Raw genomic sequence first — 54037 nt, forward strand, 5'->3', positions numbered from 1 at the left:
GCGCCCGGTGCTCAGCCTGATCGCCGACCACGCCGCCCACCGGGGCGGAGCCGTCGCCGTGGAGCACGCGGGGGACAGCGTCACCTACGCCCGGCTGTACGGCAGCGCACGCGACGTGGCCCGCCGCCTGACGGCGCGGGGCATCGGTCAGGGCGCCCTGGTGGCCGTGGCGCTGCCGCGGGGGATCGACGCCGTCACCGCCATCCTCGGCGTGCTGCTTTCGGGTGCGGCCTACTGTCCCCTCGACCTGGCCGCCCCCGCCGACCGGACGACGCAGCTGCTGCGCGATGCCGCACCCGCCCTGGTCCTGACGACAGCCACCCGTGCGAGCACCTTCGCAGGCACGCCTGTACTCGCGCTCGACCGGTCGGACTCACCCCTCGGCCCCGCTCCAACGCCGCCTCTGCCCCAGGACTCCGCCTACGTCATCCACACCTCCGGCTCTACCGGCCGCCCCAAGGGCGTCGAGATCAGCCACAGCGCCCTGGCGAACTTCGTGGCAGGTGCCACGTACCGTTACGGACTGCGATGCGAGGACCGGGTCCTGCAGTTCGCGCCGCTCCATTTCGACGCCAGCGTGGAGGAAATCCTTCTCACCCTGTGCGTCGGCGGCACGCTCGTCGTCCGCACCGACGACATGACGGAATCGGTCCCACGGTTCCTGGGCGACTGCGCACGCCTGCGGATCAACGTGCTGGACCTGCCCACCGCCTACTGGCACGAACTCGCCTACGCGCTCTCGACAGGAACGACAGCTCTGCCCGCAGGGGTGCGGGCCGTCGTCATCGGCGGCGAGGCCGCGCTCCCCGAGCGGGTGGAGCGCTGGCGCAAGGCCGTCGGAACGTCGGTCCAGCTGTTCAATACCTACGGCCCGACCGAGGCGACCGTGGTCGCCACCGTCGCCGACCTGCACGACCCCGCGCTCGGCCCCGGCGACGCACCGATCGGACTGCCGCTCCCCGGCACCCGGGCCGCCGTCGTCGGCGGGGAGCTGTATCTCCTGGGGGACAACCTGGCACTCGGCTACCGGGGGGCCGGCACCCCCGATGCCGCTCGGTTCGCCCCACTCGCAGCGATTCCCGGACGGCCCCGCGCCCATCGCACCGGCGACCTGGTGGACATCGGCGAGGACGGGCAACTGCGGTTCCTCGGCCGGGCGGACGAGGAATTCAAGATCAGCGGTCACCGCGTACATCCCGCCGAGGTGGAGAGTGCCCTGCTGACCCATCCACGGATCCGTGAGGCGGCGGTCGTCGGACAGACATTGCCGGACGGCACCCGACGCCTCGCGGCCCATCTGGTTGCGGACCCTCCGGCCCCGTTGGCCTCCGAGGTGAGGGATCACCTGCGGGCGAAGCTGCCCGCGGCGATGATCCCCTCAGCCGTCGAATTCCAAGACCGCCTGCCCCGCACGGGATTCGGCAAGATCGACCGAGCCGCGCTCAGCACACCTTCCGCACCCCAGGCCCCCGCTGTCGGAAGCCCCCTGGAGCGGACCGTCATCGGCATCTGGCAACAGATCCTGGGCGCCGAAGACATCTCCGCCGACGACGATGTCTTCGATCTGGGCGCCCAGTCCCTCCAAGCCATCCAGGTCGCCAACAGGCTCGGGATGGAACTCGGCCGCGACGTACGGGTGGCCTGGCTGTTCCAGTACCCCACCGCCGCGGAACTCGCCCGCTTCCTCGATGACCGGTCGCCCGCCACCACGGGCCTCCCGGTGACGCTTCAGACCGACACCGTCCTCGACCCGGACATCCGGCCCGGTACCGGCCACCGTCCGGACAGAGTCCGGCGCATCCTCCTGACCGGCGCCACGGGCTTCGTCGGCGTACACCTGATGGCGGAGCTACTGGCCACCACAGAAGGCGAGATCGTCTGCACCGTGCGCGCGCGCACCGCCGGCGAGGCCGTGGACCGCATCCACCAGGCTCTGGAGCATCACCACCTCTCGCTCCCCGAAGCCGCGAAGCACCGCATCACCGCTGTCCCCGCCGACCTCGCCCGCCCCGACCTGGGTCTGGGACAGGACCTCCCGGGCGAACTGGCCGAGACCTGCGACGCGATCTTCCACAATGCCGCGACGGTCAGCATCATGCGGGAGTACGGCACCCTGCGCGCCGTCAACACCGAGTCCACCCGGCACCTGCTGCGCATGGCTGCCCCACGGTCGATCCCCCTCCACTACGTCTCCACGCTGTCCGTGGCCCCGCCTGCGAGCCTCAGCCCCGAGGTACCGGAGGCCTTCCTGCCACCCCACGCCGGTCTGCGCTACGGCTACCAGCAGTCGAAGTGGGCCTCCGAACGACTCCTTGAACAGGCGGCCGAACGTGGTCTGCCGGTCACCGTGCACCGTCTGGGACGAGTGGTCGGACCCGCCGGCTCCGGATACGTCAACACACGCGACTTCCTGTGGAGCGTGCTGCGGGCGGGTATCCCGGCCGGGATCCTCCCGGAGTTGTTCGAGGACGAGATCTGGACACCGGTCGACCACGCCGCCGAAGCCCTCGTGCACCTCGCCCTCACAGCCCCCGGTCCCGTCTTCAACCACGCGGCCGTACCGAGGGTGCGGCTGAGCGATATCTACGACTGGGTCGAGGAGTACGGCTATCCCGTACGACGCCTGCCGCTGACCCAATGGCGCGATCAGTTGCCTCGCTCGGCCGACGTCGCCGCCACCACCCTCGCATTCTTCGACTCGAACGAGACGACCAGGAGCGGCGCACCCGACCTGAGCCTAGGACCCGTCCACGCCGACAACGTCCGCCAGGGACTGCGCGGCAGCGGCATCACCTCCCCGCCCCTCGGCCGAGACCAGGTCTTCCGGTACCTCGACCACTGCGTGGCCGCGGGTGAACTGCCCGCACCGGCCGGAAATGAACCCCATCGGGCGTCCTCCGCAAAGTAGTTGGACTTCGCCGGGAACTCATGACCACCGCGCCACGACTACTGCAACGGAACATCACCGAGCCCTGCAAGTAAGGAGCCAGCATGTCCATCAAACGGCCGGTTGCCACAGTTCTGGCCGCGGCCCTGTGTCTGGTCACGGCGGCATGCGCCGACTCCTCGAAGGACGAGAAGGCGAGCGGCAAGCAGGCCGATGCCGCAGCGTCGAAGACCGGATATCCGGTGACCATCGAGAACTGCGGCCGGACCGAGACCTTCAAGAAGGCCCCCGGCCGAGTGGTCGTCATGAACGGCGCCTCCGTCGCCGAGGTCTCGACACTGCTCGCCCTCGGCCTCGGCGACAAGATCGTCGCCAACGAGCAGAGCTACGGCATGAGCGAGGTACCCGGCCGGGCCAAGGCCATCAAGGCCCTGCCCACCGGGAACATCAAACTGAACGACGCCTACGACATCCCCCGCGAGGCCATGCTCGGCCTGCGCCCGGACCTGGTGCTGTCCACGACGTCGTACGGCTTCGACGAGAAGAACGGTTTCGCCACCCGCGACCAGTTGCAGCAGGTGGCAGCCAACACCTACGTCTCCCCGCAGGGCTGCAACCAGGACACCTCGAAGATGACCACCGCCGACAGCTACACGCTGCTGCGCGAAATGGGGAAGATCTTCAACGTCAGCGACCGGGCGAAGAAGCTGATCACCGCCTCCCGGACACACATCGACGAAGTGGCTGCCAAGGTCAAGGGCAAGAAGGCGCCCAAGGTCATGGTGCTCTTCTCCAACATGTCCATGGGCGGCAACGACTTCAGCTCCGTCGTCGCCCATGGCATCTACAACGACATCCTCACCAAGGCCGGCGGCTCCAACGCCTTCGAGTCGGCCTCCAAGACCTCCTTCGCCGACCTGAGCAAGGAGAAGGTCGCCGCCACCGACGTCGACGCGCTGGTCGTCATCGGCTACAACGACCCCGACCCGGCGGCCTACGCCAAGAAACTGTTGAAGGAGTTCCCCCAGTGGCCGGCCGCCAAGAAGAACAAGTACGTGGCCCTGTCCGACTCGATGTACCTCGGCCCGAGCAACGACCTGGCCGTACAGAAGATCGCGAAGACTCTGCACCCGGACGCGTTCTGAGCCGACCGACCCGACTGAGGGTCTCCCTGGCTTTCACCCTCCTGCCCGTCGCGCTGATCGCCACCATGATCGTGGCGATCAGCATCGGAGCGGTCACCATCCCGCTCGGTGACGTGTGGGGCGTCGTCTGGCACCACGTCACAGGACAGGGTGCCTCCGGCGACCTTGCGACCGACCAGATCGTCTGGAACTTCCGCACGCCCCGGGTGGTCCTCGCCGCCCTGGTCGGCGCGGGCCTGGCCGTCACCGGAGCGGTGCTGCAGACCGTGGTGTCCAACCCGCTCGCCGACCCCATCGTCCTCGGCTTCTCCTACGGCGCCACGCTCGGCGCGGTGCTGGTCATCACCCTGGGCGGCGGCGTGGCACTCGCCGGGCTCGGGGTGTCGGCGGCGGCCTTCCTCGGTGCGGTGGTAGCGGGCGCACTCGTCTTCGCACTCGGACAGCGCCGGGGCCGTATGGCACCCACCCGACTGGTGCTGGCCGGGGTCGCGGTCGGCTACGTCTTCCTGTCGGCGACGAGCTACGTCCAGTTGCAGGCGACGCCGACCGAGCTGCGCACGGTGATGTTCTGGATGCTGGGCAGCGTGGCCGGCGCCCAATGGGACCAACTCCCCACGGTCACCGTGGTGGTCCTGGCCGGCACCGCCCTCCTCACACTCTTCGGTCGACGGCTCAATGTCCTGCTGGCCGGCGACGAGTCCGCCACCGCGCTCGGCGTCGACGTCAACCGGCTGCGCGCGATGCTCCTGGTACTCAGCGCACTCCTGACCGGCACGGTCATCGCCGTCGCCGGCAGTATCGGCTTCGTCGGCCTGATGATCCCGCACCTGGTCCGCCTCACCCTCGGCGCCGACCACCGCCGCCTACTGCCCCTCACCGCTCTGCTGGGCGCCCTCTACCTGGTCCTCGTAGACCTGCTCTCCCGCACTCTCAACCGCCCCAACGAACTGCCGCTGGGCATCCTCACCGCCCTGCTCGGCGCACCTTTCTTCCTGTGGCTGCTGCGCCGCAACAAGGGCCTGGACTGAAGCATGAAACTCACCGTCGACCAGCTCCACATCATCCTGGACCGCCGGCCGATCCTGCACGCCGTGAGCCTGGAGGCCCGCAAGGGCGACATCGTCGGCCTCGTCGGCCCAAACGGCAGTGGCAAATCAACCCTGTTGCGCGCCGTCTACCGCTCGCTCCGCCCGGCGGACGGCGTGGTCAGAGTCGGCGAGGACGACGTATGGACCCTGTCCGCCCGCACCGCGGCGCGCCGCACCGCCGCCGTCCTCCAGGACGCCACCGGCAACACAACGGGTCTGACCGTCACCGAGATCGTCGCGCTCGGCCGTGCCCCTCACCACGGGCTGCTGGGGCGCGACGGCGCCGAGGACCACCGCGCGGTGGAAAACGCCATCGACCGGTGCGGCGTTCGACCCTACGCGGTCCGGGACTACGCCTCCCTGTCCGGAGGCGAGCGTCAACGTGTCCTGCTGGCAAGAGCCTTGGCGCAGGACCCGCAGCTCCTCGTGCTCGACGAGCTGACCAATCACCTCGACATTCGAGCCCGGTTCGAGCTGCTGGACCTGATCCGCGCCACTGGTGTCACCACGCTGGCGGTCCTGCACGACCTCGACCTGGCCGCCCGGCTCTGCGACCACATGGTTGTCCTCGATGAGGGAAACGTGGTCGCGGCGGGGCCTGTCCTGGAGGTACTCACCCCGCAGATCCTCGCCGGCGTCTTCGGCGTACGGGCGTCCGCCGAACGGCACGCCGACGGCGTCGTCCGCATCACCTACGCGGCTCAGCCTCTCGCCCACGCGGCGGACAGGGGTGAGGGCGAGACCAGTGACGATGACGCTGCGGGGGACGAGTTGACCGTGCGGAGCGGTGACCACTGATCCAGAGCCAGCCTCCCTGTTCGACGTCGGACTCAGGGGCCTCGTACTGGATTCCGGCACGTGTGGCTTCACTCGCCTGCACTCCGCCGAACCGGGCCACCAAGTGCAGCGCCATGTCGATGCCGGCCGACACCCCAGCGCTGGTGACGACGTCACCATCATCCACGTAGCGGTCCCGCGCGCGCACGTCGACCGTGCCGTCGGTCTTTGCCAGCTTGTCGAGGTAATCGCGGTGGGTGGCCGGCCGGCCTGCCAGCAGCCCTGCGGTCGCGAGCACCAGTGAGCCGGTGCACACGCTCGCCAGGACGGTTCCGCGCTGGTGGAGGTCGCGCAGCCTCGAGGTGCCGGTCGTCCCGCACCAGGGTGCGGGTGCCGCTGCCACCGGGATGGACGAGCAGGCCCCGCCGACTGGCCAACACCCTTCCGTCGTGCGGGGGCGCACTTCCCTCGGCTCCGTGCCAGGCGCAGGCCCGGCGGGTCGTATGGACGCGGCCTGATCCGGACCTGGCCCGGCACGCCTGCAAACGGGGCACATGGTGGCGGCGCCCCTCGTGCGATGGCGGGGATGGTGCGATGCCGGCGGAGCGTCCCGCCCGGCCCGCCGCGGCGGCGTCAGGACGACGGCGGCCACAGTGCTGGACGAAGACCCCTGTGCGCCTGGTGCGAACGAGCGGGGCCGGCCGGATCCGGCGGGTGCCGGGCGAGAAGACGATCACTCTCCGGGAAGGACACGCCGGACGGACGAAGGGCGCTCAAACTCGAAGACTGACGGGCCGACCCCGCCACCCCGCATACTGATGCATTGCAATTGTTGTTGCAAGTAGTTCGCAATAAAGGCTTAGGGTGTCCTTGGGTGATCACCCACCCGGAAAGGGGACGTGCCTGATGGGCACCTACGCGCTTCCCGACCTGCCCTACGACTACGCCGCGCTGGAGCCGGCCATCATGGGGCAGATCCTGGAACTGCACCACGCCAAGCACCACGCCGCCTATGTCAAGGGCGCCAACGGCACCCTCGAGCAGATCGCCGAGGCCCGCGACAAGGACCAGATCACGCCCACCTCGCTGGTCGGACTGGAGAAGACCTTCGCCTTCAACCTCTCCGGCCACGTCCTGCACTCGATCTTCTGGCAGAACCTCTCCCCGGACGGCGGCGACCGCCCCGACGGCGCCCTCGCCGACGCCATCGGCGAACACTTCGGCGGCTTCGAGCAGTTCAAGAAGCAGCTCACCGTCGCCACCAGCAGCGTCCAGGGCCCCGGCTGGGGCGTGCTCGCCTGGGAGCCCCTGGGCAAGCGGCTCATCGTCGAGCAGGTCTACGACCATCACGGCAACGTCGGCCAGGGCAGCACTCCGCTGCTGGTCTTCGACGCCTGGGAGCACGCCTACTACCTGCAATACAAGAACGTCCGCCCCGACTACGTCACCAAGCTCTGGGGCCTGGTCAACTGGGACGGCGTCGCAGCCCGCTACACCGCAGCAGCAGGCGCCTGACCCAACCCGGCACACCTCAGCCGGCGGCCGGGAAGCCGAAGTGGCTTCCCGGCGCGACCAGCCGGCTCCACGACCGTCCACCACTGACCACAGTCGACGTGGCATTCGCGATCCGCGCGACCTCCACCTCGAAAGCAGTCGCCCGGCTCCGGCGCGAGAAGGCCCAGGTCAGCGTCGCCGACGTCGCCCGCCGAGCGGACGTCTCGCGCACCTTCCTCTATGACAACGTCGAGCCCAGAGCTGCGGTCGCCGCGGCTATGACCGAGGCCGGCGAACGCCGGACCCAGATGCTCGCCGAGCAAGATGACGAGCGCGAGGCGACCTGGCGCGAACGCGCGCTGAACGCCGAGGATGCCCTCAAGGCTGTCCGGACCGAGATCCTCGCTCAGCGCACCGGCATCGGCGAACTCCTCGGTGAATTCCGCGACTTGCAGGTCGAGTAGACCGGGGAGGCCATCCAGCGGATCACCACCGAAAACGTCACCCTCAAACAGCGGGTCCGCCAGCTCACCGCCGAGAACCGAACCCTCGACGAACGGCTCAAGGCTGCCCGCTCCAACCTGCGCTTCCAGGACCGGCGCATCGCCGACCTCGAAGCCCAGATCACTTCTCCCGGTGGGTGATCACACCACCCCGGCAGGAGCTTCATGGCGGATAACCGCGTCGGCCAGCCGTCCCGGCTCGAAGACCGCCACCGCCACTGCCACGCGGAGCTCGGGGTGAGGGCGCCCCACAGCTCAGGGCCTGTTCGGCTCGTACTCCAGGACCTTGGCGATCAGGTCGTGAATCAAGAAATCCCCTGGTGAGCGGTTCTCCTTGAGCCGGTCAAGATCGGTGAGGCCGAACCAGTGACAGGCGGAGTGCTTCGTCCACTCCAGTACCGGGTGGTCGAGGTCGCCGTCGACCTCGACCAGGTAGTCGGCTTCGTGCCGCAGTCCGCCGCCGTCGTCGCCGGTCCAGGAAGCGATGCCCAGCAGTCGGCACACGCGGCGCAGGCGCCAGCCGGTCTCTTCCCGGACTTCGCGGGCGAGAGCCTCCATCAGCGATTCACTGGGTTCGACGTGTCCGCCCACGATGTCCCAGGTGTCAGGAAACAAGCGCCGGTCAGGGCTGCGTTTCTGCGCGAAAGCCTCACCCTTGTGGTTCAGGATCACCGCACCGACGGTCCAGACCTCCCCATCCGCGGGCACGGGTATCTCGACGCCCACGTCCACCGCGACGTGCTGATCATCCTCTGGCATAGGTGTCAGCATATGGGGAGGGCATCCGATGCGAGGTCGACGACCACTGCCGCATGATCAGACGGCCACACTCCGTCCACTGGGCGGTCACCGGCGCGTCGCACGGCACAGACACGGCCGAGACTGTCTACCCCGGCCAACCCCACGTGGATGTAGTCGCACCGCACGATGGGTTCAAAGGTGCGGGCAGCGAAGGGATTCGCTGCGTCCCAGGTGGCTGACGGCGCAGCCGGATCGGCGTATTCCCAGGCATCCATGAGGACCTGTCCGGGCACTGGCGGCGCGGTCTTATAGCCTCCGAGCAACCGCATCTTGTCCGAGTCCGGCCAGGCGTTGTAGTCCCCGGTGACGACCGGCGGAAAGGCTCCTGCGCCGCGGTGGACGGCGACGGCCCGGCTCCCGGTCCGTGTCACGCCGCGGCTCGGGGAGACCACCGACTCGTGTCCGCACATCTAATCCGAGCCGGCAAAGGGCTGAAAGACGTCGGACGGCTGCGGTTACCGGCGGCTGGTCAACCCCGTGGAACGGCGGCGCCCGCCGGGAGGATCACCTGAATTGGCGATGCCGTCACACCTGTTCGAGCACTCCGCGCAGATGCCCCGGCGGGAGGAGATCCACACGAACCTGCTCGACCACCTACAGGAAGCCAGGGAACGGGGCTGGCTCGGTGAGGTAGCCGCGATCGAGGCGAGCCTCGCCGCCACAGGGGGAAAGCGCACCGCCATGCGCAGCCTCGCGGCCCGGCACACCACCGTCCGCCTCGGCATGCCCGGCTGCCGCACCAGCGCCGGCCGACACACCGAGAGCCCTTACGGTGGCTGAAGGCCGTCCGGCCGCGGGCCCTTCGAGCCTGCTGCGACCGGTCGAGTATCACGGTCACCGGATGGGGTGACGGTTGCCGGTTGAGGCATCGGTGGCTTGCCCCAGAGGGATAGGACTAGCGGAGAGTAGGTCTATCAACAGGAGTCTTCGTGAAGGTCGTGAAGGTCATCGGGCGGTTGTCGATCCCTGTGGCGATGGGACTGGTTCTGGCTACAACGGGGGTCTCGGTCACGGCTGCTTCGGCCGTGTCACCTGCTCCGCGCGCTTCTGCGGCCAACGGCCCGGTTCTGGAACTCACCGCTGCCGACAACGGCAAGACGGTGACGGTCGACCGTGACGACATCGTCACTGTCTTCTTGACGAGCAGCACTACGCCCGGGCCCGGCACACCGTTCGCCTGGAGCGCGCCCACATCCTCGGACTCGAACGTCCTCGCAGAGGCAGCCAGCATCGCCACCCCGAACGGCGACGCGCTTGGCATCTTCAGAGCAACCGGCTCAGGGTCGGCCACGCTCACCGCCGTGAGGGAATGCAAGATCATCTCGCCCGGCCCCATGTGCACTGCGCCCACCCTGCTGTGGAGCGTCACCGTCAACGTGCAGTAGGCCGTGTGAGTGAACGGCCCCGGAATCAGTGAAGGTGATGTGCCCCGGCTTACGTGAAGTCGAGTTGCTGGACTCCAGGCGATCGAGGGAGTGGTCCTCAGCTCGAACTCGATGGGTGTGAGCATGCCGAGGGCGGAGTGTCGGCGTTGCCGGTTGCACGCTTTCGCCCGCCGCTGGCAGATCACGGGTCTGCTCGCCGAACTCCTCGACCGGTTGCGCCACAAAGTCCGCCAGAAGGAGGGCCGTTCGCCGGATCCGACGGCCGCCATCGTGGACTCGCAGTCGGTGCGGGCGGCGGCGAACATCCCGCGTCCGACATCCGGCTGGGACGGCGGGAAGAAGGTCGGTGGCCGCAAGCGGCATCTGGTGGTGGACTGCCTCGGTCTGGTCCTGGCCGTGGCGAGCATGCAGGACCGCGACGCCGCCGTGCCCCTGCTCGAGCGGTACGACGGCAGTACTTCTCCATACGCCTGGTGTAGGCGGATGGCGGATACGCCGGGGGCCTGGTCGACTGGGTCCGCGAGAAGCTCCGACTCACCCTTCAGATCGTCAAACGGACTGATGACGTGATGGGGTTCGTGGTGCTTCCGCGCACGTGGGCGGTGGCAAGGACGCTGAGCCGGCTGATGCGTTCGCGTCGTCTGACGCGCGACTACGAGCGCTGCCCGCCATGCACGAAGCCATGGTGCTGTGGTCGATGACCATGCTGATGAGCGGCCGCCCAGCCGGTCGCCGCCCGGATGCCTTCAGCCGGCCGGTCCCGCGGGCGCGGAACGGGCCCCCGGCCTCGTGGACCGCGACTTCGTCGCCCCCACCCCGAACCGCTGCTGGGTCGCCGACTTCACCCACGTCACCACGTTCGCCGGCGTCATCTACGTCGCCTTCGTCGTGGACACCTTCTCCCGCCGCATCGTCAGTTAGGCAGCAGCCACATCTAAGGAGACACGGCTCGTCCTGGACGCCCTCGAGATGGCCTTGTGGCAGGGCGACCGCAGGGCCGGGCGGGCCGGGGTGGTGGGCGGGGCCGACTTGCAGGCGTCGTCGTGGGCGCTCGCTGATGGTGCGGTGGCTCTTCTCGTGTGTGGGTAGTGAAGAGTGGGACGCGGGGGCGTCGTTTGCGTTCGTGGTAGGGGGCTTTGATTCCATGCGAACTAGGAAGTCCGTGGAGAGGCTGGTCTGGACCGCGTTGGCGGGGGTGTTGATCCTTGGGCTGATTCTGGCTACACCCTTCATACTCATGGCGCTTGGTCCGCAGGACGCCGACTGGGCGAAGCTCAGTCAGATCAGTCAGGCCTATGGAGCCCTGTCGGTGATCTTGTCGGCTGGGGCTCTTGTGGGGGTTGCGGCGTCGCTGGCCTACCAAGCAAGGCAGACGCGCATCGCGACAGAGGAGACGACATGGACAGCGCACCGTGAGCTGCTGCTTCTGTCGCTTGCCGAGACGGAGTTCCTGGCCTGTTGGGAACCGCCGTCCATCGCAGTGTCGTTGGAGGAGTGGCGGCGGGTTGTCTATGCCAACCTGATCATTCAGGACTGGGAGAAGAGTTTCCGGTTCGGCCTGATCAACGATGATCAATTGGCTAGGACATTCGAGATGCATTTTCGAGGACAGATAGCGCGTGATCACTGGCGGAACTCACGTACCTTTTATCTGAGTCATGCAGTCTCGGGTGGAGACCGGCGGCTGCGCCGGCTCGCAGAACTTGCCGACCGGGCCTACGAGGCGGCCACCGCCGCTGGACCACCGGTCCCGAGCGCCGACTATTTCGTGCGTCCCGGTGAGCCCGGGCAGTCAGCGTCGGCTGTTTGAGGCGTAGTAGCCGTTGGTGCTGGGAAACATTAAGGCGCCGGCGGCCCGCTGTGGGTTCCCGGGAGTGGGGAGGACGGCGTCGTGATCGGCATGCACGCCGACGTCCGCTGTCCTCGAGTAGGACCGTGTCCTCCACGTTGACGTGCAGCGGCCCTGTGCCGTCGGATTCACCAGCCGGTCCGGGGCGCCGTCGGGGTGAATCGACACCCGTACGGGCCGCCTCGCGGTCGACGTACGCGAACACCAGGGCGTGGTCTCGTCTATTGGCTGTCTCCCGTGCTCTCCTCGCCGCCGGGCGCCGCACGGTCTTGCTCGACATCATCCACCGCACCACAGGTCCGTGACCGGCCCGGGACGCGGCCTTCCAGCACGTCCGTCCCGGCGACTGCATCGTTATCAGGCGGCTCTCCAGGTTTGCCGTCGGCCTGCGCAACTTGCATGACCTGCTCCACCAGTTGGACGACGCACGCGTCGGACTGTGCTCCCTGGAAGCGCCGATCGACACCACCGCGCCCGACGGTCACCTCGTCATCCGCGCCGTCGATGCCACCCTGCAACTACAAGCCGCGTGGATCGCCGAAGTCACGACCGAGGGACAAACTGCTGCCCGTGCTCGCGGACAACGTCTTGGGTCCCCTCTCAAGCTCGCCCCCGAACAGGCCGATCTCGCACGCCAGTTGCACGCTGCGGGCCACCCCGCCCCCGGGATCGCCGCCACGCTCAAGGTCGCAAATCGACCATGTACCGCCTCGTACGGCAGCCCCCGGACGCCGTCGAGGACGACGAGGGCTGGCGGCCGGCACACCACCCCTTTCGAGCACGGGCTCAAGCGGACGGCATGACCGGGGACCGCAGGCCGAGCCACTGCTCGGCGTCCCAGGCCTGGAACCGCTCTACCTCGGTGAACCCCAGCTTTGCCGCGAGGCGCATCGAGCCGACGTTGGCGGTCTGGGTGGTGAGTACCACCGGCTCGCCGGGAAGGACGCCGTCGAACCAGGCGAGTGCCGCCGCGCACGCCTCGGCGGCGTACCCGAATCCCCACGCCCGCGGCAGGAACAGGTAGCCGAGATCGACCTTCCCCGCGGCAGCCGGGCGACGGTGCCCCGTCGCTCTCCTGAGCAGGATCTGGCCGATCATCGCCCCGTTGAGATCAACGACGAAACTCCCGGGCGACCGCTCGGGCGCCCCGGGCATCTCGCGCTCAAGCTCGCTACGCGGCCGGGGGCCGCCGAGGTAGGTGTGCACCTCTGGCGACGCCAGGAGCTCGATGAACACTGCACGGTCCCGGCCCTCGGACTCGCGGAGCACGAGCCGCTCGGTCTTGATCGGGGCAGGCGGCCAGGTGACGGACCCTAGTTCAGTCATGGCGGGCAACCTATCGCGCGCCCGCAAACGCGCTTTCACAACTCCCGAACATAGCCAGGGCTTCGGCGTCAGATACCGCTGAAGATTCGGCGCCGTGAAGCTCTGAAAGTTGCAGCTCTTGCGGGCGGCTTCGCTCTGCATGTGAGCTCGTACACCGACATGCGGTGGCCTTCGCACCGCCTCTCGCCTCACATGCCAGGAAAGTTGGTGCGACATCGCCTGGAGCAGGACCGCGGGTGGGTCTCACGCCGTTGGCTCCAGGCGATGTCAACTCTCGGCGCACCAGGGGCGCCGGCGGCGGCTACAGGGCGGCGATGACATCCGCAGAGGTCATCGGTAGCGAAAACATCGGGTAGTCGTAGGAGATGGCGTTGTCGTGCTCCTCCTGCGAGGTTGCGGCGACGCAGTCGGTCAGGGTGATCACCCGGAAGCCGTGCTCGTAACCGGTGCGCATGGTCGACTCCACGCAGCAGTTGGTGAGGAAGCCGCCGAGGACGATCGTGTCGATGCCCTTGCTGCGAAGGACAAAATCGAGGTTCGTGCTGGCGAAGGTGTCGAGCCCACGCTTGCCCTCGATGACGATGTCCCCGTTCACCGGAGTCAGCTCGTCGACGATGGCCGCGCCCCACGTGCCCTTCACGAACGCCTTCCCGTCCACCACGCCTTTAAGGATGCCGTAGGGGTGTCGGGTCAGCTCACCATAGCCTTCCGCGAACGTGATGGGCGCGTGCATGATCGACACTCCGGCTTCCCGGGCGGTGTCGACCACGGCGACGGTGTTGGCAAGCATGTCGGTGCGCTGCATGACGTCGGCGACCGCCCCGTGCAGCACGCCGCCGTCGCTGGTGAACTCGTTCTGGTACTCGATGAGCACGATTGCGGTCTTGGCCGGGTCGAGCTCGAGCTTGTCGGTCATGGCGACACCTGCTTTTCCGCGTCTTCGAGGTTAGAGGCCTCTGTGTCCTGAGACACAGCGAGAAGCACGATAGCTGCTTGTCCGGCGAATCAGGTATCGACCGGGCTTATCGCGGTGCACTGGTCATTGTTGATGGGGGGCTATCGGGGATCCGGTTCTCTTATTCCTCGCTGCGAGCGGCGTGGTCAAGCGCGCCTGAGCTGTCATCTGGAGGCGGAGAACGAGGTGCACCGCCGCGCGCGAGACACGGGTAGAAAACGTCCTGTCCCGGTTGAAGAACTGGAAGATTCTGCGTGACTGCCGCCTCAAGGGAGTGGGGACGCAGTTGTGGTTGTAGTTCGTCGTTGGATAGATGTTGTCAGTTACCACAGCGGAAAAGGTGAACGTGCTGATCAGGGATAGTTCGACCGTCAGCACGGCATGACATGTCCACGATCTATATGATGAAGGGAAACCCTGCACTCCGACTGAACGAAACGTGTCGAAGTAGTCGACCGTTCGGTGGAGGCGGCGTGCCGTGCAGTTGCCAGTCAGAGAGGGCTGCACCTGTAGCGTTTTCGGCCACTACTTGCTCTGGCCCGAGTTCGCCGCGCGGATCGAATCGTCGGCTTTGCTGCGGTTGCTGGCGGCTGAAACGGCGATCAAAGCGCGTTCGTCGCCGAGGTCGTTGCCGTAGGCCTCGCGCTCCTCTGCGGTCCAGGCGGACGCGCCGGAGTTTTAGGCCTCGGCCAGCGGGACCCGATGGTCGATGTCGAGACCGCTGGGCCCTTCGATGTATCGGTCGTCGTAGGGGAGAACCACGCGCCGCCAGTGAGGCTCTTCCGCACCGCAGGCGGGACCCCGGCCACGGCCGCAGCCCACGGCCGACGGCAGATCCGTCGACAAGACGGTGCCCCGCCGGGCTGCAGCCCGGCGGGGCACCGTCTCCTGTGGCCGAGATGAGGTGGATCCTCTTACGAGGACAGAGCCTTGAGGAGTTCCTTGGCGAGGGGGCCCGAGGACGCCGGGTTCTGTCCGGTGATGAGGTTGCGGTCCGCGACCGTGTACGGCTCCCAGGCGGGACCCCGCGAGTAGTCGGTGGGCAGCTTCTTCAGCTCGTCCTCCAGGAGCCACTTGGCCTTGTCGGCGAAACCGACACCGGCCTCCTCCTCGTTACAGAAACCCGCCACCCGGTAGTTCGCGAAAGGCGTGTCGCCGTTCGCGTCACGGGTCGCGAGGAAAGCGGCCGGGGCATGGCAGACGACACCGAGGGGTTTGCCGGAGGCCAGCGCCTCCCGCAGAAGCGCCCCGGAGTCCGGGTCGACCGAAAGGTCTTCCATCGGGCCATGACCTCCGGGGTAGTAGACCGCGTCGTAGTCCTCGAGACGCACGTCCTTGAGGGAAATGGGGTGCCGCAGCTCCTCGGCCTTCTCGATGACGGCCTCCTCCCGGAGGGAGTTCTCCTCGCCCCCCGCCATACCGGGGCGCAGGCTCATCGTGTCCACAACGGGAATGACCCCGTTAGGGGTTGCCACGGTGACCTCGTGCCCGGCATCGGTGAACACGGTGTAGGGCGCTACGAACTCCTCTGCCCAGTAGCCGGTGGGGTGCCGATGACCGTCCTTCAGGGTCCAATAGCTTGCGCCAGTCATCACACACAGGATCTTGGCCATGGGATGCTCCTCCAGTTTGAGACCTGCATAACAAGCGTGAGCGGACGTCTCGGAATCCGCAACTGGCGACCGATCGATGCACGCGTATCGTATGTGAGCATCAAGAGACGGAAATAGAATTATGGCGCCCGAAAATAGAAGCGGTGCGACAGGGCAGGGTTGTTTTCATTTCGGAGGACCGCCATGATCAAACCCTATGGACCCTACGATTTCATGCCGCCGATCAGGACCTTCACGTTGACCTCCGATTCCGTGGCCAACGGCGAGCAACTGGCCCGTGAGCAGGTGAGCGGCATCCTGGGAGCAGGCGGATCGGACATCTCACCGCAGCTGAGCTGGTCCGGGTTTCCCGAGGAGACCCGGAGTTTCACGGTGGCGATGTTCGACCCCGATGTGCCCACCGCTTCGGGATTCTGGCACTGGGCCGTGGCCAATCTGCCCGCCTCCGTGACCGATCTTCCGGCCGGGGCGGGAGACGGCAGGGATCTACCGGGTGGCGCGGTGACACTGGCCAACGACGCCGGCTACAGGAGGTACCTCGGTCCGGCAACGCCTCGGGGCAACGGTCCGGACCGCTACTTCCTCGTGGTGCACGCCGTCGACGTGGAGGAACTGGAGGTGTCCGGGACAACGACCCCTGCCTTCGTGGAGTTCCTCCTGTTCAGCCACGCACTCGCGAGGGCGACCCTGTACGGCACCTTTGAGCGGGCCTAGCCCGGCCTCCTCGGCCCGAAGGAGTATGACGGCCCGTCAGCAAGCGGGCGGACCCTCATACGGCCGCCCTAGGTCACTTCTTCCACATGTAGTCCTCGGCGGCGTCGACGATCAGGTTCTTCACCGCCTGCGGGTGGGAGACCAGGGACACGTGCGAGGAGTTGATCTCCACTGTCTTCCGGGCCTTCGCGCGCTTCGCCTCGAACAGCTCCAGGGCCGGGTTGATCGCCTGGTCCTGCCTGCCGACGAGGACGTACACGGGCTTGTTCCGCCAGGCGGCGCCGGTGAGCTTGCCCGCGAACGCCGACAGCGCGATCGGACGCTGGGTGACGGCCATGAGGTTGGTCTGGCTGGTGGGCAGGTCCGCGGCGAAGACCTGGTGCAGCTTGTCCGGCTGTACGTAGACGTCCGTGCCGGTGGTGCCGTCACCGTTGCGGAAGGGCACCTGCTTCAGGGCCTTGGTGAGCGGGGCGGGAGCGAACTTCGCGGAGAGGCTGGAGAAGGACTCTCCCGCGTCCGGCATGATCGCGTTGATGTAGACGAGGGCCTTGACGTTGTCGTTTCCGACGGCGGCCTGCGAGATCACCTCTCCGCCGTAGGAATGGCCGACCAGGACGATCGGCCCCTTGACGGACTTCAGGAAGCTCGCGAGGTAGGTCGAGTCCTGGGGAATGCCGCGGAGCGGGTTGGCCGGTGCGGCCACCGTGTAGCCGTTCTGCTGGAGCCGCTGCACGACCCCGTTCCAGCTCGACGCGTCGGCGAAGGCGCCGTGCACCAGCACGATGGTGGGCTTCGCCCGGCCGGGATCACCGCTCGGACCGCCGGCCTGCGCCGTGTCGACTGTCAGTCCGGAGGTGATACCCGATGCGGCCACAAGAGCCGCAGCCCAGCGGGCCATATTCACGGTGCGGCGGGACTCGCGGGATATTCGCATGCCGGTCCTTCGGTGCGGGGACGTCGGGCGACGCCCGGGATTCCATATTCGACGGCAGCTGACGGATTGTCCCCGCACGGGGGCCATCCGGGTGAACTCGATCGGCAGTACCAAGCGCACCCGGCTTTATCCGGATTCCACCGCCTAGCCGACGGCGACGAACTCCAGCTGAATGTTGTCCGGGTCACGGAACACGATCGTCGAGTACGCGAACGGTTCCTTTTCATCCCTGATCGGAGTGCGCTCGATCCTCAACTCGTCCAGCCACGTCATCCAGGCTTCGAGGTCAGCGCGCGTACCCACCAGGAACGACACGTGGTCCAGCACCGTTCGGGCCTCGAGAAATCCCTCGTGCTGGTTGCCCGTATTGGTGTGAAGCCCGATCACAAGCCCCGATTCCGGCACCACCAGCAGAATGCCGTAGCCCCACGGAATACGGGTGCCCTGAGCAGCAGGTACGACGTCACCCCGGAGATGAGCGCGGCCCGCCGCACCCGGCAGACGCGTCTCGAAATCGCTGCGCTGGATTTGTTTTACGCCCGCCGGGTGGGCCGTGTCCGATATCACAAATGGACGACCTGATTTTTGGTGGAACCCTTCGGGGTCAGGAATCGACCGCTTTCGAATATGGAGAGGTACTGGCCGACGAAGGGCACAGGATATTGTCCGAGGGCGCCAATTGATCAGGCTTCGCCGTGCATCTGCAGGAGGCCTCTTCGTCTGCCAACCCGGTGGTGTGGAACCGGGCATTGAGGTCCGCCAGCTGTTCCGGCGTGGGCCGCGGGCCCAGCTCGGCCATTTCGAGGAAGAGCTCCTCGTTGCCGGCCGGCGACGAGACGAACAGCGCCCGCCCGCCGGTGGGGGTCGTGAAAGTGTGGTAGCTCCCCTTGGGTACCACGACCACGGTGCCCGGCCCCCCGGAGAAGGTCGCGTCGCCGACCCGGAAGTCGTAATGGCCCTCCAGTACGTAGATGACTTTCATAAAGTCGTGATGAGCGTGCGGTGGGTTTTCGGTGATCACGTCATGGGTGAAGACGAACACCCCCACGGCGTCGTCGACCTCCTTGCCACGCACGAGAACCTCGAGCCAGTGAGCCTTTTCAGCGTTGCCTCTCCAGGGTGAGGACGGCCTTGGCGATGACGGTCATGCGGTTGGGGCTGATGCGGGCTCTGCGGAAGATCTGCCAGGACTTCAGCCGTGCCATGCCGCGCTCGACGGGAGCTCTGGCCTGGGCCAGTGCGCGGTTGAGGGTGCGCTGCGTGGGGGTGAGTTCGCCGCCGGGTGGTCGTCTGAGCCCGGTGGTGACCCAGGGGCCGGCGCCCTGGTAAGCGCGGTCGGCCAGTACGGGTACGCCCTGCCGCTCGCAGATCCGGATGATCCGGTGAGTGCGGGCCGCGGTCAGGTCATGCGTGCGACCCGGCAGCGCGGGCGAGATCCACAGCACCTCGCCGGTGGGGTCGGTGACGACCTGCACGTTCACCCCATGGCGGCGATGCTTGGCCGAGTAGTCCGCGCGGCTGTCGCCGACCCGGTCGCATTCGGCGAGGGTCCCGTCCAGAAGGACGAAGTCCGGGTCGTTCTCGCGCAGGGTCTTCAGCAGGCCCGGAGCACGGTCGGCGAGCAGGCGGGTGACAGCCGTGACGTAGGCATGAGCGGTGCCGACGGATATCCCGAAGCCGGTCGCGATGCGCGCGAGGGTGTCATGACGGCGCAGGTACACCAGCGCGACCAGCACACGCTGGTGCGGCGGGAGCTTGCACCGCCGGTCACCCTCACGGGTGACAACGAGCATTGTGACCCACTCGACCAGGGCGTGAGGCAAGTCGAGTGCGGCAGGATAGGGAACCAACGAGGCTCCTGTGCCGATGGGTTGAGACTTCGAACACCTCCCTCAACGGCACGGGAGCCTCGTGCGTTGCGGTCCCTCGCCTCCAGCAACCCCGTCACCCGTTCAGTGGCCAAGCTGAAAAGGCTCAGTGAGCGCGCATTTGGCGCCCTGCGTCGGGGCGATGACCGCCTCGGCTTTCAGTACCTCGGCCCGGGTGTTGCAGCCGTCCTTGTCGGCGTCCGCCCAGTGCTTGAACTTCGGCGCTCGTAGCCCGTGCGGTCTTCGTCGCGAACGGGGAGCTGAACGAGGGCGTTCTGTACCGGCGCGGTCACGGTGTCACCGGGGGCAGCAGTGGCCGGTGAAGCGTGGGCGGTCGTCGGGATGGGCAGTGCAGTGATGGCTGCCGCGGTGGCGGCGGTGCGGGCGAAACGCACGTAGGGTGTCCTCCCGAAGATCGCGGGAAGTTCCTGATCTTCGTAACCGGTCCATCGGCCGACTCGCCCGCAGGGCGCCTCCAGCTCTACCCGAACGGGCGGTAAGTCCGATGGCCGACGCTCCCGGCTCGCTGCTTAGGATCCGCTGATGGAGATCCCCGAAAACCTGATCGAGCTGGAATGTACAGCGGAGACGGCCCGAGCCCGCCTGGCCGGCCTGACCGGTGAGGAGTACGACGAGCAGATGCGGCGCTGGCGTGAGGCGGACGAGGCGGTGCAGGCCGCGATCACCGCGTACGCGGAGGCGACCGGTGAGAACCGGTACGAGCTGTCGCAGGCTGTGAAGAAGGCCGTAAGGCACTCGCAGGAAGACCCTGCCGTGGAGTAGCCGGACATGCGCCCGCACCTGCCGCGGGTGAGGCTGGGCTCATGGCCCCCGCGATGCCTGTTGTGATCTACCCGCCCGACGAGGACGGCGGTCGGCGCGTGCGCATCGACGGCGAGATCTTCGGTAGGGCGTACGGACTGCGCGACGTTGCCGAGTTCCTGCGTCGGGCGGGCATCGAGGACGTGGACGAGGCGTACGTTGCGGCGTCGGTGCTGATCGAGTGGCGGGGTGGCGGTCCGGACGTGTGGGAGCACTGACCTGGTTTGCGTGTGGAATGCTCGCGCCCGGACAGCAACGAGTAGTCAACGTCCTAGCGGCCATCATGGACGGAAGCTGATCGGCCGGGCGTTGGGTCCCCCGCCCGGCCGTCACGGGCCTTGCGGCTACCGCATCCCGAGGTTGGTGCCGGGTGCACCAGGGTGGTGGTGGGCGAGCGGCAGCCCCGTCCGGGACTTCTGCGTCAGGCCTTGCAGAACCCGAGACCCTTGAGGGCCTCGTTGATCTGCTTCCCCTGGGCTTCGGTGGTCGTGACGTCTTTGTAGGTGAAGCGCTGGGATGCTGCCGAGTCGGCCTTGCTGCTGTCGCTGTTGATGGCGCTGCACTGGTTGCGTGCGGCGTTGATGGCCTTGTCCTCGTACTTCACGATGCCCGGGTTGGCTGCAGCGAGGGCGCGAAGCAGTTCTGCGCGCTTGGCGCCGGTGGGCTCGGGCGGGATGCCGGCCACTTTCGCTGCGGCGCTCACGTCGATGCTGGGCTTGCTGCTCTTGCTGGCCGTGGCTTTTGGCTTGGAGTCGCCGGTGTCGCTGCTGCATCCGGCGAGAGCGATGGCGAGTGTGGCCGTGATGACGGCGACAGTGGTGCGGGTGCGCAGGGTTCCCCCTGGGATGTTGGTGCTGAGGGGGAATTATGCGTCGCGTGTGGACGTCGCGGTGGCGGTGGGGCCTTCTTGTGACGCGCGGGGTGTCCGGAGTCTCAACGCCAGCGATGGTCTGCCGACTGGACGCCCACCAGGCGAAGCGCCAGAGCAGGACGGCCCCACACCGGCAGGATGCCAGATTCACGACCGCCCCGTCCTCGTGGAGGAGCGGGGCGGTGTGAGCACTCGGGCCGAGATGACACCGCGTCTGGTTGGCGCCGGCCGTCGGTTGCCCGCCCGGCTGTAGTCCGGACCTCCCCGGGTGCCCGGGCCTCCCAGGGGCAGACGAGCGGGCTGGGGATGCCATGAGCTCGGCACGTTCCGCCGCCCTGCGGCCGATTCAGTGGGCGTACGCTCTCGGGGCCCGCCGTAGCCGGGCCTTCATCCGGAAGGTCGCGCTGTGGGCGGCCCTGCGCCCATAGTCTTTCAACGGCCCGCCACGAACAGCTCCTTCATCGCCCCGGCGACCACGTCGGGACTCTCCCGAGGCAGAAATTGGCCGATGCCCGGCACGATCCGCACGGTGAGATCGTCCGCGTGACTCTCGCCCCCGGCCAGCATGGACGGTGGGAACGCGTTGTCCCGCTCGCCGCCCAGCAGCACGGTCGGGACGGTCAACCGCTGCCCGCTCCACGTGCCGCGCAGCAGCGCCGGGATCTCCCGGACCACGTACTGCCAGAACATGGCCTGCCCAGCGTGCGCGGTGGCCTGGGCCGCGGCGCTGAACTCCGCGAGCTCGTCGGTTTGCCAGACCGACCGGTCGGCGACCTGATGACGCAGCAGGAAGCGGGCGAACGCCGGCCAGCGGCGCAGCACGGCCCGGCCGATCACCGGGAAGATCGCGTACCGCCGCCAGCACGCGGGTAGAGTCCGTGCGCTGCCTGCCGCCCGCCTTCACCAGGCCCCGGTCCTTGAGGACGGTCAGCAGCAGGTCGAGCACCTTCTCCTCCATCCCGTGCTCGACCAGTCGCGTGCGGAACTCGGACTGCACCGAGGCGTCGAATCCGGGATCGTCCAGCTCGAGGCCGAGCGCGTATTTCAGGTCCATGCCGTACCGCCCCCGATGCGCTGCCGCCCGATCGGTGAGGTTCTCGGCCAACTGCAACATCGTCACCAGCGCCAGCCGGCCAGGCGACCAGCCCGGCCGCCCTCTGGATCCGAATACCTCGGCGAACCCGGCGTCCGCGAACAACTCGCCCATCTCTTGACAGACCCGCATCGCCAACGGATTCGGGCCCCGTGCCGCCACCGCCCGCGCCACCTGCGCGGTCAGCTCAGGCACCGTCGGCCACGGCCTCGGCCGCATCGACATTCCACACCCCACCTGCGACCGGGAACGCCAAGACGACCGCTGCTGCCCCGACCAACGAGCCGCAAGCGGCAGGAGATTCCTGCTTCCGCAGCGACGCGTGCGATCGGACGTCCGGCGTCGACCCGCAGGCACAAACGCAGACGTCCTTCGCGGGTCGGCGGTGCGTTCCGATGTCCCCTGCTGGTGGCGCTCCTGGACTCGGCGGCCGCGTTCACCGGGAGCCCTGGGATCTCGGGGCTCCCGCGTGAGCGGCTGTGCGTGGCGTCAGCGTGCGAACTTTTCGATGGCCTCCGGGGTGACGGGGGTGAAGAAGTTGACGAGGTTGCCGTCGGGGTCGCGGAACAGCAGCGACCGGTTGCCCCAGGGCATCGTGGTGGGCTCGTTGACGAAGTCGGTGACGAAGCCGGTCAGGTTCTGGTGAACGCGGTCCACGTCGTCGACGAGGAACTCGGTGATCACGCTGTGGTTGTCCGCCGGGCGGGCAGAGCCCGGGGCGAACAGCGGGACGGTGCGGGTGCTGGCGATCGCGAGGGTTGCGCCCGCGATCTTGAGTTCGGCGAAGTCCTCGGTGGCCCGTATCGCCTGCGTACCTGTGGCTCGCTCGTAGAACTCGACGAGGCGCGCGACGTCGCTGGTGATGATGCGGATCGAGACGAAGTCCATGGGAATCTCCTTGGCTGTGCTGGAGGCGTGCACGTCGCAGGCTAGGAGAAATAGTGGACAGAATCGGTCCTGTATTCGCGCTAGGCTGCGAACATGCCACGACCCACCGGCCGCGTGCTGACACTCCTGGAGCTGCTGCAGTCGGGCGGTACCCGGACGGTGGCCGAACTCGCCGACCGGCTCGGCGTCGAAGGGCGCACCGTGCGCCGGTATGTGAACCAGCTGATTGACCTGGACGTGCCCGTGGAATCGGTGCGCGGCCGCTACGGCGGGTACCGGCTCGCCCCCGGGTACCGCTTGCCTCCGCTCATGCTCAGCGACGACGAGGCGCTGGCCGTGCTGCTCGGCCTGGTCGCCGGCCGCCGGGCAGGGCTGACGACGACGGAGCGCACGGCGAACGAGACGGCGTCAGCGAAGATCCGGCGGGTGCTGCCCAAGCACATCGCCCACCGGCTCGACACACTCCTGGAAGCTCTCGCCTTCACGGATCAGCCCGGCGAGTTGGACCACCCGGACGCCGGGCTCCTGCTCACCATCGCCGATGCGGTGCGCCACCGCCGACCGGTCTCGATCCGCTACACCGACCGCGACGGACGGCACAGCGAACGCACACTGCACGCGTACGGGATCGTCGCCCATGCGGGCCGGTGGTACGTCACGGGCAAGGACGCCCAGATCGGCGAGGACCGAACCTTCCGGCTCGATCGCATCGCAGACGCGCGGACCCTGCCCGGCTCGTTCGAAGCGCCCGTGGGTCCCGGTCCGGCGCAGCGCGTGGTGTCAGGGTTCGCCACGGCCGAGTACCGGCATCAGGTGACCTTGCGGATCCACGGGACAGTTGAGCAGATCCGCGCGCACCTCCCCGCCAGCGTCGCGAGCCTGGAGGAGCACGAGCCCGCGGCCGGCCAGGACCCGGCGGCCGAGCACTGGCTGCGCGTCGAGCTACGGGCGCAGCAGCTCGACTGGTTGCCTCGGATACTCGCCTCACTCGACCGGCCGTTCGTCATCGAGCGCCCCGATGAACTGCGCGACCTCGTCATCGCGCTCGCCGATCGACTCACGTCCTACGCCCGTCTAGCCTGACAGCGAGGAACCAATGTCATGAGACGGCACAGCTGGTCGACGTCGAGCGGGGCATTTTGCGGGCGTACCGGACGTGCGGGGTGGTGCCCTGGAGGTCGCACCAGCGGCGGCTTGAAAGTACATGCGGGCAAGGTGGCGGCGCGGCTCCGGGCCGAGGAGGCGCGGCTGGACGTTGACGGGGACGCCGCACTCGTTGGTCTTGCCGAACTGCTGCTGACGGTGGCCGAGCAGTACGCGGAGGGCCTGGTCGGCGCGCTGCTGGGCGCGGCCGAGCTGAAGGACGTTGAGCCAGGGACCGCGAGCCGCTGTGCATCAGCGCAGTGGTGCTGCTGACCTTGGCGGGCGCGGTGGGGATCTCGCTGATTAGCCTGCCGGACGCTGTGGCTACACCGGCCATCGGCGGCGTTGGCCTGCTGGCCATTGCCCTGGTCTACGGGCGTGGAGCGCGCAAGGCCCTTGATCTGCTCGCGCCGCTCGGAAGTGGCGGGAAGCGAGGCGACCGCCCGCCTGAGCCTCCTCGTCTGGCCCAGCGCTCCGTGCTTTCGAAGCCTAGGAGCCGAGTCAAGCAGGCGGCGCGGCACTGGGCGGGGCCTGTTCGGCAGGCTGGTCCAGTTGCTGCTGAAACCGGATTGCGAAGAAGATCGCCGCGCGGGTCCCGTCAGAGAAGTGACGGCCCGCCCGTCGGTCGGGCAGGGTAGCTTTAGCCTCCGTGCTGCTCGATGGCCTTGCGGACCTCGTACACGTCGTAGTCGGTCTCCAGGACGGCGTGCGTCAGAGCGAGCAGCGCCAGCGTCTGGGCCTTGGAGCCGGGGTCGCTGACGCTTTCCAGGGCCTGCTCCGCGCGGTCCGCGAACTCCCTGGCCTTGGCGTAGTGGTCCTCGCGCGGCGCGTTTCCCCCTCTGGTTGCTGGTGGTCGTCGATCAGCATGCCCCGAGCACGCTCACGCGGTACCCGCTGGTCTTCGTGGGCTGCCGTGGCAGAAGCAAGCTCCCAGGGACACACGACACCAGGCCGCCGACGCGATCGCGGCTGCCAGGAGAAGCACCTAGCCCGCCGCGCCTGGCGCCTGTGTCACTCGCTGGGCTGCGGCAGCACGTAGACGAACGGATACGGGAAGTCCGGGTTGTCGAACTCCGGCTTCACGCGGTATCCGAAGCCGGCCAGGATGCCGACGATGGTCGTCGTCAGCGCGGCGGCGGCGCCGAACACCGTCGCCGCCTCGGAATCGTGCGCCTTCGCCAGCCGGTCCTCCTCCGGCACGTACCAGGACAGGAACACGCCCATTCCCTCCACCCCGAGACGCAGGACGAGACCGCCGGCTACGTGGGAGTGATCGTCGCTGTCGTCGACCAGATAGACCGGGACGCCGACCTTGGCGAGGTCGGCGCAGACCGCTGCGGCGAGCAGGGCGTGCGGGTGTCCGTCGTAGCTGCGGAGTTCGGGTGGCAGAAGGTCCATCCCGGCAGGGTAGGGAGTCCGCCCGCAGTGCGACAGGCCGCCTTCTCGCCGCTGGTGCTGTCCGGTTGCCCCTATTGGACCCAACAGGCTCCACGGTGCTTTCAGGGCGCGTGTTCCATGTGTTCTTCCAGTTCGACGGCGAGCGCGGGGTCGGGGCGGGGGACCAGGCCGTAGTCCTCATCGGTGTCCGCTTCGAGGCGGCATACGGCGTCGGCGAGCTTGAAGTGGTCAAGTGCCCAGCTGAGCACGCCTCCGGTTCGACAGGCCGGATCGTCTCCCCGGTTGCCGGGCCGTGACGGGGCGATCGTGGCGATTGCGGTGACGACGGCGTGAGGGGCGTAACAGCTTGCGGTCAGGGGAGTGGGGGGTTCGGTGTCGATGCGGGGGTAGAGGTCGCTTCCGGTGTGGTGGTGGAGAGCGAGGGCCTGGCGGTACCAGAAGCGGGCCATGTCGTCCTCGCTGTACTGCGTGTGGTGCAGGTAGAGGCAGTAGGCGGCGGTGGCGACGCCTGCTTCTGCGGCGAACTGCCACCAGAACTGGGCGCCTTCGGAGCGGTCGGACAGGTAGAGCAGGCAGGCGAAGGTCAGGGCACCGGCCGGCTCGATGCGGGAGCGTTCATTGACGAGCTGGGCCATGGCCTCCACCGTATCCGGGTCGCTCACCACCCGGCAGGAGAGCCCTGCCAGGCTCGTGGCGGCCCGCCGGTAGACCGGCGGGTTCGCGGGGGACCGGCTCCGCACGCGGCCGGCCCCCCTCGGCTTTGACCAGGCGGGCGCTGACAGGCGAATACCGACACGCGCCAAGGTGGTGTTAGGCGGGTTGCGGGGCGGGCGTTGCCGGAGCGGCCGCGACCTTGCGGGTCTCGCGCATTATCAGCAGGCCGTTGAGCACCATCAGTGTCGCGGTCAGGCCGTGGACGCCGAGCGCGGTGGCCACGGAGCCGTGGTGGGCCAGCACGGTGGCCATGTCGCCGTACGCGGCGAGGGCCTCCACCAGCAGCACCCAGCCCAGTGCCCGGCGGTGGCCCGTCACCAGCAGGATGCCCAGGACCAGGGCCAGGACGACGTCGCGGATTCCCTTGATGATCAGGAAGCCGTCGCCGTCGCCGGACGGCCAGCTCGGCAGGCCGAAGCCCGGCGCCGTCGTCTCCGGGCTCAGGATGAACTCCGTCCCGAACCAGAGGATGAAGAGGATGAAGGCGGCGGCCAGGACGGTGTTGATCTTCTTCAGCGGCATTGTTCTTCTCCTTGCGAGTCTTCGTCGGCTTGGTGAGCTTCGTGGAGCTTGCTGAGTCGTGTGGGGCCTGATCAGGCCGCGCGGACGCGGCTGATCGAGGGGCGTAACTTGTCGGGATCGCAGGTGCGGGATCTGAGCGGTAGCCGCATTCCCGAATGTCGGGATTTCGGCGGCCAGCTGCCGCGCGGGGAGTGGGGAGTGTGCGCCACCGGCGCGGCGTCGGCCCGCGGGGTCAGTAATCCGAAGCCCTGTCGGGCACGCCCCCGAGGGGGCGAAAGCCGTCGGCATACAGGGGCGAACCGGTGAACGTCGGGGCGGCTTGGTATCAGGCGAGGGCGGCGACCAGCAGGGAGAAGGCGCCGATGATGACGGCGACGCGGACGTAGTGCCAGCGGTTCCAGCGGTTCATCTGCTCCTTCCAGTCCTTGGGCCGGTTCTCGGGGGTCCACGTCTTGTTCCGGTTGTTGATCGGGACGAGCAGCAGGAGCGACATGATCACGCTGGCGATCAGCAGTCCGGCGGCGGTGATGACGAGGCCGGTGCCGTGGTGGTGCCATCCGGCGATGGCCCAGACCACGGCGAGGACGAGCGAGCCGATGTACCAGAACGGCATCACGGCGCCGAGCATCCGGCCGCCGTGGCTGTGGCCCATCTGGCTGGCGTCGTCGGGAAGGGCGTTGAGGATCGGGTTCATGACGAAGGCGACGGAGAACTCCACCCCCACCATCAGGCCGACGACCACGGTGGTGACGACCTCGAGTGCGTTGAGCATGACGGCCCTCCGGGATCTAGCGTTGCTAGCTGATGAGTCGACGCTAGTACTACTGCCGCTCGCTTGTCTAGCGGTGCTAGGATCAAATCATGTCGGTAAAGGAACGTAAGGAGCGCGAGCGGGCGGGCCGCGAGCGTCTCATCGTGGCGACGGCCCGCGAACTCGCCGAGGAGCAGGGCTGGGACGCGGTCACCACGCGCCGGCTCGCCGAGCGCATCGAGTACAGCCAGCCCGTCCTCTACAGCCACTTCCGCGGCAAGCGCGAGATCATCGGCGCCGTCGCCCTCCAGGGCGCCACCGAGATGGCCGTCGCGGTGCGGGCCGCGACCGCCGCCGCGGACGGCCCGCGCGCCCGGGTCACCGCCCTCGCCCGCGGCTACCTCGACTTCGCCGAGCGGAACCCGGCGGTCTACGACGCCTTGTTCCAGCTCGACGGCGGCCTGGCATACGCGCAGGAGGACACCCCGGAGCCGCTGAAGGACGCCTTCGCCGCGCTGATGGAGAGCCTGGGCGAGGTCGCCGGGGACGGCGTCGACCAGGGGCTGTTCACCGAGACGTTCTGGGCGTCCCTGCACGGACTCGCAACCCTGACCCGGGCGGGACGGCTGCCGCCGGAGGACGCCGAGCAGAGGGTGGAACTGCTGGTGGACCGGCTCGCTGTGCTCTGACACACACCATCCCCTCGGGCATGCGGCGCACAAGCTCCCGCGGCCCGAAGGGCCCCACGCGACGTGCTCAGCGTCCGTTACCGGTCTGGCCGCGTAGAACTGAACGACGTGGCAAGTGCCACGGTGCCGTCACCGAATCGGGCGTTGAGCTGGTCGATGACCGGTTCGATCCGCAGCCATGAGGCCTGGCTCGGGCCTATGGCCAGCTATGTGTAGGCCTGCGCAGCGTCAACGATCCGTTCGGCGACGAGTGCAAGACCCGGTAAGTCCGCTGCCGGACGTGCGTTTGCCGCAATCCCTGCTGGTTCTGCGGCAGACGCGTTTTCGAAGCCAGCCCACTTCCCTGACCACCATGGCGTTTCCAGGTCGCGCAGCCAGGCGACAGGATGAATGAGCCGCAACCCGACCGAGTCGGTGCTACTGGCGGTGGCCAGGAGTGTGCAGTCGGAGGAGATTGCTACTGCATCAAGAACGTTCCGAACACTGCCATGAGCGTTGGGGAGGGATTGGCCGAGGGCGTCTTGGGTGGTTGGTTTCCACAGCTGGACCGTGCCGTCTTCGCTGCCGGTGGCGAGGAGGCGGCCGTTCGGGGAGAACGCCACCGCATGCGGTCCGGATCGCACGCCCTGGACTGGGCGCTGCTGGACTCCAGCGGGACGGTCGCCCAGTACGCAGGGTCGGGCACCAGCAGCCCGCTCTCTGAGGGCAACCCGTCGATGTACCCAAGCCTGTCGTTCTCCTACGTGACGTCGGACGACATGTTCACCGTCGGCTCCGGACACCTCAGCGCCGGTATGGCAACGGTCGCGCTCGCCCACCAGGGCTCCGCCGCCGCCACGGTCTACGCCCACACCTCATACCCGTGGCGGCTGAGGTTGGAGAACATCGGCGCAGAGCTGGCCTGAGAAGGTGCCCCGGCAGCCGGAGGAATGGTCTTGCCTGTAGCGGTGACACTGAGCCCATGGGACCAGATGCGACTTTCGGCCAGCTGCTGCACCGTGTGACGCTGGACCGGGAGCACGGCGTCGACACGTGGCGGTGCCCGGACGGGAGCGTCTTCGTCCTGCTCGTGAACCGGCAGGGCGAGGTCGTCCAGCGCGCGACGGTGCCGCGCCTGCTCCGGTGGTCGAAGTACGCGCGCCGCTGCTACCGGGGCGTGGTGGTGCGCCGCTGGGTCCTCACCCCAGACGACGCCCCACCAGTGCTGGATGCCCCGCACCGCATCCCACAGGCAGGACACCTCGCACGCGAGCATGGTCAGTAGTTGCCCGCCATGTCTTTCTTCACCGAGGCCAACTCCGGGCCCCCGTCGTCGGCCGGCACCTTCCACCGGAACGCAGTGCCGTCCCCGTCGGTATAAGCGATCGTCCCGCCGCGCTGCGCCTCGGCCAGGTCGAAGGCGATGGTCCGCCATTGCCAGGTGCCCGCCTTGACCGTGCCGCCGCCGGTGAACCCGTGCGGGGTGATGGACGAGGCGTCGTTCTTGCCTTCGTCCAGGGCCTGCCCGTCGGGGGCGATCCACTGCCAGCCGCCGCCCTCGAGCGGCGCCGACTCCGTGGCCACCGTGCTGCCGGTGGCCCGGTCCTTCACGGTGATGATTGCGAACGTGCCGTTCACCGAGGTGGAGCCCATGGCCGTCTTGACGTAGACGACAGTGGTGGGGGTGACCGCGCCGTAGCTACGGAGGCGGTCGGCGTCCCGTGGGCTTGCGGTCGCGGTGACGACGGCTCCGGCGTTGAGCGGGCGCCCGGAAAAGCGCCCCCAGCGTGACGCCGTGGATGCGACTCGCAGCGGGGAATTCGATCAGGCGGGAATCAGGACGGTCTTTCGTCATACTCCCCGACGCCCAGAAAGTCCGCGGACGGCTGCACGCCTGCCGACAGGTGAATCGACCGGAGCCCCTTGAGGTGACGTTATGGTCATGAGCGGCGATCTTGGAGCGCGAGCAGTGCTGCGAGGGCCGTCGCGGGGTCAGGGTCGGGTTGACCGATGGGCCACCAGGCGCCGTCCTCTTTCCCGTACGGATACCAGCGGCCGTCGCGGCCATAGCGCAGTTGGCGGTCGTGGCAGACGACGGTCCAGCGGTTGCGCCACGCGCGTAGCTGGGGAGGCCGTCCGTCCGCCCAGTCCTCCGCGAGCGAGGTTCGGGCGCGGGCAAGTACGGCCGGGTCGGGGGTCCAGGGGTCCTCCAGGACCGCGAGTGCGGCCGTGCCGCCGTAACTCCAGGCCCGTACCGCCTGGGCGAGCTCGGACAGCGGGCGACCGGTGCTCTCGGCGATCCGGGCGAAAACCTCTGTCTGCGTGTGCTCGGCGGCAATGCGCACAGCATCCTGCCACTCCGTCAGGTCAGCCAAAGGCGGTGGTGCGTCGTCCGCCAGCGCGGCGGCGAGTTGGCGACGGGCGCGCTCGGCTGCGTCGGCGGCCAGGGTTTCCAGCGCCTCCGGGTCGATGCCTGGTTCGGCGGGCCGGGACGTTGCGAAGACGGGCGGGTGCCCGGTGCGTTCGGGCATGGGCGGCGGTCCGGGCAGCGGTGGCAGGTCTGCGCGCGCCGCGAAAGCCTCCCGGGCCGGTGTACCTGTGGGTGCGGTGGGAGTGCGCGGGGACGGAACCGACGCTGACGTCGAGGCTGCCGCCTGCGATGCCGCGCGGGCGGCGTTGCGGCGGGCGAGCTCGTCCAGCAGCTGCTGTTCGCCGCGGCCGCGCATCAGCAGCAGTACGAAGGGGTCTTCGTCCAGCAGGCGTGCGACCTGGTAGCACAGCGCGGCGCCGTGCTTGCACGGGTAGCCCCAGTCGGGGCAGGAGCAGGACGGCTTCAGATCGTTGGCGGACGGTAGCAGCCGTACGCCAGCTTTCAGCGCGTCCTGCACCAGCTCGGCGGGCATGTCGCGGTCCAGCAGTGCGGCGATGTGCCCGGCGCGCGCCGCCACCGCGTTGAGGAGCCGGTCCCATTGCGTGTCGCTGAGGACGGGGATCGCCAATGACACCCGGTAAGGCCGCGGCCTGCTGCCCTGCACCGGGGCGCTGATCCGGCCCGGGACCACGGTCATCTCGCCCACGGATCCGCGCCGCGCGTAGGTGCGACCGCGGGTGAGGCGGCCGGAATCGAGCGAGCACTCCTCCAGCGCCGACACCCACGCCTGACCCCACCAGGTTGAGACGAAACCGCCCCGGCGGCCGGGAGCCGGAGGGAAGGGAGAGAAAGTGCGGGCGAGCTGACCCTGGGCCTGCTGCTTGGGCTTCGTCGGGCGCGGGCTCACTTGTGGCTTCCCCTCGTGGTGCGCTGACGGTCTGCGCTCCAGGGCGTGGTGTTGTGACGCATCGTTACCAGTTCGGCTAGTTCGACGTCGGAGAGTTCGGTGAGTGCCGCCTCGCCATGGCTCAGCACGGCGTCCGCGAGCCCCTTCTTCTGCGTGAGCATCTGCGCGATCCGATCCTCGACCGTCCCCTCCGCGATCAGACGGTGCACCTGCACCGGCTGGGTCTGGCCGATGCGGTACGCGCGGTCGGTGGCCTGGTCTTCCACCGCCGGGTTCCACCATCGGTCGAAGTGGATGACGTGGCCGGCGCGGGTCAGGTTGAGGCCGGTGCCGGCGGCCTTGAGGGAGAGCAGGAAGACCTGCCGCTCGCCGCGCTGGAAGCGGTCGACCATCTCCTCGCGCTGCTTCACCGGCGTTCCGCCGTGCAGGAACTGCGCCGCGATGCCGCGGGCTGCGAGATGCTGCTCCAGCAGCCGGCCCATCTCGACGTACTGGGTGAAGACGAGCACCGAGCCGTCCTCGGCCACGATCGCATCCAGCAGCTCGTCGAGCAGCTCCAGTTTGCCCGAGCGGCCGGCGAGCTTCGTGTTTTTTTCCTTCAGGTACTGCGCCGGGTGGTTGCAGACCTGCTTGAGGCCGGTGAGCAGCTTCATCACCAGGCCACGCCGGGCCATTCCGTCCGCCTCGCCGATCGCCGCCAGCGACTCGCGCACCAACGCCTCGTACAGGGACGCCTGCTCCTTCGTCAGCGAGACAGGCTGGTCGGTCTCGGTCTTGGGCGGCAGCTCGGGGGCAATGCCAGGGTCGGACTTTCTGCGGCGCATGAGGAAGGGGCGGACCAGGCGGGCGAGACGGTTCGCACTCTCCTGGTCGCCGTCGGCCTCGACCGCGCGGGCGTAGCGGTCGCGGAAGGCGGCGAGCGTGCCGAGCAGGCCGGGTGTCGTCCAGTCGAGCAGGGCCCACAGCTCGGAGAGGTTGTTCTCAACCGGGGTGCCGGTCAGAGCGATACGCCCGGCGGCGGGGACGGTGCGCAGCGCCCGAGCGGTGTCCGAATACGGGTTTTTGACATGCTGCGCCTCGTCCGCGACCAGCAGGCCCCACGGCACAGCGGTGTCGGCCAGGAGCCGGGCGTCGCGACGCAACGTGCCGTACGTGGTGAGGACGAAGGCGTTCGGTGTGAGGTCGTCCAGGGTGCGGCCCGCGCCGTGGAAGCGGCGTACGGGGATGCCGGGTGCGAAGCGCTGCACCTCGCGCTCCCAGTTGCCGAGCAGGGACGTCGGACAGACCACCAGGGTGGGGCCGTGGGCCGATCGCTCGTGATGGCGCAGGTGGAGGGAGATCAGGGTGATCGTTTTACCGAGGCCCATGTCGTCAGCGAGGCAGCAGCCCAGGCCCAGGGAGGTCATCCGATCCAGCCAGATCAGGCCCCGCAGCTGGTAGTCGCGCAGGGTGGCTGCGAGCATGGCGGGCTGGCCGGTGGTGGCCGATGCGGCGTCTTGGCCCTCCTCCGGCTCGGCGATCCGCGCGCGCAACTGCTCCAGGGTGCCGCCCGCGGTGACCGGTACGGGCGTGCCGTCGATCTCTACCTCGCCAGTCAGCGCCGCGCCCAGGGCGTCGATCGCGGTGAGCTCGTGGGCATGCTGCTTGCGGACCTTGCGGACCAGCGCCTGGTCGATCACCACCCACTGGTCGCGCAGCCGCACCACCGGGCGGTGCGCCTCGACCAGGCGGTCCATCTCTTCCTCGGTCAGCGGCTGCCCGCCCAACGCCAACTGCCAGCGGAATTCAAGGAGCTGACCGGAGGAGAGGAAGGTCTCCAGGTCCGACTGCGTCTTCTTGCGCCGGGGCGGCTCCAGCAGGCCGTTCGCGGTCAGCTCCTTCGCCAGGCCCTTTGGCAGGTGGACCTGGATTCCGGCGGCGGCCAGCCGCTCCGCAGCCTCGCCGAGCAGGTCCAGCAGCTCGTCGTCGGCGAGCTGCAGCACATCGGGCGCGGCTGCGGAGAGCAGGCGCGACAGCGGCGGCCATGCTTTCGCGCCTCGGCGCAGCGCCAGCAGCGCGTCGATACGGGTACGGGCGCCGAACTGCTCCGGGACGGCTGCAGCCCCGGCCCACAGCTCGGCCGCATCTGCCACCAGGGTGGGGTCGGCGAGGCTGTGCAGTTGCACCACGGCCCGGAACTTTGGCCCGGCGCCGCCGCTGTCGCCGAAGTCTCCGCCGTCCCACGCGTCGCTGTCTCCCTCCAGACGCAGGGAGACGCGCACGCCCGCGTCCATCCCGGCGGCCACCTCGGCCGCCCACTCACGCTGTTCGGGGATAGGCACCGGCATCCGAGCGGCGAAGGCCGGACCGGCCATCAGGTGGCGCGCTGCCGGGGAGCGCGGCAGGCCGTCCGCGACCGCGTCCACAAAGGCCCGCAGCAGCGGCTCGGCGGCGGGCAGCGCTACGGGCGACGAGCCCGGCAGCGGGACCGCGCGCGCCTCCGGCGGCATCGCCGCCGCGAGGTCGCGTATCCGGCGCACGTCGTCGCCGTCCAGCGGACCGAGCCGCCAGGCGTCGAACCCGGTGGGGCTCAGCCCCGGCAGCAGCCGTCCCCGCGCGGCAAGTTGAAGCGCGATCAGGGCCCCTGCTCCCCACAACGCGGCGGAAACAGAGGCGTTGCCGCTCTGCACCATGGCGCGAGCCCGGGTGAGTACAGGCACCGCCTGCGCGACCGGCAGCAGCACCGCACTCACGCTCCGCCGCCGGATCCCGTTCCCGTGCGGCCGCACGACGGTGAGCTGCTCCGGCTCTACACCGCAGTCGGGCATCTCACCGCCGTCCGCCCGCCAGAACGCCACACGGCCTTCCCTGGCCGGATCTCCGGGCAGGAAGACGGCTTCGCATGCGCTGAGCGCGGCTGAGGCAGCCGGCGCAACCGCTCCCGGCTTCCTCTGCTCGGCAGGCTCATCCACTTCGACGACCTGGAGGATATGCGCCATGACCGGATGCCCTTCGAGCCGGGGTGCAGGTATGCGCTGAAGTGACACCGTCACGCCTTGTCATCGCGCATTCACAAGCTGTACGGCGGAATGCTATCGGCTCGTGACGGGCGCTCGCGGCGCGGACAAAGGACGCATGAGCGTCAGTGCACCCAGTCCTTGAGCGGCTCGGTGTCCAGCGTGACGCCGACCGGCGGAGTGGACGACGACCTTGCACGTGTCGCAGTCGATGGGCAGGTACACGAGGATGCCTGCCTTGGCGTAGGCGCGGCGCTTCTCGACTCGGTCGCGCTGCTCAGATTCGGGCCGCACGAGGTCTCCTCGACGACCACCAGGGTGCCCTCCGGGTCGGTTGCGGTGTGGTTCGAGGTATTGCGGCTTGTCCTGGCGGCCGTTGTCGCTCCAGGTGGCAGCAGACCAGGCCCGCCGGGAAGCCCGCGAGACCAGCGAGCGTATTCACCGCGACCTCACCGGCCCGTAGGCCGACGAGCCCGCGCCCCGGGGGTGGCCGACCGCCAAACCACCCCGGGACGCGTCCGCCCCGTCTGACCTGCCCTGTCCTGCCCCTGATCACCGACGAGGATTTCGCTGCCGGTCATGTGGGCCTGGGAGTCGGAGGTGGTCATGCCGGTTTCGTGGATGTCGGAGGCCTGCCGGAGCAGTTCGTCGTAGGCCGCGTGGTGTTTGGCCGGGAGGCTCTGGCGGTACTCGCCGGCTGGCACGACGATTTCGATGCGGCCGCCGTGGCTGAGGACGGCTTCGGCGAACCAGGAGTCCGGGCCGTCCGCGATGCACGAGACGCCGACCAGTTCGGCTGGGTCGTACTCCTTGATCGCGTCGGCCAGAAGCGCTCGGACGTGGGTTTCGACCTCGTTGCTCAGTCCGCGGTGTCCGGTGATCCCTACCTGCATGCTTTCGCCCTTTCTCACAGGTAGACGCCGTGGAGGCGTTCGTCGAAGTCCCTCACCACTTTGGGCGGTGAGGACAGTGCGAGCCTGCGGCGCACGGCGGGTAGCGCTGCCGCCAGTCCTCCTCCTGTAGCTGCTGGTCGACGGCGGTCCGTGGACGTCCGGGTGGGGGTGCGGGGATGTAGTGGTGGAGGGGGGCGTAGGTGGTGAGTTTCGCGGCCAGGCGTTCGGGCCCCATGGTGGCCCGGTCGACTTCCACGAAGGCCCGCGGCATGGCCCCGCCGTCGTCGGAGGTGCGGTAGTACAGCAGAGCGTCCGGGATGACGGCCTCGCCGCCGCCGAGGGGGTGGTGGACTTCGGGGATCCAGTCCAGCGGCTGGCACTCGTCGCCGCGGCGGCGGGCGTCCTCCAGGAACGCGAGCCCGGTCTCCGTCACCGTCAGTGCGTGCCCTGCCCGCAGCCTGGCGGCGATGCGGTCCGCGATCAGCCTTGGTGGCCGCCGCTCCCGCAGCTCGGGCCACTCGGAGGCGACGTCCACTCCGTAATGAGTGGCGAACCACACCCGTGTGCGGCCGGCCTGCGGCAGAGTGACGCGGTCGACGAGGCCTTCGTCGTGGAGCTTGGCCAGCCTGCGGCGGGTCTGTTCGATCCGCACCCCGGGCGCGATCACCCGATGCATCTTGCATCTGTTCTGTCGTCGCCATCCGGTACTGGGCCAGCACGGCCAGCGCCAGCCGGTCCCCGCCGCCCACGTCCACGTTCGGCATCGCCACCGCCGCCCCTTCCTCGTACGGTGCAGCGCCGGTCTTGTCCGGTGCTGCGTGTACGTCCAGGCCAGCAGTTGGCCCCGACCAGACCACCGACCACGAAGGACTGACCAGCGTCACCATGCGATAACCCCGCCCGCAACCCCGCTGGGGATCCCTCCGACAACCCCGCCGACAACTGTCCGCCCCCACCGGATGTCTGACGGCATATCCGCAGGTCATCACACCTTCCGGGCGTGGTCGGGAACCCCGACATCCCCCTCTGCACCCCAACAACATCCCTACCCAGGAAAGAGAACGGGAAGGGGAGGGCGGGCGTGGTGGTGGAGCGGCGGGGGATCGGGCGGCCCTCAGGGGGTGTTGCGCGTCGGCGGGACCTCCGCGCTCAGCGCCTGACGAGTTGGCGCGCCAGGAGGACTGGCCGCCAGCCGGGCGCAGCTGCGCGGACACACGTCAAGGCGAGGGCTTTGCCGCCAGCGCGGCCGGGCTCGTGTCGTCCTGGCCCTGGCCGCGCTGGTAGAGGGCGCGGGCCTCGGTCCTGGCTCGCTGCCAGGTGCGCTCGTTGCCGCCGTGCTCGCGCGCCAGCTGCGCGGCGATGCCGCGCCGGTATCCGTCGGCCCGCCGGAGTTCCTTGAGGGCGGTGGCGACGGCATGGTCGCGCTGGGCGCGGCCGACGGTCTCTCTGATTGCTCCGGCCGTCTCCGCGACGCCGTCCAGCGGCATGGAGACGGCCGGTACCGGCGTCCTCCCCCCAGGCCGACCAGAATGCCCGTACGACCTCCTGGTCCGGCGCTCAAGATCACCCGGGCCGTGGCCCGGCTGCTGGGCGTCTCGCAGCGCACCGTGGAGCGTTACGTCAAGGATCAGATCCGCCGGCCCCGCGCCGACCTCGCCCAGCGTCTGGCCAATGACGTGCGCGTTCGCTGGCAGCCCCGTGTCCGCGAGCAGGCCCGCAGTCGGGCCGTCACCAGCACCGGCCTCGTCATCCAGACCCGGGCCCAGGTCGTTTCACCGCCGCGCCCGGCACCACCAACGACGCCCGCCTGCGTCATCTAACCGTCGCCCTGCCCGCGCGCCACGCGGCCCGGCCCGTGGGGGCCCAGGACACCGGAGCCACCGAGCAGCAGCTGCTCGACATTACGGCCGCGTCGCTCGGCGAGCAGTACTTCCGTGACGCCGGCCGTCGTGGCCAGGGCCTGATGGGGGAGTTCACTGACGTCGAGCAGGTCGACTTCGACCTGAAGCCCCGGAAAGGCGAAGTGGTCGGCCACGCGTGCCGTGACGCCGACGTCGGCGATCCGGCACGTGCAGAGACGGAAGGCATCGACGGGGCACTGATGAGGGGTTTGAGCACCGGCTTTACCCGAGCCGGAAGAGCCCTCCGTAACGTGGATGTGGCCGCTCGGGGGCGGTTGCAGTGGGGTGTGCTGCCCGGTTTCGATGGCCGGGGTGGGTCTCTGGGCTCCAGAAGGCGGCTGCTGGCTCTCGCTCTGGAGCGGCGCAAGTTCCCGCAGCGCGGGGAGACATGGGCGCCACAATGCCCGCTGGTGTGCGCATCGGCTGCAGGGGCCGGTCAGCGAGCTGAGGCCTGCTGACGGGTCTGACCCTTCGGGCCTCGCTCGTGCAGCAATCGTGCGGTCTGCTCGGACACCGGTGTGGCCAGCAGTGCGGTAACCAGGTCGACCAGCCTGCTGGTGAACAGCCGGTCGTCCCTGCGAGGGCGGGCGGCGGCACGGGCGGCAAGTTCGGCGTGGCAGAAGCGCATGGTGGTGAAGCGGGTGTGGAGCACCGTGGTCGACTCGATAGCCAGCAAGGGCTCCACCAGGCGCCGCCACGCGAAGATGCTCGACCCCTTCGTCACAACGACCTCGACCAGGGGTTCTGGCCGGTTGAGCAGTTCGGCCACGATCTGCAGGAACTCGCGGCCGCCGTCGGGATCAGCGAGTTTCGCGGCAGCCGGCAGTACCAGGGCGGCGGCGAGGGAGCGAAGATCGGCGGTCCCGCTGTCCTCGTACTGCTGCAGCAGTACCTCCCGGCGGGCATCCACCGCAGGCAGGTGCTTGTCGAGTATGGCCCGCAGCAGACCCGCCCGGTCGCCGAAGTGGTACTGCAGGGCCATCGCGTTGCGCTGGCCGGCGGCCCGTTTGATCTCGCTGAGCGACACGCCGTCGATCCCTCTCGCCGCGAACAACTGCTCTGCGGCCCGGATGAGTTTGCCGCGGGTGTCACGGGGCCCCCGGCTCCGAGGCGGCGCGGCCTGTTCAGGCATCTCCTGGGCTGTCACGGAGCCCATGGTAGCCTCTCATGCCAAAATGATACGGTTGCATTAAATGTTGATCCAAGCGTCTGAGGTGTGAGGGAGACCGGTCCATGTCCTGGGGCTTCCAGCCGGCCCCAATGTTCTGTACCTCTCCACTCCGGCGTCCCCGTGCTGCACCGGCGCCGCCCCGCGCCCGGACGGAGGAATCCCATGAAGGCATTGACCTACCAGGGCCGCCACGAGATCCGCTACGGAGACGTCCCCGACCCGGCCGTCACCAGCCCCACCGACGCGGTCGTCCAGGTCACCATGGCCGGCATCTGCGGTAGCGACCTGCACATCTACGACGGCAACGGCTTCAGCCCGGAGACGGGCTACACCCCGGGGCACGAGTGCGTCGGGGTGGTCGTCGAGACCGGCAACCAGGTCACCCGCTTCAAGCCCGGCGACCGAGTCCTGGTTCCCGCCTCGGTCGGCTGCACCCTGTGCAGGACCTGCGCGGCCGGGCTCACGGCCCGGTGCGAGCGCGCCCAGTCCCCAACGGACCTCTGCTACGGAGTGAGCCCGAAGCTTCCGGGCAGTCAGGCCCAGGCCCTGGCTGTGCCACACGCCGACGTCAACCTGGTGCATCTGCCCGAAGGAGTCTCCGACGAGGCCGCCGTCGTCCTTACCGACAACGCTCCTACGGCCTGGTACGGCTGCCGCCGCGCCCGTATCCAGCCCGGCGAAACGGTCCTGGTCATCGGCCTCGGGCCGGTCGGCCTCATGGCCGCACAATCCGCCTTCGCCATGGGCGCCGCCCGTGTGCTGGGCGCGGACCTGGTCGCGGAGCGCCGCGCCTTCGCCGCCACCCTGGGCGTCGAGCCGGTCGAGGGCGAGGACGCACGGACGGCCATACGGGAGATGACCGCAGGACGCGGACCGCACGCCGTGGTAGAAGCCGTGGGCTCGGATGCCACCATAGAACTCGCCCTCAAAGCCGTCCGGCAGGCCGGACGAGTCAGCGTCATCGGGGTCAGCCATAACAAGGCCTTCCCCTTCCACATGGGACTGGCCCAGGTCAAGGAGCTGGAGTTCGCCATCGGACTGTGCTCGATCCATTACGAGCTCCCAGCCCTGATCGCCCTCACCCAGGCCGGCCGGATCACACCGGAGGCCGTGGTCTCCCACCGCTACGGCCTCTCCGAGGGCCCCGCAGCGTACGAACTGTTCAACAGCCGCGCCGACGGTGTCCGCAAGATCCTTCTCGACCCTGCCCGTTGACCCGACTTGGTGCTGCTGCCGCTTCACGCCTTCCGCGCCGGCGGCAGCACGAACCCCCGGCCGCCCGTCACACGCCGGGAAGCGTTGAAGATCTGCGCCAACCTGCGCCTTCGGAAGCATTCCCCACCGGGCGATCTCTTGCGGGACACGGTGAGCAGCTGAAGACAACTCGCGAGGAGCGGCGCCCGGACTCCGAGGACGTCGGATCCATCGCGGAGGCCACCGTGCGCCGAGGGACCGGTCGGTCATCCAGAGCACCATTTGTGTGTCCGGCTGGACCGCCACCGTCCGCCCCCCCCGGCCTCCTGCACCAACCCCCTCAAGGCCCAGGACATCATCGACTACGGCTGCTCCGACACCAACATGGCCGACTACGAGGAAGACCATCTCGTCCCCCTAGAACTCGGCGGCGCGCCGCGCGGCCCGGGCAACCTGTGGCCCGGCCCTACTCCGGCTCCCAGACCGCGCACTCCAAGGACGGCGTGGAGACGAAGCTGGAGAACGCCGTCTGTGCCGGCACCATCACCCTGTCCACCGTCTGCAGCGCCATCGAGAGCAACTGGACCACGGCCCTGCAGGTCACCGGAATAGGCTGACCCTGTGACCAGCCGCGCTGCGGTCTTCGTGCTATGACCGGTGTTCTTGCGCTGAGCAGTCGGGCGGGTGTCCGGGGCCGCGGGAATTGCGGTGCGGCCCCGGATGTCGGGGGTCAGGACCTCGTCCTGGATGTGGGTGGACACCTCTTCCACGAGGAGCTGTAGTAGCGGGTTCGGAGCGCGCGAAATCGCCCCCTCTATTCGGTATTCGTTTCTCTTCTCCACACTCTTCCCAATTTTCGGAAAAGCAAGGGGGTGCCTATGGCCCGGATGCAGACAGGACCACGAGGATGCCTGGTGGGTGGGCGACCGCATGGTGGCCTACGTCTGGTGCCCTGCGACGTCCCGCTGCGCGAGCTCGGTTAAGCGGACGCCCGCACCGCCCGCCACAGTCTGGGCCTGGCCCTGCATACGGGCCGCATGCCCCGACACCGCTCTACTGCGTGCTCGGCGACCTGAAGGTCCTCACCCGGGACGAAGTCCTCCGCTACACCACGCACGCCCACTGCCGGACCGGCGGCGCCTACCACTTCGTCAGCACCCGCCACGCACACCATTTCGACGAGGTCTTCGGGCCGGCTCGGACGCGCGCGGCAAGCTGCCCGATGTCGTTGGGGCTGGGGGCGGCTCGGTCAGGGCCCGGCGGACGCCAGTGCGGGTGAGGCGGGTTTCCGCGCGGGCGCGGGGGCGGGTGTGGTGCCCTTGATGATGAAAGGCCGGTGCAGCCGATGTCGGGGGAGTTCCCCAGGGGGATGGCGTAGTCGGTGCGGCTTGCCTTGTGCGTTTGGGGCGCGGAGCGTGCGGCGGTAGGTATCGGCAGTCGCAGAGTTCGGTCACCGCCCGGGGAACGCCGTCGGCGACCACGGTGGCGACCGGGCCGCCAGAGGCGGCGGGTCGGCGTGCGCTCGGCGCGCGTGTGTTCCTCCGGGCGGATTGGGGTGCGTCACGGGGGCTGGATCGTGCCGCATCTCCGTGTCCGGTGGCTTCGTTGGTGCGATGTCCACTGATCGACGACGTCGCCGGTGAAACCGCGCCCGTCCCATCCGCTGGAGAAGCCGTGTCCGTCCCTACGGCTGCAGACTGCTAGACGCTCTCATTGCCGCAAAAGCGGTCTGCCCGGTCGCCCGGCGGCGTCGACCTGCTGGGCGCATTGGTACGGGCGGGCGATGAGGACGGGACCATCAGCGAGGAGGAACTGCGTTCCACCGCCTACCTGCTGCTGTTGGTCGGGCGACACTACGATGAATCTGATCGGCAACGGGATGCTCGCCCTTCTGCGTCACCCCGAGCAGGCCGCGCGCCTGGCCGCGCGGGATGCCGGTCCAGGGCTGCTCACCACCGCGGTCGAGGAGCTGCTGCGCTACGACTCGCCCGTCCGGGACGCGACGTTCCGGTGCACGGCTGAACCGATCGACCTGCACGGGCGGACCATCGGTGCCGGGGAGATCGTCAGTCTCCTGATCGGATCCGCCAATCGGGACGAGGAGCGCTTTGCGGACCCCGACCGTCTCGATCTGGGCCGGACACCCAACGATCATCTCGCCTTCGGATACGGGCCGCACTTCTGCATCGGCGCCGGCCTGGCCCGGCTGGAAGGCGCTGTCGCCTTTCCCCTGCTTCTGAACCGTCTTGGCCGGGTGGAGCTGGCCAAGCCCGCCGATGAACTGCCCTGGCGGCCGGCCCGCGTCATGCGCGGCCTCGCGGCGCTGCCCGTCGTGCGCCGATGACCGCTGCCGCGCCGGGCGCCTGCCCGCCCTCGTACCGGAAGGACACGATGAGCACGAACACCACGGAACCGGTGGTACTGACCGAGCGAGAAGATGGCGTCCTGGTCATCACTCTCAACCGTCCCCGCGTCCGCAACGCCATCGACCAGGCCCTCGCCGATGCCGTCGATGCCGCACTGAGGCTCCTGGAAGACGACCCGGAGCTTGACGTCGGCATCCTCACCGGAGCGGGCGGCCACTTCTGCTCAGGTATGGACCTCAAAGCCTTCCCTGTCGAAGGAGTGCCCACAGTCGCCGATCGGGGTCTCGCCGGGCTCACCCGCACCCGGCGGTCCAAGCCGGTCATCGCCGCCGTCGAAGGGGCGGCGGTGGCCGGCGGCTTCGAACTCGTCCTCGCCTGCGACCTCATCGCCGCCGCCGACACCGCCTTCTTCGCACTGCCCGAAGTCACGCGCGGCCTCGTCGCCTCGGATGGCGGAGCCATCCGCCTGCCCCGACGCCTCCCCCACCACCTGGCCATGGAGATCCTGCTGACCGGCTGCCCGCTCCCGGCCGAGGAGGCCGCCCAGCATGGGCTCGTCAACCAGCTCACCGGCGAGGGCAAAGCCCTGGACGGTGCGATCGGCCTCGCCGCACGGATCCGCGCCAACTCCCCGCAAGCGGTCAGGATCACCCGGCAGGTCGTCGGGGTCACGAGCGGTCTCGACGATCACGCGGCGTTCACCGTCCAGGACCCGCTCACCGCCCCCGTCTTCCGCACGGACGCGGCAGCCGAGGGTACTCGCGCCTTCTGCGAGAAGAGACCACCGTCCTGGACGACCTGACCAAGCGCCAACTCACACGCAGGTTCGCTGAACGCTGCGCAGTTTCGTTGGTCCGCGACAAGCGATGCCAGCGGCCGGTCTTTCTGCGCAGCGAGTAGGAGGCCTGTCAAACGAGCGGGTCTGGCCCGTAGTCGGTGGTGACGCTGGGTGGCCGTCCGTGATCATGATTTCGTGATGGACGTCAACTTCCTTACAGGGAAGGTGTTTTCCAGGCTGTCGGCGCTGGTCGTCGATTACGTAGCGGACGGCGGTGACGCGGTGGTGGTCACGGCCCGCACCCGGGATGTGGCGGTGCCGTGTCCGGTGTGCGGGACGCCGACGGTGAAGATGCACGGGCACCACGGTCGGACGGCGACGGACGTGCTGGTCGACGGCCGCCAGGTCGTCGTGCGCCTGCGCATACGGCGGCTGCTCTGCCCGTTCCCGGGCTGTCGGCGGCAGACCTTCCGCGAGCAGATCCCCGGACTGCTGGAGCGTCATCAGCGCCGCACGGTGCGGCTTGCCGGGCAGATATCCCAGGTAGCGCGGGAGTTATGCGGCCGGGCGGCCGCCCGCCTCGCCAGTCTGCTGGCCGTGCCCGTTTGGGGAGCGAAGAGCGGGCCTTGATCACCTGTGGCTAGGTTGGGGCTATGACTGGTGACTGGAGGATGGATCGGATCGGGGCTGCTCTGCGAGGTGAGAACCCGACCGTGCTGCGGCGGCTTGAGTCGGGATTCGCGGTGATCGGCGACGTTCAGTTCTTGCCGGGTTACTCGGTTCTCCTCGTGGACGAACCAGGTGTTCAGCGGCTGTCTGATCTGCCGAAGGCGAGGCGGCTGTCGTTTCTGTCCGACATGGACCGGCTCGGAGAAGCCGTTGAGCGCGTCTGCCGACGTCTGGACCCCGACTTCCGCCGGATCAACCTGGAAATTCTGGGGAACACCGACCCGTTCTTGCATGCCCATGTCTGGCCGCGGTTCGAGTGGGAGCCGGCCGAGCTGGTGGGCAAGCCTGTGTGGCTGTATCCGGGTGACCGGTGGAGTGACGAAGGGTTCAGGCTGGGTCCGCAGCATGACGTGCTGAGGGACGGGATCGGGAGCGAACTGGATCGGTTGCGTTCGATGGGCTGACGACGTGAGCCCGCCGACCGTCAGGTCGGCGGACTCGGTGATCAGTGACGGACAACGGATGACGGTCACTGAGTCCTCCGCAGTGGAACGATGTCGGGGCTGGTGGTGGGGACGGAAGGACGGGCGGCTTCGGGTGTCGCGAGAAGCGCGACGATGGTGACTGACTGGTGGCAGTGGGGACAGTTGCGGGTCGCGGTCGGTTCCAGCGGGTCTCGTTCCGCGGCCACTTGCTGACGCGAGAGGGGCCGGCTGGGAGTTTGGGACGGTGGAGGCAGCTCAGGCCACGACCGCAGAGAAGTGGTCTCACCGAGACGACGCGCGCGGTCTTCATCTCTTGCCTGCTCGCGGCGGCGCTCGGCGTCTTTGCGGCAGGCCGGGGAACAGTAGATCCGGCCCCGTAGTCCCAGCTCGGAGACCAGGGAGCAAGTAACCCGCCGGTAGCTTTCCGGGCTTCGCTGCGGCGGTCTTCTTCGGCTGGCGGGGCACGGTCTTCTCGCGGTCGAGGTGTCCGTAGACCGTGGAGCGGGGGACGTTGAACATGTCGGCAATCTGCTGGACGGTCTTCTCGCGAGCATCGTAGAGCCGCTGGGCCAGTTCGGCCTGGTCCGGAGTCAGCTTGGGGCGGCGCCCGCCGACCCGGCCGCGCGCCCGCGCGGAGGCGAGCGCGTCGTTGGCGTTCGCCATGATCAGCTCTCGCTGGAGCTCAGCGAGCACGCTGAGCATGCCGAACATGGCGCGGCCTTCCATGGTGGCAGTGTCGATGCCCTGCTCGATGACGTGCAGACCGATGCCGCGCTCGCGTAAGTCGGCGCCGAGGGTGACCAGGTGCAGGACGGACGGGAGAGCCGGTCGAGTCGGGTGACCTTGAGGGTGTCGCCCTCGCGCATCAGTTGCATGACGAGGTCGAGCTTGGGGCGGGAGGCTTTCGCACCGCTGGCGACGTCGACGTGGATGTTGTCGCGGTCGACGCCGTTGCGCAGTAGTGCGTCGATCTGATGGTCGGGATTCCGATCGGCCGTCGAAGTGCGGCAGTAGCCAAGGGGCATTGTCGGAAACCATCCCAACGACCGTTCATCGACGTTGATTTCCGACGCGAGTTGTCGGCAGTGCCCACCTGCGGGTTCGTGATCACGGTGTCAGTCTCCGAAGTCGGCTGCACAGATGACTGGAGTCGGGTGCACTGAGCACGGCCTCCGCTCGCGGGCCGCCGGCCCCGGCCCGCTGCTCAGTCGGGTGGGGCGCCTGGGTCGATGATCCGGTACCCCACGCCGGGTGTGGTGGCGATGACCGGAGGGTCGCCGAGTTTGCGGCGCAGGCGGCTGATGGTCACCGTGACGGTGTTGGTGAACGGGTCGGCGTGCTCGTCCCAGACCTGTTCGAGGAGGTTCTCCGTGCTGAGGAAAGCGGGGCTCGCGTCAAGGAGGGCTTCGAGTACCGCGAATTCCTTGACGGAGAGGTCGAGTTGGTGGCCGTCGCGGCTGACGGTGCGACGCATCGGGTCGAGTTCGATGCCCGCCGTGCTCAGGGTGCGGGACCGGGCGGCGGGGCGGCGGCGGGCCAGGGCGCGGATGCGCAGGATGAGTTCGGGAAAGTGGAAGGGCTTGGCGAGGTAGTCGTCGGCGCCCCGGGTCAGGCCGCTGACGCGGTCGCTGGGTGAGTCGGCGGCGGTCAGCATCAGGACCATCACCCGGCCGTCCCGCTCGGTGATCATCTGGCAGAGGGTGTCGCCGTGGATGCCCGGCAGGTCGCGGTCGAGCACGACGACGTCGTACGCGTTGACGTCCAGTTTGGCCGCGGCGTCAAGCCCGTCGTGGGCCACATCCACGGCCATGCCCTGGTCGCGCAGTCCCTCGGCAATGACTTCGGCGAGGGGGCGGGCGTCCTCGACCACCAGGACTCTCAACGCGCCACCCCCGTCTCTGTGTTGGGAGCTTCCGCCGTCACCCTGCCGTCCGTACGGGGGAGGGTGACGGTGACGCGCAGGCCGCCGTCGGGGCGGGCGCGCAGGTCCAGGGTGCCGTGGTGAGCCTGGGTGATGGCCGCGACGATGGAGAGGCCGAGGCCGCTGCCCTGGCCGGTGCCGGTCCGGTCGGCGCCAAGGCGGCGAAAGGGCTGCGCGAGGTCCGCCACCCGCCGCTGGTCGAGGACCGGTCCGCTGGACTCGACGACGAGGGACACTGCGCCTGCGCCGTCTCCTTCGGCCCGTACCGCGACACTGATCCAGCCCCCGGGGTCGTTGTGCGCGATCGCATTGTCGACCACGTTGTCGACCGCGCGGCGCAGCAGCGTCTGGCTGCCCCACACCCACGCGGAGTCGTCGATCCGGTCTTCACGCACGGTCAGGCCCTTGGCCTCAATGTCCTTTGCCCGTCCGGTCAGGGCGGTCAGCGCGAGTTGGCCGAGGGTGAGGCGCACCGAGTCGGTGAACTCGCCGTGCTGGGTGCGAGCCAGGACGAGGAAACTCTCCAGCAGCCGGTCCACCTGGTCGAGTTCGGCGCGCATCCGGGCGGCCAGCGTGGCCGTGGTCTCGGGCACCGGGCCCGGCTTGGCGAGGGCCACGTCCAGGGAGGCCCGCATCGTGGTGAGCGGGGTGCGCAGCTCGTGGGAGGCGTTGGCGACGAAGAGGCGCTGGGCGTCGAAGGAGCCCTCCAGGCGGCCGAGAAGGTCGTCGATGGTGTCGGCGAGGTCCTTCACCTCATCGCCGGGGCCGCCGATGGCCAGGCGTTCGTGCAGGCTGTCGGCAGTGATCCGGCGGGTGGCCGCTGTCATCACGCGCAGCGGGCGCAGCACCCGGCCGGCGACGAACCAGCCGAGGCCGACCGAGACCACCGCCATGACACCGAGGGCGATGGCGGAGCCGAGCAGGATCTGCCGGGACTGGGTGTCGTGCGCCCGCGCCAGCTGCTGCTCCAGCTCGTCGATGCGGCCCTGGGCCTGTGCCGCCGTGGCGGGCTGATCGGTGCCGCCATCGGGGGCGGTCTGGCTGGAGCGCGATCCGCCGGATCCCACCACGGCCGCGATGACGAGCAGCGCCGTTCCCGACAGCAGGAACAGAGTCACGTACAAAGCGGTGAAGCGGGTGCGGGCAGTGCCACGGCGCAGGCCGAGCCGGGCAGCCAGGCCCGCGAGCCGTCGCGGCGGACCCCATTTCATCCGCATGCTCCCCTCCCGCCACCCCACCAGGACACGTACCAGGCCAGACTAAGCCGAGGCGCCTAACACCGAGATGACAGTGGCCGTTCGGCCCCTGTGACTCACTCCGTCACAGGGTGGGGCCCATGAGCGATGAGAGTACGAAGGCGACGATCGAGGTCATCGGTCTGCGTAAACGCTTCGGGCCACAGCTGGCTCTGGACGAGATGACGTTCACCGTGCGGCCCGGACGGGTGACCGGCTTCGTCGGCCCGAACGGCGCGGGCAAGTCCACCACCATGCGCGTCATCCTGGGCCTTGAGGCAGCCGAGGAGGGAAAGGCCCTGGTCGGCGGGGTGCCGTACCCGACCCTGCGTCGCCCGCTTCGGCATCTGGGGGCACTGCTCGACGCCTCCGCGCTGCAGCCGAGCCGCACCGCCCGTAACCACCTGCTGTGGCTGGCCCACTCACAGGGCCTGCCGCCCCGGCGGGTGGACGAGGTCATCGAACAGGCCGGTCTGGGCACGGCGGCCCGGCGCAAGGCCGGCGGCTTCTCGCTGGGCATGCGCCAGCGCCTGGGGATCGCGGCGGCGCTGCTCGGTGACCCGCCGGTCGTCATGCTGGACGAGCCGTTCAACGGCCTCGACCCCGACGGCATCGTGTGGATGCGCGGCTTCCTGTCGTCGCTGGCCGGGCAGGGCCGCGCTGTCCTGGTTTCCAGTCACCTGATGAGCGAACTCGAAGACACCGCGGACCATCTCGTGGTGATCGGTCGCGGCCGGGTCGTCGCGGACACCAGCGTCTCCGAGCTGCTCGCCGAGGCGTCCGGCGGCCGGGTCACCCTGCGTACCTCCGCGCCTCCGCGCGCCGCCCAGGTCCTGCACGGCGCGGGTGCCACCGTTCTCGCCACCGGCCCCGACACCCTCGGCGTCACGGGCCTGCGCGACGAGGAGATCGTGGCCCTGCTCGCCCGGAACGGGGTGCCGTTCTCCCAGGTGTCCACGCACCGGGCGACGCTCGAAGAGGCGTACATGGAGCTCACCCGGGACGCGGTGGAGTACCGGGGCATCCCGGCGGGGAAGGTCACGCGATGACCGCCACCCTCACCCCTCGCCCCCCGGCCACGAGGCGTGCTGAGCGGAGCGGGTTCCTCAGGACGCTGCACGCCGAGTGGACGAAGTTCCGTACGGTACGCGGCTGGGTCCTCGCCATGGCGGGGGCGCTCCTGGTGACGATCGTGGTCGGCCTGCTCGGCACGGCCGCCCCCGCCCCCGGCGGTCGCGGCGCCGACTCCGCCTCGTATCCGAAGGGCCCCGGCGGCGAGGCCGTCAATGACAGCTTCTACTTCGTCCACAGGACGCTCACCGGCGACGGCGCCCTCATCGTTCCCCTGCGGTCCCTGACCGGTGTGGCCGACACCGGGATCGGCAAGGCGGCGCAGGGCGCCCAGCCCTGGGCGAAGGCAGGGATCATCGTGAAGGAAAGCCTCACCCAGGGATCCCCGTACGCGGCGGTCATCGCCACCGGCGGTCACGGCGTGCGCATGCAGTACGACTACACGCACGACACGGCGGGCCCTTCCGGCAAGGTCACCCAGGAGTCCCCGCGCTGGCTGCGCCTGGTGCGCTCCGGCGACAGCCTCACCGGTTACAGCTCCACCGACGGCTCCCACTGGACCAAGGTCGGCCATGCGAAGCTGCCTGGGCTTGCGCGCACCGTGCAGGCCGGGCTCTTCGCCACGTCACCGGAGGCGAAGCAGGACACCGCGGCGGGCACGGGCTTCAGCCCCGCCGTGGCCACCGGCACCTTCGGCCCTCCCGGCCTCACCGGTGGCTGGTCCCAGAGCGCGTGGAGCGGCACACAGGTGGGCGGCGACGCGGGCACCTCCGGCAGCTACACGAACACCACCAAGGGCGGATTCACCCAGACCGACGGCGGCGGGTTCACCGTGACCGGGGCCGGTGACATCGCACCGGTCGTCGGCGGGCCCGCCATGGGCGTCGGCTTCTCCGTCGAGAACTTCCTCGTCGGTACATTCGCCGGGCTGATCGTGGTGATCGCCGTGGGCACGGTGTTCATCACCGGCGAGTACCGGCGTGGTCTGCTGCGTACGACGATGGCGGCAACTCCCTTGCGGGGCCGGGTGCTTGGTGCCAAGGCACTGGTGGTTGGTGGCGTCGCGTTCGCCATCGGCCTGGTCGCCGCCGCGATCACCATTCCCATCGGGGAACGCAGCGCGCGCGGCAGGGGCTTCCATGTCTTCCCCGTCACGTCGGCGACCGAAGTGCGCGTCATGGTCGGAACCGGCCTGCTCTGCGCAGCCGCCGCCGTGCTCGCTCTCGGCGTCGGTGCCCTGCTGCGGCGCAGCGGCACGGCGGTCGCCCTGGTCATCGCGTCGATCGTGCTGCCCTTCCTGCTTGCCACCTCCGGCGTACTGCCCCCGGGCGTCTCGGAGTGGCTGCTGCGGGTGACCCCGGCTGCGGGCTTCGCCATCCAGCAGACCCTGCCGCAGTACGCGCAGGTGCTCAGCGTGTACGAGCCGTCGACCGGCTACTACCCGCTGGCGCCCTGGGCCGGCCTCGCCGTGCTGTGCGGATACGCCGCGCTCGCCTTCGGTCTGGCCGTGGTGCGGCTGCGCGGGAGGGACGTATGACTCTCCTGAGCGGTGCACGACTCACGAGCACGGCTGACGGCGCGTGGCGAGGGGACTTCGGGCGCGCCCTGCGCGCGGAGTGGACAAAGCTGCGCACCGCAGGGGAAATGGGCAGGTTGCTCCTGCTCGCCGTCGCGCTGACCGTGGCCGTCGGCTGCGGCACCGCCAAGGCCGTGAAGTGCCCGGACGCGGGGTGCGGCCAGGACGCCGTCAAGCTCGCCCTGACCGGCGTCACCGTCGGACAGGCGGTCATCGCCGTCCTCGCGGTGCTGGCCGTCAGCGGCGAGTACGGCACCGGGATGATCCGCACCACGCTCACTGCGGTGACGAACCGGATCACCGTACTCACCGCCAAGGCGACGATCCTCACCACGGTCGTCCTCGCCTCCGGGACGGCCGCTGTCCTGGCCTCGCTCCTTGCCGGCCGCTACATCCTGCCCGGCAACGGATTCACCGAGGCACACGACTATGCCCCGCTCTCCCTGGCCGACGGCCCGACCCTGCGCGCGGCCGTGGGCTCGGTCCTCTACCTCGTCCTCATCGCCCTGATCGGCCTCGGCGTGGCGACGGCGGTACGGGAGGCGGCGACCGCCATCGGGATCGTGCTCGGCCTGCTCTATCTCTTCCCGGTCGTCACCCGGGTGGTCAACGACCCGGAGTGGCAGCGCCACCTCCAGCAGATCTCGCCCATGACCGCCGGGCTCGCGATCCAAGCCACCGTCCATCTGCACGAGCTGCCCATCGGCCCATGGGCCGGCCTGGGCGTGCTCGCCACGTGGGCCGCGGCCGCGCTGCTGGTCGGCAGCCTGCTGCTGCACAGGCGCGACGCGTAGCCGAATCGAGCCGACCGCGAGCACGGTGGCTTCGGGCCCCAACGACTCTGGGAACGGACCGATAGCACGTATACGACGGCCACCCCGGCTCCCTGCACCGCTACCCCTTCAGGTAGCGGTGCAGGGAGGTCTTGGGGATGCCGGTCTTGACGCCGATCTCCCCGTAGCTGGCGCCTTGACCCTGGAGCAGACGCGCGTACTCGATCTTGTCGGCTGGGTGGGCCACGGGCCGGCCGATGCAGCGGCCTGCCGCTTCGGCCACGGCGCGGGCGTGAGCGTGGGCGGCCCGCTCCGCGGTGAAGGTCCGCTCCATCTCGGCGAACAGGGCCAGTAGCAGGAAGGCGATGCGGCCCATGCCCTCGTTGGCGGTGTTGATCGGCAGCGGGTCGGCCAGTGAACGCACCCCGATCTGCTTCTCGTTCAGATCGTGGACGAGGTTGAGGACTTCGCGCGGCTTGCGGCCGAGCCGGTCCAGGGTGTGCACCACGATGGTGTCCCCGGGGCGGGCGTAGGCGAGCGGGTCGGCCAGGCCGGGGCGCTCGACGGTGGCACCGCTCTTCTTGGCCACGTAGATCTGCTTCTCGGGGATGCTCATCTCGCCGAGGGAGTCGAGCTGGCGTTCCAGGCTCTGCTTGGTGGTGGAAATCCGCGCGTATCCGAGTTTGAGTCCGCCCGTGGGGCGGTTGTGGGTTCCCATGACGGCACACCGCACTGGAAGTTGGCTCCGTACGGCTGTTTCGGAACGCTTCTTGTGGAACGACTTTCGGAACGATCGGCGGTGCGATCGGCCAAGGATGCACGCCTCCTGACGGAGCGTGTGATGTCCCGTTCCACTTCCAAGGATGTGGAACGGCGTCAGATGAGGTCGAGGCGCCCGTGTTCGCCGGCGCTGGGCAGGAACTCGGCGGGGACGCCTTCCTCGTGCAGGGAGGCGCGCTCCTCTTCGAAGTGATCGAGGGTGCGGCATCCGATGGTCAGTAGGGCAGCGTCCTGTCACACGCGCCATGCGTAGGAGTTGGCTGCCGCCGCGGCTACAGCGGCTGAGCCACCCGGCTCCCGACAGCGCCCCGGCCGCCAGAGCAGATGTCGCACGGGACGGACATCGGGTGCGTGGCCCGGATAGGGTGGGGGTTGAGCCGTGACTGGCGTGTCGAGATGGGCGTAACCATCGGGGAGCGGCTTCGTCACATGGGAATCCGCGCCGAGCGCTGGGAGTCGGGGAAGCCGACGCCGACCGCGTGCTCGCCGGCGTCGATGGCGACACCGGGCTCTGCGTGCGCCGCGGCGATCCGCGCACCGCGGACGACGAGGCCGGTCGGGGGCCGGCCACCGGCGAGGCGATGGGAGATCAGCCGACTGGCTGCCTGGTTCGCGGTCTGCTCTGCCGCGGTGTTGGGCTGCGCGGCCGGCGGCCTCCCGGGCGGGCCGTCGCGTCCCCGGAGCTGGGAACGTGGTGGGCGGACACCGCTGGGATTGGTGACGACGGGGCCGACCTCCAAGGCGGTGGCGTCCGGCAGCCGCACGATCCGTGACAGCCAGGCCACGCGTGAGTCCGAGGTGATGCGCGCGTCGGGCCGCTGGTTGACGGTCAGGCCGGCCTGGAGAGCGGCCGCACGGTCGGCGACCCGGTTCGGCAGCGCATCGGCGAGCAAACGGGGGCGCACGAGACCGACGTCGTTGCCGGCATCGGTGGTCTGCTCGACGGCCTCGACGTAGTCGCCTCGGAGTCCGGCCACGAGGACTTCGGTGTAGAGGGAGTGGTACTTGCCGACCTCAACGGGGTCCTGTACCTCGCAGGCCGGTTCGCCGAGCAGGCAGGGGAAGAAGAGATCCACGGCCCGACTCGGACCGATGACACCGGTGTTCGGCGTGATCACCGAGCCGGTGACTCCCTGGGCGTTGATCGTCGTCGCGGCGGTGCGGCAGGCGTCGGAAATGAAGACGGCATGGGGAATCCGCCCGGGAGAGGCCAGTTCTGCGCTCTTGGCGACATTGACTGCCGCGTTCGGGTTGGTCGGTGCTGCCGAGAGAAGCCAGAATTCATCCCGGTTATTGACGATTCAGTGCCCGCAGAAGTAGATGACGAGCTGCTCCAGCGTGGGTAGTTGGGCGAATGCGTTGACGGCGTCAAACACGGTGTCCGCGGTGACGGGCCGAAGATCCGTGTCGGAGACCTACGCGACATGCTCGGGTCGGATTCCCTGTCCGGTCGCCCATTCCCGCAGTGCCCTGATCGCGTCTCCCACCGCCGGCAACACGGGAAGTCCGCCGGTGCGCTGTACTCCGATGATCACGATTGCGCGGTCCAGAGCCCCTCAGGAACGAGATCGATGTCAGACGGTGATTACGACTCGAACTGATGGCATGGGCGGCTTCCGGCCGCCACGCGCCTGCCGTATTTTCCGGCAGCGAGGACGGATAAAGAGAATCCAGAATATTTTCATTCTCTTCTGTGGTGCGGGAGACGAATGAGGAGAGCGTCGTGACCGACGGCTATCGGTGCGTGCGCGATGCTGTGGGCCCACACCTGTTGCACTAACCTAGCCGATTGCGAGAGATCTGCGAGGGGCCGGACCGAAGTCCGGGAGCTACCGAAGTCCGGGAGCTGCCGCGTGCGGCCGTATCGCACGTGCAGCGTTTGACGCCTCGACACGGACGTGCCTTACGGAGCGGCTCCCCGAGGCGTCGGCCTGACCTGAATGACGGCTGTCAGGGCTTCCGCACACGTCACGTCACGCCTATATGACGCCGCGGGGCTCTTGGGGTGGGGTACGCGGTTAACGGCAGGGAGAGTCGCGGCGTACCCCAGCACAACCAATCGTCTCTCCGGTGAGTCGTACTGGGCGGCGTGAGGTTGCGTGCGCCGGTGATGCCCACACTCTCGGCGCGGTCGTGAGCGGCGCCTGGCTCGGCCACGCGTTCCCGTGCTGATCCCGCCCCCTACGCGCCTTCTTCTCCGCCTACGTCAGGACAACGATGGCTTCCCGTTCCCTTCCCCAGCGCCGCAGACGGCTCGTCCTTGCCACCGGTATCGCCCTGGTCAGCGGTGCCGTGCTGGCTCCCGTCGTCAACGCCGCCGCGGCCGCGACGACCGCCACCACGCCCAGCACCAAGCGCCTGCAGGACGACTTCAACGGCGACGGCTACCCCGACCTGGCGATCGGCGCGCCGGGCACCATGTTGAACGGGCAGGCGAAGGCGGGGGCCGTCGGCGTGCTGTACGGCTCGTCCAGCGGGCTGTCGACCTCGCGCAAGCAGGTGCTGACCTGGTCGAGCAGGTCGACGACGCAGCCACAGACGCGCTTTGGCAGCGACCTGCAGAGCGGCGACCTCGACCGGGACGGCTACGCCGACCTGCTGTCGCTCGTGGACATGTCGCCGATCAGCGGCTACGACGGACGTTTCCTGGCCGTCAACTGGGGCGGCCCCAAGGGGCTGTCCGCCACGCCGATCCTGCTGAGGAACGTGCCGGCGAACTCCCGAGGCTCCTTCGTGGTCGC

At 69.0% G+C, this 54037-nt stretch carries 60 protein-coding genes and 7 pseudogenes (2 of these 67 only partly in view); 33 read left to right on the forward strand and 34 right to left on the reverse strand.

The window, feature by feature from the left end; all coding sequences use genetic code 11:
* From ACIPSA_RS35315 to ACIPSA_RS35330, 4 genes are all read left to right on the forward strand, one after another.
* A protein-coding gene (locus ACIPSA_RS35315; protein WP_402642208.1) for an amino acid adenylation domain-containing protein crosses the window boundary here: on the forward strand, positions 1 to 2908 show its 3' portion. The gene continues 1346 nt to the left of window position 1, outside the view; only the last 2908 of its 4254 coding nucleotides appear in the window; its start codon lies beyond the left edge, outside the window; it ends in the stop codon at positions 2906 to 2908.
* An 83-nt stretch (positions 2909 to 2991) separates the two neighbouring features.
* Positions 2992 to 4032, forward strand: a complete 1041-nt coding sequence (locus tag ACIPSA_RS35320) for an ABC transporter substrate-binding protein (RefSeq protein WP_402642211.1) — start codon at positions 2992 to 2994, stop codon at positions 4030 to 4032.
* 65 nt (positions 4033 to 4097) lie between these two features.
* Positions 4098 to 5060 carry a FecCD family ABC transporter permease gene (locus ACIPSA_RS35325; RefSeq protein WP_402642214.1) on the forward strand — a complete coding sequence of 321 codons (963 nt, stop codon included), beginning with the start codon at positions 4098 to 4100 and terminating at the stop codon, positions 5058 to 5060.
* Between the two features lie 3 nt (positions 5061 to 5063).
* Positions 5064 to 5918 carry an ABC transporter ATP-binding protein gene (locus ACIPSA_RS35330; protein WP_402642216.1) on the forward strand — a complete coding sequence of 285 codons (855 nt, stop codon included), beginning with the start codon at positions 5064 to 5066 and terminating at the stop codon, positions 5916 to 5918.
* Here ACIPSA_RS35330 and ACIPSA_RS35335 read toward each other — a convergent pair.
* Positions 5809 to 6453, reverse strand: a complete 645-nt coding sequence (locus ACIPSA_RS35335) for a DJ-1/PfpI family protein (protein WP_402642699.1) — start codon at positions 6451 to 6453, stop codon at positions 5809 to 5811. The two genes, ACIPSA_RS35330 and ACIPSA_RS35335, sit on opposite strands and share 110 nt — an antisense overlap.
* 350 nt (positions 6454 to 6803) lie before the next feature.
* Here ACIPSA_RS35335 and ACIPSA_RS35340 point away from each other — a divergent pair, with 350 nt between their 5' ends.
* Both ACIPSA_RS35340 and ACIPSA_RS35345 read left to right on the forward strand, forming a co-directional pair.
* Positions 6804 to 7412, forward strand: a complete 609-nt coding sequence (locus ACIPSA_RS35340; RefSeq protein WP_402642218.1) for a superoxide dismutase — start codon at positions 6804 to 6806, stop codon at positions 7410 to 7412.
* A 98-nt stretch (positions 7413 to 7510) separates the two neighbouring features.
* Positions 7511 to 7855 (forward strand): DUF6262 family protein, encoded by a 345-nt coding sequence (locus ACIPSA_RS35345; protein WP_402642220.1) that lies wholly within the window; start codon positions 7511 to 7513, stop codon positions 7853 to 7855.
* Positions 7856 to 8149: 294 nt separating this feature from the next.
* Here ACIPSA_RS35345 and ACIPSA_RS35350 read toward each other — a convergent pair whose 3' ends face one another.
* Positions 8150 to 8653, reverse strand: a complete 504-nt coding sequence (locus tag ACIPSA_RS35350) for an NUDIX hydrolase (RefSeq protein WP_402642222.1) — start codon at positions 8651 to 8653, stop codon at positions 8150 to 8152.
* Between the two features lie 5 nt (positions 8654 to 8658).
* A pseudogene (locus ACIPSA_RS35355) lies at positions 8659 to 9042 on the reverse strand (endonuclease); the annotation flags it as partial.
* A gap of 172 nt (positions 9043 to 9214) precedes the next feature.
* On the opposite strand from ACIPSA_RS35355, the gene ACIPSA_RS35360 reads away from it, so the two are divergent.
* From ACIPSA_RS35360 to ACIPSA_RS35385, 6 genes and pseudogenes are all read left to right on the forward strand, one after another.
* Positions 9215 to 9475, forward strand: coding sequence for a hypothetical protein (locus tag ACIPSA_RS35360; protein ID WP_402642225.1), 261 nt, complete (start codon positions 9215 to 9217; stop codon positions 9473 to 9475).
* Between the two features lie 149 nt (positions 9476 to 9624).
* Positions 9625 to 10080 (forward strand): hypothetical protein, encoded by a 456-nt coding sequence (locus ACIPSA_RS35365; protein ID WP_402642226.1) that lies wholly within the window; start codon positions 9625 to 9627, stop codon positions 10078 to 10080.
* 153 nt (positions 10081 to 10233) lie between these two features.
* Positions 10234 to 10650, forward strand: a complete 417-nt coding sequence (locus ACIPSA_RS35370; RefSeq protein ID WP_402642229.1) for a transposase — start codon at positions 10234 to 10236, stop codon at positions 10648 to 10650.
* Positions 10651 to 10869: 219 nt separating this feature from the next.
* Positions 10870 to 11001, forward strand: a complete 132-nt coding sequence (locus tag ACIPSA_RS35375; protein WP_402642231.1) for a DDE-type integrase/transposase/recombinase — start codon at positions 10870 to 10872, stop codon at positions 10999 to 11001.
* 241 nt (positions 11002 to 11242) lie between these two features.
* The gene (locus tag ACIPSA_RS35380) at positions 11243 to 11890 is read left to right on the forward strand and encodes a DUF6082 family protein (protein ID WP_402642234.1); all 648 of its coding nucleotides are present in this window, start codon (positions 11243 to 11245) and stop codon (positions 11888 to 11890) included.
* Between the two features lie 362 nt (positions 11891 to 12252).
* Positions 12253 to 12732 (forward strand): annotated as a pseudogene (locus ACIPSA_RS35385) (recombinase family protein); the annotation flags it as partial.
* On the opposite strand, the gene ACIPSA_RS35390 reads toward ACIPSA_RS35385, so the two are convergent.
* Together ACIPSA_RS35390 and ACIPSA_RS35395 are read right to left on the reverse strand one after the other, a co-directional pair.
* Positions 12716 to 13255, reverse strand: a complete 540-nt coding sequence (locus ACIPSA_RS35390; protein WP_402642236.1) for a GNAT family N-acetyltransferase — start codon at positions 13253 to 13255, stop codon at positions 12716 to 12718. The pseudogene ACIPSA_RS35385 and the gene ACIPSA_RS35390 overlap by 17 nt on opposite strands.
* A gap of 301 nt (positions 13256 to 13556) precedes the next feature.
* The gene (locus ACIPSA_RS35395; RefSeq protein WP_402642238.1) at positions 13557 to 14171 is read right to left on the reverse strand and encodes a cysteine hydrolase; all 615 of its coding nucleotides are present in this window, start codon (positions 14169 to 14171) and stop codon (positions 13557 to 13559) included.
* A gap of 86 nt (positions 14172 to 14257) precedes the next feature.
* Between ACIPSA_RS35395 and ACIPSA_RS35400 the strand changes: the two are divergent.
* Positions 14258 to 14508 (forward strand): annotated as a pseudogene (locus tag ACIPSA_RS35400) (transposase family protein); the annotation flags it as partial.
* Between the two features lie 266 nt (positions 14509 to 14774).
* Here ACIPSA_RS35400 and ACIPSA_RS35405 read toward each other — a convergent pair.
* Positions 14775 to 14989, reverse strand: a pseudogene (locus ACIPSA_RS35405) (HNH endonuclease); the annotation flags it as partial.
* 135 nt (positions 14990 to 15124) lie between these two features.
* Positions 15125 to 15823, reverse strand: coding sequence for a DJ-1/PfpI family protein (locus ACIPSA_RS35410; RefSeq protein WP_391404003.1), 699 nt, complete (start codon positions 15821 to 15823; stop codon positions 15125 to 15127).
* A gap of 183 nt (positions 15824 to 16006) precedes the next feature.
* On the opposite strand from ACIPSA_RS35410, the gene ACIPSA_RS35415 reads away from it, so the two are divergent.
* On the forward strand, positions 16007 to 16537 hold the full coding sequence (locus ACIPSA_RS35415) for a YbhB/YbcL family Raf kinase inhibitor-like protein (RefSeq protein ID WP_402642241.1): 531 nt from the start codon (positions 16007 to 16009) through the stop codon (positions 16535 to 16537).
* A gap of 73 nt (positions 16538 to 16610) precedes the next feature.
* On the opposite strand, the gene ACIPSA_RS35420 is transcribed toward ACIPSA_RS35415, so the two are convergent.
* The 4 genes from ACIPSA_RS35420 to ACIPSA_RS35435 all read right to left on the reverse strand — a co-directional run bounded on the left by ACIPSA_RS35420 (position 16611) and on the right by ACIPSA_RS35435 (position 19321).
* Positions 16611 to 17471, reverse strand: coding sequence for an alpha/beta fold hydrolase (locus ACIPSA_RS35420; RefSeq protein WP_402642244.1), 861 nt, complete (start codon positions 17469 to 17471; stop codon positions 16611 to 16613).
* 144 nt (positions 17472 to 17615) lie between these two features.
* Positions 17616 to 18038 carry a VOC family protein gene (locus tag ACIPSA_RS35425; protein ID WP_402642246.1) on the reverse strand — a complete coding sequence of 141 codons (423 nt, stop codon included), beginning with the start codon at positions 18036 to 18038 and terminating at the stop codon, positions 17616 to 17618.
* A 37-nt stretch (positions 18039 to 18075) separates the two neighbouring features.
* The gene (locus tag ACIPSA_RS35430; RefSeq protein ID WP_402642248.1) at positions 18076 to 18546 is read right to left on the reverse strand and encodes a cupin domain-containing protein; all 471 of its coding nucleotides are present in this window, start codon (positions 18544 to 18546) and stop codon (positions 18076 to 18078) included.
* A 25-nt stretch (positions 18547 to 18571) separates the two neighbouring features.
* Positions 18572 to 19321, reverse strand: coding sequence for a transposase family protein (locus ACIPSA_RS35435; protein ID WP_402642250.1), 750 nt, complete (start codon positions 19319 to 19321; stop codon positions 18572 to 18574).
* A 561-nt stretch (positions 19322 to 19882) separates the two neighbouring features.
* Here ACIPSA_RS35435 and ACIPSA_RS35440 point away from each other — a divergent pair.
* Complete coding sequence (locus tag ACIPSA_RS35440; RefSeq protein ID WP_402642253.1) at positions 19883 to 20122, forward strand: hypothetical protein; 240 nt, start codon at positions 19883 to 19885, stop codon at positions 20120 to 20122.
* A gap of 41 nt (positions 20123 to 20163) precedes the next feature.
* A complete protein-coding gene (locus ACIPSA_RS35445; RefSeq protein ID WP_402642255.1) occupies positions 20164 to 20379 on the forward strand; it encodes a hypothetical protein in 216 nt (71 codons plus the stop codon).
* A gap of 203 nt (positions 20380 to 20582) precedes the next feature.
* Here the strand turns inward: ACIPSA_RS35445 and ACIPSA_RS35450 are convergent, their stop codons facing one another.
* From ACIPSA_RS35450 to ACIPSA_RS35465, 4 genes and pseudogenes are all read right to left on the reverse strand, one after another.
* Positions 20583 to 20864 (reverse strand): hypothetical protein, encoded by a 282-nt coding sequence (locus ACIPSA_RS35450; RefSeq protein ID WP_402642257.1) that lies wholly within the window; start codon positions 20862 to 20864, stop codon positions 20583 to 20585.
* A 600-nt stretch (positions 20865 to 21464) separates the two neighbouring features.
* Positions 21465 to 21869 carry an alpha/beta fold hydrolase gene (locus tag ACIPSA_RS35455; RefSeq protein WP_402642741.1) on the reverse strand — a complete coding sequence of 135 codons (405 nt, stop codon included), beginning with the start codon at positions 21867 to 21869 and terminating at the stop codon, positions 21465 to 21467.
* A gap of 115 nt (positions 21870 to 21984) precedes the next feature.
* A pseudogene (locus ACIPSA_RS35460) lies at positions 21985 to 22350 on the reverse strand (transposase); the annotation flags it as partial.
* Between the two features lie 264 nt (positions 22351 to 22614).
* Positions 22615 to 23013: a VOC family protein gene (locus tag ACIPSA_RS35465; RefSeq protein WP_402642259.1), complete on the reverse strand. Its 399-nt coding sequence runs from the start codon at positions 23011 to 23013 to the stop codon at positions 22615 to 22617.
* Positions 23014 to 23106: 93 nt separating this feature from the next.
* On the opposite strand from ACIPSA_RS35465, the gene ACIPSA_RS35470 reads away from it, so the two are divergent.
* Positions 23107 to 24096 (forward strand): helix-turn-helix transcriptional regulator, encoded by a 990-nt coding sequence (locus ACIPSA_RS35470; RefSeq protein ID WP_402642261.1) that lies wholly within the window; start codon positions 23107 to 23109, stop codon positions 24094 to 24096.
* A 111-nt stretch (positions 24097 to 24207) separates the two neighbouring features.
* Positions 24208 to 24429, forward strand: a complete 222-nt coding sequence (locus ACIPSA_RS35475) for a hypothetical protein (protein ID WP_402642263.1) — start codon at positions 24208 to 24210, stop codon at positions 24427 to 24429.
* A gap of 738 nt (positions 24430 to 25167) precedes the next feature.
* Here ACIPSA_RS35475 and ACIPSA_RS35480 read toward each other — a convergent pair.
* The 4 genes from ACIPSA_RS35480 to ACIPSA_RS35495 form a co-directional block, all read right to left on the reverse strand.
* Positions 25168 to 25554: a hypothetical protein gene (locus ACIPSA_RS35480; protein ID WP_402642265.1), complete on the reverse strand. Its 387-nt coding sequence runs from the start codon at positions 25552 to 25554 to the stop codon at positions 25168 to 25170.
* Between the two features lie 101 nt (positions 25555 to 25655).
* Positions 25656 to 26294, reverse strand: coding sequence for a hypothetical protein (locus ACIPSA_RS35485; RefSeq protein ID WP_402642268.1), 639 nt, complete (start codon positions 26292 to 26294; stop codon positions 25656 to 25658).
* 70 nt (positions 26295 to 26364) lie between these two features.
* On the reverse strand, positions 26365 to 26790 hold the full coding sequence (locus ACIPSA_RS35490) for a DUF4267 domain-containing protein (protein WP_402642270.1): 426 nt from the start codon (positions 26788 to 26790) through the stop codon (positions 26365 to 26367).
* 325 nt (positions 26791 to 27115) lie between these two features.
* Positions 27116 to 27562, reverse strand: coding sequence for an anthrone oxygenase family protein (locus ACIPSA_RS35495; protein WP_402642272.1), 447 nt, complete (start codon positions 27560 to 27562; stop codon positions 27116 to 27118).
* 89 nt (positions 27563 to 27651) lie between these two features.
* Between ACIPSA_RS35495 and ACIPSA_RS35500 the strand changes: the two genes are divergently transcribed.
* Positions 27652 to 28230 carry a TetR/AcrR family transcriptional regulator gene (locus ACIPSA_RS35500; RefSeq protein ID WP_402642275.1) on the forward strand — a complete coding sequence of 193 codons (579 nt, stop codon included), beginning with the start codon at positions 27652 to 27654 and terminating at the stop codon, positions 28228 to 28230.
* Positions 28231 to 28436: 206 nt separating this feature from the next.
* Here ACIPSA_RS35500 and ACIPSA_RS35505 read toward each other — a convergent pair whose 3' ends face one another.
* A complete protein-coding gene (locus ACIPSA_RS35505) occupies positions 28437 to 28853 on the reverse strand; it encodes a WD40 repeat domain-containing protein (RefSeq protein ID WP_402642277.1) in 417 nt (138 codons plus the stop codon).
* Between ACIPSA_RS35505 and ACIPSA_RS35510 the strand changes: the two genes are divergently transcribed.
* Positions 28836 to 29135, forward strand: a complete 300-nt coding sequence (locus ACIPSA_RS35510) for a hypothetical protein (protein WP_402642279.1) — start codon at positions 28836 to 28838, stop codon at positions 29133 to 29135. The genes ACIPSA_RS35505 and ACIPSA_RS35510 overlap by 18 nt on opposite strands.
* 56 nt (positions 29136 to 29191) lie before the next feature.
* Complete coding sequence (locus ACIPSA_RS35515) at positions 29192 to 29494, forward strand: hypothetical protein (RefSeq protein ID WP_402642281.1); 303 nt, start codon at positions 29192 to 29194, stop codon at positions 29492 to 29494.
* On the opposite strand, the gene ACIPSA_RS35520 is transcribed toward ACIPSA_RS35515, so the two are convergent.
* From ACIPSA_RS35520 to ACIPSA_RS35545, 6 genes are all read right to left on the reverse strand, one after another.
* Entirely contained in the window at positions 29488 to 29862 is a 375-nt protein-coding gene (locus ACIPSA_RS35520; RefSeq protein WP_402642283.1) for a hypothetical protein, read from the reverse strand. The genes ACIPSA_RS35515 and ACIPSA_RS35520 overlap by 7 nt on opposite strands.
* A gap of 287 nt (positions 29863 to 30149) precedes the next feature.
* Complete coding sequence (locus ACIPSA_RS35525; RefSeq protein WP_402642284.1) at positions 30150 to 31487, reverse strand: SWIM zinc finger family protein; 1338 nt, start codon at positions 31485 to 31487, stop codon at positions 30150 to 30152.
* Positions 31484 to 34465 (reverse strand): DEAD/DEAH box helicase, encoded by a 2982-nt coding sequence (locus tag ACIPSA_RS35530; RefSeq protein ID WP_402642286.1) that lies wholly within the window; start codon positions 34463 to 34465, stop codon positions 31484 to 31486. Before ACIPSA_RS35530 ends, ACIPSA_RS35525 begins: the two co-directional genes overlap by 4 nt.
* A gap of 467 nt (positions 34466 to 34932) precedes the next feature.
* Complete coding sequence (locus ACIPSA_RS35535) at positions 34933 to 35376, reverse strand: hypothetical protein (RefSeq protein WP_402642288.1); 444 nt, start codon at positions 35374 to 35376, stop codon at positions 34933 to 34935.
* Between the two features lie 52 nt (positions 35377 to 35428).
* Positions 35429 to 36043: a replication-relaxation family protein gene (locus ACIPSA_RS35540; protein WP_402642291.1), complete on the reverse strand. Its 615-nt coding sequence runs from the start codon at positions 36041 to 36043 to the stop codon at positions 35429 to 35431.
* Positions 36044 to 36593: 550 nt separating this feature from the next.
* Positions 36594 to 36863 carry a hypothetical protein gene (locus tag ACIPSA_RS35545; RefSeq protein WP_402642743.1) on the reverse strand — a complete coding sequence of 90 codons (270 nt, stop codon included), beginning with the start codon at positions 36861 to 36863 and terminating at the stop codon, positions 36594 to 36596.
* Here ACIPSA_RS35545 and tpg point away from each other — a divergent pair.
* Complete coding sequence (tpg, locus tag ACIPSA_RS35550; protein ID WP_402642702.1) at positions 36792 to 37196, forward strand: telomere-protecting terminal protein Tpg; 405 nt, start codon at positions 36792 to 36794, stop codon at positions 37194 to 37196. The genes ACIPSA_RS35545 and tpg overlap by 72 nt on opposite strands.
* Here the strand turns inward: tpg and ACIPSA_RS35555 are convergent.
* Together ACIPSA_RS35555 and ACIPSA_RS35560 are read right to left on the reverse strand one after the other, a co-directional pair.
* A complete protein-coding gene (locus ACIPSA_RS35555; RefSeq protein WP_402642294.1) occupies positions 37193 to 37411 on the reverse strand; it encodes a hypothetical protein in 219 nt (72 codons plus the stop codon). The genes tpg and ACIPSA_RS35555 overlap by 4 nt on opposite strands.
* Positions 37412 to 37713: 302 nt before the next feature.
* On the reverse strand, positions 37714 to 38424 hold the full coding sequence (locus tag ACIPSA_RS35560) for a TetR/AcrR family transcriptional regulator (protein ID WP_402642296.1): 711 nt from the start codon (positions 38422 to 38424) through the stop codon (positions 37714 to 37716).
* Positions 38425 to 38610: 186 nt separating this feature from the next.
* On the opposite strand from ACIPSA_RS35560, the gene ACIPSA_RS35565 reads away from it, so the two are divergent.
* The 6 genes and pseudogenes from ACIPSA_RS35565 to ACIPSA_RS35590 all read left to right on the forward strand — a co-directional run bounded on the left by ACIPSA_RS35565 (position 38611) and on the right by ACIPSA_RS35590 (position 43919).
* Complete coding sequence (locus ACIPSA_RS35565) at positions 38611 to 39663, forward strand: alcohol dehydrogenase catalytic domain-containing protein (RefSeq protein ID WP_402642297.1); 1053 nt, start codon at positions 38611 to 38613, stop codon at positions 39661 to 39663.
* Between the two features lie 434 nt (positions 39664 to 40097).
* Positions 40098 to 40259, forward strand: a complete 162-nt coding sequence (locus ACIPSA_RS35570; protein WP_402642300.1) for a hypothetical protein — start codon at positions 40098 to 40100, stop codon at positions 40257 to 40259.
* A 1241-nt stretch (positions 40260 to 41500) separates the two neighbouring features.
* Positions 41501 to 41986, forward strand: a complete 486-nt coding sequence (locus ACIPSA_RS35575; RefSeq protein WP_402642302.1) for a cytochrome P450 — start codon at positions 41501 to 41503, stop codon at positions 41984 to 41986.
* A 47-nt stretch (positions 41987 to 42033) separates the two neighbouring features.
* Positions 42034 to 42810 carry a crotonase/enoyl-CoA hydratase family protein gene (locus ACIPSA_RS35580; protein WP_402642305.1) on the forward strand — a complete coding sequence of 259 codons (777 nt, stop codon included), beginning with the start codon at positions 42034 to 42036 and terminating at the stop codon, positions 42808 to 42810.
* Between the two features lie 201 nt (positions 42811 to 43011).
* Positions 43012 to 43392 (forward strand): annotated as a pseudogene (locus ACIPSA_RS35585) (transposase family protein); the annotation flags it as partial.
* Between the two features lie 47 nt (positions 43393 to 43439).
* Entirely contained in the window at positions 43440 to 43919 is a 480-nt protein-coding gene (locus ACIPSA_RS35590; RefSeq protein WP_402642308.1) for an HIT family protein, read from the forward strand.
* A gap of 327 nt (positions 43920 to 44246) precedes the next feature.
* Here ACIPSA_RS35590 and ACIPSA_RS35595 read toward each other — a convergent pair whose 3' ends face one another.
* The 4 genes and pseudogenes from ACIPSA_RS35595 to ACIPSA_RS35610 form a co-directional block, all read right to left on the reverse strand.
* Entirely contained in the window at positions 44247 to 44642 is a 396-nt protein-coding gene (locus tag ACIPSA_RS35595) for a helix-turn-helix domain-containing protein (RefSeq protein ID WP_402642704.1), read from the reverse strand.
* Positions 44616 to 44965 (reverse strand): annotated as a pseudogene (locus tag ACIPSA_RS35600) (recombinase family protein); the annotation flags it as partial. The pseudogene ACIPSA_RS35600 and the gene ACIPSA_RS35595, both read right to left, overlap by 27 nt.
* A 179-nt stretch (positions 44966 to 45144) precedes the next feature.
* Positions 45145 to 45822: a response regulator transcription factor gene (locus ACIPSA_RS35605; RefSeq protein ID WP_402642311.1), complete on the reverse strand. Its 678-nt coding sequence runs from the start codon at positions 45820 to 45822 to the stop codon at positions 45145 to 45147.
* Complete coding sequence (locus ACIPSA_RS35610) at positions 45819 to 47078, reverse strand: sensor histidine kinase (protein ID WP_402642314.1); 1260 nt, start codon at positions 47076 to 47078, stop codon at positions 45819 to 45821. Before ACIPSA_RS35610 ends, ACIPSA_RS35605 begins: the two co-directional genes overlap by 4 nt.
* A gap of 119 nt (positions 47079 to 47197) precedes the next feature.
* Between ACIPSA_RS35610 and ACIPSA_RS35615 the strand changes: the two genes are divergently transcribed.
* The 3 genes from ACIPSA_RS35615 (at position 47198) to ACIPSA_RS35625 (ending at position 50537) form a co-directional block, all read left to right on the forward strand.
* Positions 47198 to 48145 (forward strand): ABC transporter ATP-binding protein, encoded by a 948-nt coding sequence (locus tag ACIPSA_RS35615; RefSeq protein WP_402642317.1) that lies wholly within the window; start codon positions 47198 to 47200, stop codon positions 48143 to 48145.
* Positions 48142 to 49704, forward strand: a complete 1563-nt coding sequence (locus ACIPSA_RS35620) for an ABC transporter permease subunit (RefSeq protein WP_402642320.1) — start codon at positions 48142 to 48144, stop codon at positions 49702 to 49704. The genes ACIPSA_RS35615 and ACIPSA_RS35620 overlap by 4 nt, the downstream gene beginning before the upstream one ends.
* Positions 49705 to 49811: 107 nt before the next feature.
* Positions 49812 to 50537 carry an ABC transporter permease gene (locus tag ACIPSA_RS35625; protein ID WP_402642323.1) on the forward strand — a complete coding sequence of 242 codons (726 nt, stop codon included), beginning with the start codon at positions 49812 to 49814 and terminating at the stop codon, positions 50535 to 50537.
* Positions 50538 to 50637: 100 nt separating this feature from the next.
* On the opposite strand, the gene ACIPSA_RS35630 is transcribed toward ACIPSA_RS35625, so the two are convergent.
* On the reverse strand, positions 50638 to 51234 hold the full coding sequence (locus ACIPSA_RS35630; RefSeq protein ID WP_402642325.1) for a recombinase family protein: 597 nt from the start codon (positions 51232 to 51234) through the stop codon (positions 50638 to 50640).
* 487 nt (positions 51235 to 51721) lie between these two features.
* Complete coding sequence (locus ACIPSA_RS35635) at positions 51722 to 52372, reverse strand: hypothetical protein (protein WP_402642328.1); 651 nt, start codon at positions 52370 to 52372, stop codon at positions 51722 to 51724.
* A 16-nt stretch (positions 52373 to 52388) separates the two neighbouring features.
* Between ACIPSA_RS35635 and ACIPSA_RS35640 the strand changes: the two genes are divergently transcribed.
* Entirely contained in the window at positions 52389 to 52616 is a 228-nt protein-coding gene (locus ACIPSA_RS35640) for a hypothetical protein (RefSeq protein WP_402642330.1), read from the forward strand.
* Positions 52617 to 53513: 897 nt separating this feature from the next.
* On the forward strand, positions 53514 to 54037 hold the 5' portion of the coding sequence (locus ACIPSA_RS35645) for a VCBS repeat-containing protein (protein ID WP_402642333.1). It continues 982 nt past the right edge of the window; only the first 524 of its 1506 coding nucleotides appear in the window; it begins with the start codon at positions 53514 to 53516; its stop codon lies beyond the right edge, outside the window.

Origin of the sequence: Streptomyces sp. NPDC086549 (assembly GCF_044746205.1) — a bacterium.
In the GTDB taxonomy this organism is placed as follows: domain Bacteria; phylum Actinomycetota; class Actinomycetes; order Streptomycetales; family Streptomycetaceae; genus Streptomyces.

Bases quoted from the DNA above. Each gene is read 5' to 3' on its own strand.
- ACIPSA_RS35320 (WP_402642211.1), top strand. From the start codon at position 2,992: ATGTCCATCAAACGGCCGGTTGCCACAGTTCTGGCCGCGGCCCTGTGT.
- ACIPSA_RS35325 (WP_402642214.1), top strand. From the start codon at position 4,098: ATGATCGTGGCGATCAGCATCGGAGCGGTCACCATCCCGCTCGGTGAC.
- ACIPSA_RS35330 (WP_402642216.1), top strand. From the start codon at position 5,064: ATGAAACTCACCGTCGACCAGCTCCACATCATCCTGGACCGCCGGCCG.
- ACIPSA_RS35335 (WP_402642699.1), bottom strand. From the start codon at position 6,453: ATGTGCCCCGTTTGCAGGCGTGCCGGGCCAGGTCCGGATCAGGCCGCG.
- ACIPSA_RS35340 (WP_402642218.1), top strand. From the start codon at position 6,804: ATGGGCACCTACGCGCTTCCCGACCTGCCCTACGACTACGCCGCGCTG.
- ACIPSA_RS35350 (WP_402642222.1), bottom strand. From the start codon at position 8,653: ATGCCAGAGGATGATCAGCACGTCGCGGTGGACGTGGGCGTCGAGATA.
- ACIPSA_RS35360 (WP_402642225.1), top strand. From the start codon at position 9,215: ATGCCGTCACACCTGTTCGAGCACTCCGCGCAGATGCCCCGGCGGGAG.
- ACIPSA_RS35390 (WP_402642236.1), bottom strand. From the start codon at position 13,255: ATGACTGAACTAGGGTCCGTCACCTGGCCGCCTGCCCCGATCAAGACC.
- ACIPSA_RS35395 (WP_402642238.1), bottom strand. From the start codon at position 14,171: ATGACCGACAAGCTCGAGCTCGACCCGGCCAAGACCGCAATCGTGCTC.
- ACIPSA_RS35410 (WP_391404003.1), bottom strand. From the start codon at position 15,823: ATGGCCAAGATCCTGTGTGTGATGACTGGCGCAAGCTATTGGACCCTG.
- ACIPSA_RS35415 (WP_402642241.1), top strand. From the start codon at position 16,007: ATGATCAAACCCTATGGACCCTACGATTTCATGCCGCCGATCAGGACC.
- ACIPSA_RS35420 (WP_402642244.1), bottom strand. From the start codon at position 17,471: ATGCGAATATCCCGCGAGTCCCGCCGCACCGTGAATATGGCCCGCTGG.
- ACIPSA_RS35440 (WP_402642253.1), top strand. From the start codon at position 19,883: ATGGAGATCCCCGAAAACCTGATCGAGCTGGAATGTACAGCGGAGACG.
- ACIPSA_RS35445 (WP_402642255.1), top strand. From the start codon at position 20,164: ATGGCCCCCGCGATGCCTGTTGTGATCTACCCGCCCGACGAGGACGGC.
- ACIPSA_RS35465 (WP_402642259.1), bottom strand. From the start codon at position 23,013: ATGGACTTCGTCTCGATCCGCATCATCACCAGCGACGTCGCGCGCCTC.
- ACIPSA_RS35470 (WP_402642261.1), top strand. From the start codon at position 23,107: ATGCCACGACCCACCGGCCGCGTGCTGACACTCCTGGAGCTGCTGCAG.
- ACIPSA_RS35480 (WP_402642265.1), bottom strand. From the start codon at position 25,554: ATGGACCTTCTGCCACCCGAACTCCGCAGCTACGACGGACACCCGCAC.
- ACIPSA_RS35490 (WP_402642270.1), bottom strand. From the start codon at position 26,790: ATGCCGCTGAAGAAGATCAACACCGTCCTGGCCGCCGCCTTCATCCTC.
- ACIPSA_RS35495 (WP_402642272.1), bottom strand. From the start codon at position 27,562: ATGCTCAACGCACTCGAGGTCGTCACCACCGTGGTCGTCGGCCTGATG.
- ACIPSA_RS35500 (WP_402642275.1), top strand. From the start codon at position 27,652: ATGTCGGTAAAGGAACGTAAGGAGCGCGAGCGGGCGGGCCGCGAGCGT.
- ACIPSA_RS35510 (WP_402642279.1), top strand. From the start codon at position 28,836: ATGCGGTCCGGATCGCACGCCCTGGACTGGGCGCTGCTGGACTCCAGC.
- ACIPSA_RS35515 (WP_402642281.1), top strand. From the start codon at position 29,192: ATGGGACCAGATGCGACTTTCGGCCAGCTGCTGCACCGTGTGACGCTG.
- ACIPSA_RS35520 (WP_402642283.1), bottom strand. From the start codon at position 29,862: ATGGGCTCCACCTCGGTGAACGGCACGTTCGCAATCATCACCGTGAAG.
- ACIPSA_RS35530 (WP_402642286.1), bottom strand. From the start codon at position 34,465: ATGGCGCATATCCTCCAGGTCGTCGAAGTGGATGAGCCTGCCGAGCAG.
- ACIPSA_RS35535 (WP_402642288.1), bottom strand. From the start codon at position 35,376: ATGCAGGTAGGGATCACCGGACACCGCGGACTGAGCAACGAGGTCGAA.
- tpg (WP_402642702.1), top strand. From the start codon at position 36,792: ATGGTCGCGCTGGGCGCGGCCGACGGTCTCTCTGATTGCTCCGGCCGT.
- ACIPSA_RS35545 (WP_402642743.1), bottom strand. From the start codon at position 36,863: ATGCCGCTGGACGGCGTCGCGGAGACGGCCGGAGCAATCAGAGAGACC.
- ACIPSA_RS35565 (WP_402642297.1), top strand. From the start codon at position 38,611: ATGAAGGCATTGACCTACCAGGGCCGCCACGAGATCCGCTACGGAGAC.
- ACIPSA_RS35575 (WP_402642302.1), top strand. From the start codon at position 41,501: ATGAATCTGATCGGCAACGGGATGCTCGCCCTTCTGCGTCACCCCGAG.
- ACIPSA_RS35580 (WP_402642305.1), top strand. From the start codon at position 42,034: ATGAGCACGAACACCACGGAACCGGTGGTACTGACCGAGCGAGAAGAT.
- ACIPSA_RS35590 (WP_402642308.1), top strand. From the start codon at position 43,440: ATGACTGGTGACTGGAGGATGGATCGGATCGGGGCTGCTCTGCGAGGT.
- ACIPSA_RS35595 (WP_402642704.1), bottom strand. From the start codon at position 44,642: ATGCTCAGCGTGCTCGCTGAGCTCCAGCGAGAGCTGATCATGGCGAAC.
- ACIPSA_RS35610 (WP_402642314.1), bottom strand. From the start codon at position 47,078: ATGCGGATGAAATGGGGTCCGCCGCGACGGCTCGCGGGCCTGGCTGCC.
- ACIPSA_RS35615 (WP_402642317.1), top strand. From the start codon at position 47,198: ATGAGCGATGAGAGTACGAAGGCGACGATCGAGGTCATCGGTCTGCGT.
- ACIPSA_RS35620 (WP_402642320.1), top strand. From the start codon at position 48,142: ATGACCGCCACCCTCACCCCTCGCCCCCCGGCCACGAGGCGTGCTGAG.
- ACIPSA_RS35625 (WP_402642323.1), top strand. From the start codon at position 49,812: ATGGGCAGGTTGCTCCTGCTCGCCGTCGCGCTGACCGTGGCCGTCGGC.
- ACIPSA_RS35630 (WP_402642325.1), bottom strand. From the start codon at position 51,234: ATGGGAACCCACAACCGCCCCACGGGCGGACTCAAACTCGGATACGCG.
- ACIPSA_RS35640 (WP_402642330.1), top strand. From the start codon at position 52,389: ATGACACCGGTGTTCGGCGTGATCACCGAGCCGGTGACTCCCTGGGCG.